This window comes from Streptomyces sp. CB03238 (genome assembly GCF_002099185.1).
Lineage (GTDB): Bacteria > Actinomycetota > Actinomycetes > Streptomycetales > Streptomycetaceae > Streptomyces.
Map to the genome: position 1 here is coordinate 303,821 of NZ_NBCN01000005.1, position 56,421 is coordinate 360,241.

Annotated in this window: 50 protein-coding genes (1 of these 50 running past the window's edge); 14 read left to right on the top strand and 36 right to left on the bottom strand. The window is 72.9% G+C overall.

Features of this window, described 5'->3' with window-relative positions; translation table 11 throughout:
* The 3 genes from BKD26_RS10955 to BKD26_RS10965 all read right to left on the bottom strand — a co-directional run.
* Window positions 1-299, bottom strand: partial view of an LLM class flavin-dependent oxidoreductase gene (locus BKD26_RS10955; protein WP_084897641.1) — the start only. The gene continues 751 nt to the left of window position 1, outside the view; the window shows 299 of its 1,050 coding nt (coding positions 1-299); its start codon is at window positions 297-299; its stop codon lies beyond the left edge, outside the window.
* Window positions 300-310: 11 nt separating this feature from the next.
* Complete coding sequence (locus BKD26_RS10960; RefSeq protein ID WP_084897642.1) at window positions 311-1,186, bottom strand: alpha/beta fold hydrolase; 876 nt, start codon at window positions 1,184-1,186, stop codon at window positions 311-313.
* Window positions 1,187-1,347: 161 nt separating this feature from the next.
* Window positions 1,348-2,586 carry a cytochrome P450 gene (locus BKD26_RS10965; RefSeq protein WP_084897643.1) on the bottom strand — a complete coding sequence of 413 codons (1,239 nt, stop codon included), beginning with the start codon at window positions 2,584-2,586 and terminating at the stop codon, window positions 1,348-1,350.
* 126 nt (window positions 2,587-2,712) lie between these two features.
* On the opposite strand from BKD26_RS10965, the gene BKD26_RS10970 reads away from it, so the two are divergent.
* Window positions 2,713-4,197: an FAD-dependent oxidoreductase gene (locus tag BKD26_RS10970; protein ID WP_241518598.1), complete on the top strand. Its 1,485-nt coding sequence runs from the start codon at window positions 2,713-2,715 to the stop codon at window positions 4,195-4,197.
* Window positions 4,198-4,201: 4 nt separating this feature from the next.
* Here BKD26_RS10970 and BKD26_RS10975 read toward each other — a convergent pair whose 3' ends face one another.
* Window positions 4,202-5,161: a hypothetical protein gene (locus tag BKD26_RS10975; protein WP_084897645.1), complete on the bottom strand. Its 960-nt coding sequence runs from the start codon at window positions 5,159-5,161 to the stop codon at window positions 4,202-4,204.
* The gene (locus BKD26_RS10980; protein ID WP_084897725.1) at window positions 5,158-8,763 is read right to left on the bottom strand and encodes a DNA polymerase III subunit alpha; all 3,606 of its coding nucleotides are present in this window, start codon (window positions 8,761-8,763) and stop codon (window positions 5,158-5,160) included. Before BKD26_RS10980 ends, BKD26_RS10975 begins: the two co-directional genes overlap by 4 nt.
* Window positions 8,764-8,903: 140 nt before the next feature.
* Here BKD26_RS10980 and BKD26_RS10985 point away from each other — a divergent pair, with 140 nt between their 5' ends.
* Window positions 8,904-9,941: a DUF3533 domain-containing protein gene (locus tag BKD26_RS10985; protein WP_084897726.1), complete on the top strand. Its 1,038-nt coding sequence runs from the start codon at window positions 8,904-8,906 to the stop codon at window positions 9,939-9,941.
* 52 nt (window positions 9,942-9,993) lie between these two features.
* On the opposite strand, the gene BKD26_RS10990 is transcribed toward BKD26_RS10985, so the two are convergent.
* The gene (locus BKD26_RS10990) at window positions 9,994-11,079 is read right to left on the bottom strand and encodes a S1 family peptidase (protein WP_084897646.1); all 1,086 of its coding nucleotides are present in this window, start codon (window positions 11,077-11,079) and stop codon (window positions 9,994-9,996) included.
* A 280-nt stretch (window positions 11,080-11,359) separates the two neighbouring features.
* On the opposite strand from BKD26_RS10990, the gene BKD26_RS10995 reads away from it, so the two are divergent.
* Window positions 11,360-12,232: an alpha/beta fold hydrolase gene (locus BKD26_RS10995; protein WP_084897647.1), complete on the top strand. Its 873-nt coding sequence runs from the start codon at window positions 11,360-11,362 to the stop codon at window positions 12,230-12,232.
* A 121-nt stretch (window positions 12,233-12,353) separates the two neighbouring features.
* Here the strand turns inward: BKD26_RS10995 and fxsT are convergent, their stop codons facing one another.
* The 4 genes from fxsT to fxsA all read right to left on the bottom strand — a co-directional run bounded on the left by fxsT (window position 12,354) and on the right by fxsA (window position 20,116).
* Window positions 12,354-16,286, bottom strand: a complete 3,933-nt coding sequence (fxsT, locus tag BKD26_RS11000) for an FxSxx-COOH system tetratricopeptide repeat protein (protein ID WP_107417817.1) — start codon at window positions 16,284-16,286, stop codon at window positions 12,354-12,356.
* Window positions 16,270-17,604, bottom strand: a complete 1,335-nt coding sequence (locus BKD26_RS11005) for a TIR-like protein FxsC (RefSeq protein ID WP_179166497.1) — start codon at window positions 17,602-17,604, stop codon at window positions 16,270-16,272. The genes fxsT and BKD26_RS11005 overlap by 17 nt, the downstream gene beginning before the upstream one ends.
* Window positions 17,605-17,725: 121 nt before the next feature.
* Entirely contained in the window at window positions 17,726-19,942 is a 2,217-nt protein-coding gene (fxsB, locus tag BKD26_RS11010; RefSeq protein WP_179166498.1) for a radical SAM/SPASM protein FxsB, inactivated metallohydrolase extension form, read from the bottom strand.
* A 9-nt stretch (window positions 19,943-19,951) separates the two neighbouring features.
* The gene (gene fxsA / locus BKD26_RS11015; RefSeq protein ID WP_241518599.1) at window positions 19,952-20,116 is read right to left on the bottom strand and encodes an FxSxx-COOH cyclophane-containing RiPP peptide; all 165 of its coding nucleotides are present in this window, start codon (window positions 20,114-20,116) and stop codon (window positions 19,952-19,954) included.
* A gap of 224 nt (window positions 20,117-20,340) precedes the next feature.
* Here fxsA and BKD26_RS11020 point away from each other — a divergent pair, with 224 nt between their 5' ends.
* Window positions 20,341-21,243, top strand: coding sequence for a DUF4231 domain-containing protein (locus tag BKD26_RS11020; protein WP_084897650.1), 903 nt, complete (start codon window positions 20,341-20,343; stop codon window positions 21,241-21,243).
* 4 nt (window positions 21,244-21,247) lie between these two features.
* Here the strand turns inward: BKD26_RS11020 and BKD26_RS11025 are convergent, their stop codons facing one another.
* The 4 genes from BKD26_RS11025 to BKD26_RS11040 form a co-directional block, all read right to left on the bottom strand.
* Window positions 21,248-21,739, bottom strand: a complete 492-nt coding sequence (locus BKD26_RS11025; protein ID WP_084897651.1) for a hypothetical protein — start codon at window positions 21,737-21,739, stop codon at window positions 21,248-21,250.
* A 147-nt stretch (window positions 21,740-21,886) separates the two neighbouring features.
* Window positions 21,887-22,789, bottom strand: a complete 903-nt coding sequence (locus tag BKD26_RS11030) for a S1 family peptidase (RefSeq protein ID WP_084897652.1) — start codon at window positions 22,787-22,789, stop codon at window positions 21,887-21,889.
* 246 nt (window positions 22,790-23,035) lie between these two features.
* Window positions 23,036-23,824, bottom strand: coding sequence for a DUF1684 domain-containing protein (locus BKD26_RS11035; RefSeq protein ID WP_084897653.1), 789 nt, complete (start codon window positions 23,822-23,824; stop codon window positions 23,036-23,038).
* 19 nt (window positions 23,825-23,843) lie between these two features.
* On the bottom strand, window positions 23,844-25,160 hold the full coding sequence (locus tag BKD26_RS11040) for a DUF5685 family protein (RefSeq protein ID WP_084897654.1): 1,317 nt from the start codon (window positions 25,158-25,160) through the stop codon (window positions 23,844-23,846).
* Window positions 25,161-25,448: 288 nt separating this feature from the next.
* Between BKD26_RS11040 and sepF the strand changes: the two genes are divergently transcribed.
* Window positions 25,449-25,883: a cell division protein SepF gene (gene sepF, locus BKD26_RS11045; protein ID WP_084897655.1), complete on the top strand. Its 435-nt coding sequence runs from the start codon at window positions 25,449-25,451 to the stop codon at window positions 25,881-25,883.
* 13 nt (window positions 25,884-25,896) lie between these two features.
* On the opposite strand, the gene BKD26_RS11050 is transcribed toward sepF, so the two are convergent.
* Window positions 25,897-27,087, bottom strand: coding sequence for an acyl-CoA dehydrogenase family protein (locus BKD26_RS11050; RefSeq protein ID WP_084897656.1), 1,191 nt, complete (start codon window positions 27,085-27,087; stop codon window positions 25,897-25,899).
* Window positions 27,088-27,324: 237 nt separating this feature from the next.
* Window positions 27,325-29,100: an MFS transporter gene (locus BKD26_RS11055; RefSeq protein WP_084897657.1), complete on the bottom strand. Its 1,776-nt coding sequence runs from the start codon at window positions 29,098-29,100 to the stop codon at window positions 27,325-27,327.
* Between the two features lie 456 nt (window positions 29,101-29,556).
* Here BKD26_RS11055 and BKD26_RS11060 point away from each other — a divergent pair, with 456 nt between their 5' ends.
* Window positions 29,557-30,540 carry a phosphatase PAP2 family protein gene (locus tag BKD26_RS11060; RefSeq protein ID WP_084897658.1) on the top strand — a complete coding sequence of 328 codons (984 nt, stop codon included), beginning with the start codon at window positions 29,557-29,559 and terminating at the stop codon, window positions 30,538-30,540.
* 76 nt (window positions 30,541-30,616) lie between these two features.
* Here the strand turns inward: BKD26_RS11060 and BKD26_RS11065 are convergent, their stop codons facing one another.
* The 6 genes from BKD26_RS11065 to BKD26_RS11090 form a co-directional block, all read right to left on the bottom strand.
* Window positions 30,617-30,832, bottom strand: coding sequence for an I78 family peptidase inhibitor (locus tag BKD26_RS11065; protein ID WP_084897659.1), 216 nt, complete (start codon window positions 30,830-30,832; stop codon window positions 30,617-30,619).
* A gap of 283 nt (window positions 30,833-31,115) precedes the next feature.
* On the bottom strand, window positions 31,116-32,120 hold the full coding sequence (locus BKD26_RS11070) for a YafY family protein (RefSeq protein ID WP_084897660.1): 1,005 nt from the start codon (window positions 32,118-32,120) through the stop codon (window positions 31,116-31,118).
* Between the two features lie 49 nt (window positions 32,121-32,169).
* Window positions 32,170-32,961 (bottom strand): hypothetical protein, encoded by a 792-nt coding sequence (locus BKD26_RS11075; RefSeq protein ID WP_084897661.1) that lies wholly within the window; start codon window positions 32,959-32,961, stop codon window positions 32,170-32,172.
* Entirely contained in the window at window positions 32,958-34,241 is a 1,284-nt protein-coding gene (locus tag BKD26_RS11080; RefSeq protein ID WP_084897662.1) for a glycosyltransferase family 4 protein, read from the bottom strand. The genes BKD26_RS11075 and BKD26_RS11080 overlap by 4 nt, the downstream gene beginning before the upstream one ends.
* A gap of 105 nt (window positions 34,242-34,346) precedes the next feature.
* Complete coding sequence (locus BKD26_RS11085; RefSeq protein WP_084897663.1) at window positions 34,347-35,648, bottom strand: ABC transporter substrate-binding protein; 1,302 nt, start codon at window positions 35,646-35,648, stop codon at window positions 34,347-34,349.
* Window positions 35,623-36,138: a hypothetical protein gene (locus BKD26_RS11090; RefSeq protein ID WP_084897729.1), complete on the bottom strand. Its 516-nt coding sequence runs from the start codon at window positions 36,136-36,138 to the stop codon at window positions 35,623-35,625. The genes BKD26_RS11085 and BKD26_RS11090 overlap by 26 nt, the downstream gene beginning before the upstream one ends.
* A gap of 95 nt (window positions 36,139-36,233) precedes the next feature.
* Here BKD26_RS11090 and BKD26_RS11095 point away from each other — a divergent pair, with 95 nt between their 5' ends.
* From BKD26_RS11095 to BKD26_RS11105, 3 genes are read left to right on the top strand one after another with little or no spacing between them, the layout of a single operon-like run.
* Window positions 36,234-36,629, top strand: a complete 396-nt coding sequence (locus BKD26_RS11095) for a hypothetical protein (RefSeq protein WP_084897664.1) — start codon at window positions 36,234-36,236, stop codon at window positions 36,627-36,629.
* Between the two features lie 7 nt (window positions 36,630-36,636).
* Window positions 36,637-39,342 (top strand): ATP-binding cassette domain-containing protein, encoded by a 2,706-nt coding sequence (locus BKD26_RS11100; RefSeq protein WP_084897665.1) that lies wholly within the window; start codon window positions 36,637-36,639, stop codon window positions 39,340-39,342.
* Window positions 39,339-40,019 (top strand): ATP-binding cassette domain-containing protein, encoded by a 681-nt coding sequence (locus tag BKD26_RS11105; RefSeq protein ID WP_084897666.1) that lies wholly within the window; start codon window positions 39,339-39,341, stop codon window positions 40,017-40,019. Before BKD26_RS11100 ends, BKD26_RS11105 begins: the two co-directional genes overlap by 4 nt.
* Here BKD26_RS11105 and BKD26_RS41995 read toward each other — a convergent pair.
* Window positions 39,985-40,539: a transglycosylase family protein gene (locus tag BKD26_RS41995; protein ID WP_084897667.1), complete on the bottom strand. Its 555-nt coding sequence runs from the start codon at window positions 40,537-40,539 to the stop codon at window positions 39,985-39,987. The genes BKD26_RS11105 and BKD26_RS41995 overlap by 35 nt on opposite strands.
* A 190-nt stretch (window positions 40,540-40,729) precedes the next feature.
* Here BKD26_RS41995 and BKD26_RS11115 point away from each other — a divergent pair, with 190 nt between their 5' ends.
* Window positions 40,730-41,518 (top strand): hypothetical protein, encoded by a 789-nt coding sequence (locus BKD26_RS11115; RefSeq protein WP_084897668.1) that lies wholly within the window; start codon window positions 40,730-40,732, stop codon window positions 41,516-41,518.
* Between the two features lie 761 nt (window positions 41,519-42,279).
* Window positions 42,280-42,615, top strand: coding sequence for a hypothetical protein (locus BKD26_RS11125; protein ID WP_084897730.1), 336 nt, complete (start codon window positions 42,280-42,282; stop codon window positions 42,613-42,615).
* 78 nt (window positions 42,616-42,693) lie between these two features.
* On the opposite strand, the gene der is transcribed toward BKD26_RS11125, so the two are convergent.
* The 5 genes from der to aroH all read right to left on the bottom strand — a co-directional run bounded on the left by der (window position 42,694) and on the right by aroH (window position 47,081).
* Window positions 42,694-44,142: a ribosome biogenesis GTPase Der gene (gene der, locus BKD26_RS11130; protein ID WP_084897670.1), complete on the bottom strand. Its 1,449-nt coding sequence runs from the start codon at window positions 44,140-44,142 to the stop codon at window positions 42,694-42,696.
* A gap of 57 nt (window positions 44,143-44,199) precedes the next feature.
* Entirely contained in the window at window positions 44,200-44,844 is a 645-nt protein-coding gene (locus BKD26_RS11135) for a lysophospholipid acyltransferase family protein (protein WP_084897671.1), read from the bottom strand.
* Window positions 44,841-45,503: a (d)CMP kinase gene (cmk, locus tag BKD26_RS11140; protein ID WP_084897731.1), complete on the bottom strand. Its 663-nt coding sequence runs from the start codon at window positions 45,501-45,503 to the stop codon at window positions 44,841-44,843. Before cmk ends, BKD26_RS11135 begins: the two co-directional genes overlap by 4 nt.
* A gap of 133 nt (window positions 45,504-45,636) precedes the next feature.
* Window positions 45,637-46,722, bottom strand: a complete 1,086-nt coding sequence (locus BKD26_RS11145; RefSeq protein WP_084897672.1) for a prephenate dehydrogenase — start codon at window positions 46,720-46,722, stop codon at window positions 45,637-45,639.
* On the bottom strand, window positions 46,719-47,081 hold the full coding sequence (gene aroH, locus BKD26_RS11150) for a chorismate mutase (protein ID WP_084897673.1): 363 nt from the start codon (window positions 47,079-47,081) through the stop codon (window positions 46,719-46,721). The genes BKD26_RS11145 and aroH overlap by 4 nt, the downstream gene beginning before the upstream one ends.
* Before the next feature lie 112 nt (window positions 47,082-47,193).
* Between aroH and BKD26_RS11155 the strand changes: the two genes are divergently transcribed.
* Genes BKD26_RS11155 through BKD26_RS11165 form a run of 3 tightly spaced genes read left to right on the top strand, consistent with a single transcriptional unit; the run spans window position 47,194 to window position 48,779 of the window.
* Entirely contained in the window at window positions 47,194-47,532 is a 339-nt protein-coding gene (locus BKD26_RS11155) for a DUF952 domain-containing protein (RefSeq protein ID WP_084897674.1), read from the top strand.
* Window positions 47,533-47,584: 52 nt separating this feature from the next.
* A complete protein-coding gene (locus tag BKD26_RS11160) occupies window positions 47,585-48,013 on the top strand; it encodes a Rieske (2Fe-2S) protein (RefSeq protein WP_084897675.1) in 429 nt (142 codons plus the stop codon).
* A gap of 10 nt (window positions 48,014-48,023) precedes the next feature.
* Complete coding sequence (locus BKD26_RS11165; RefSeq protein ID WP_084897676.1) at window positions 48,024-48,779, top strand: nucleotidyltransferase domain-containing protein; 756 nt, start codon at window positions 48,024-48,026, stop codon at window positions 48,777-48,779.
* On the opposite strand, the gene BKD26_RS11170 is transcribed toward BKD26_RS11165, so the two are convergent.
* The 8 genes from BKD26_RS11170 to BKD26_RS11205 all read right to left on the bottom strand — a co-directional run bounded on the left by BKD26_RS11170 (window position 48,696) and on the right by BKD26_RS11205 (window position 56,039).
* Entirely contained in the window at window positions 48,696-49,466 is a 771-nt protein-coding gene (locus BKD26_RS11170; protein ID WP_084897677.1) for a nucleotidyltransferase domain-containing protein, read from the bottom strand. The two genes, BKD26_RS11165 and BKD26_RS11170, sit on opposite strands and share 84 nt — an antisense overlap.
* Window positions 49,467-49,470: 4 nt before the next feature.
* A complete protein-coding gene (locus BKD26_RS11175; RefSeq protein WP_084897678.1) occupies window positions 49,471-50,493 on the bottom strand; it encodes an ADP-ribosylglycohydrolase family protein in 1,023 nt (340 codons plus the stop codon).
* Window positions 50,490-51,233, bottom strand: coding sequence for an NUDIX domain-containing protein (locus BKD26_RS11180; RefSeq protein WP_084897679.1), 744 nt, complete (start codon window positions 51,231-51,233; stop codon window positions 50,490-50,492). Before BKD26_RS11180 ends, BKD26_RS11175 begins: the two co-directional genes overlap by 4 nt.
* A gap of 208 nt (window positions 51,234-51,441) precedes the next feature.
* On the bottom strand, window positions 51,442-52,557 hold the full coding sequence (locus BKD26_RS11185; RefSeq protein WP_084897680.1) for a pseudouridine synthase: 1,116 nt from the start codon (window positions 52,555-52,557) through the stop codon (window positions 51,442-51,444).
* Complete coding sequence (gene scpB / locus BKD26_RS11190) at window positions 52,557-53,141, bottom strand: SMC-Scp complex subunit ScpB (protein WP_084897681.1); 585 nt, start codon at window positions 53,139-53,141, stop codon at window positions 52,557-52,559. The genes BKD26_RS11185 and scpB overlap by 1 nt, the downstream gene beginning before the upstream one ends.
* The gene (locus tag BKD26_RS11195) at window positions 53,138-54,382 is read right to left on the bottom strand and encodes a ScpA family protein (protein ID WP_084897682.1); all 1,245 of its coding nucleotides are present in this window, start codon (window positions 54,380-54,382) and stop codon (window positions 53,138-53,140) included. Before BKD26_RS11195 ends, scpB begins: the two co-directional genes overlap by 4 nt.
* 50 nt (window positions 54,383-54,432) lie before the next feature.
* Window positions 54,433-54,906 carry a hypothetical protein gene (locus tag BKD26_RS11200; protein ID WP_084897683.1) on the bottom strand — a complete coding sequence of 158 codons (474 nt, stop codon included), beginning with the start codon at window positions 54,904-54,906 and terminating at the stop codon, window positions 54,433-54,435.
* Window positions 54,903-56,039: a ParA family protein gene (locus BKD26_RS11205; protein WP_084897684.1), complete on the bottom strand. Its 1,137-nt coding sequence runs from the start codon at window positions 56,037-56,039 to the stop codon at window positions 54,903-54,905. The genes BKD26_RS11200 and BKD26_RS11205 overlap by 4 nt, the downstream gene beginning before the upstream one ends.
* Between the last annotated feature and the right edge of the window lie 382 nt (window positions 56,040-56,421).

Consider the following 56,421-nt stretch of genomic DNA (forward strand, 5'->3'; position numbering starts at 1 on the left):
AGGAGGCCGAAGTTGCCGCTGGACAGGACGCCTTCGGCGCGGCCGCCGGAGAGTTCGTCGAGGGTGGCGAGGGACTGCGCGATCAGGGTGGGTTCGCGCAGGACGACGGAAGAGAGGCTGGGGCCGAGGCGGATGCGGCTGGTCTGTCCGGCCGCCGCCGCGAAGAGCAGCCACATGTCCTTGTGCCAGGTCTCGTCGGCGGCGTAACAGGCGTGGAAGCCGAGTTCGTCGGCGAGCCTGATGGAGGCCAGGGACTCGGTGAGCGGGTAGTCGGGCAGTAAGACGTAGCTGAACTTCACGAAGTCACCCTTCAGTCGATGACCGACGCGCACGTGGTGGGCGTCGCGTGCGCCGGATCGAGTGCGTTCACGACCTCGTGGAACGCGATCCGGTCGGTCAGCCCTATCGCCACGTGCTCGGAGAAGTCCAGAGGGCACAGGTCCTGCAAGAGCACGTTCCGGACATTCGGGCCGTCGAGGAACTGGGAGCGGTACGGGGTGACGACCTGGTCGTACCTGGTGGCGATGACGGTGTAGCGGACGCCCGGGACGGTGTCGCCGCCCTCGTTGAGCTTCGTCAGGAACGGGGAGCCGGCCACCTGGTCGGCGAGTGCCGGGGTCTTCTCGTTCAGCAGGTCGGCCACGCCGGGGAAGTACGGCAGCAGCGCGGTGAGGCCGAGGAGGGTGGTGCCGTGGTTGTCGGGGGCGATGCCGACGAGGGCGTTCACCTTGTCGGCGCCGCCGAGGAACTTGAGGTAGTGGCGGGGCATCATGCCGCCCTGCGAGTGGCCGACGAGGTCGGCCTCGGCGGCGCCGGTCGCGGCGAGGACCTTGTCGACGTGGGCGGCGAGCTGCTCGGCCGACTTCTCGATGGGGCCGAGGCCGTGGAAGAACGGCACGCCGGGCAGCTGCCCGTAGTCGAGGGAGAAGACGCAGTAGCCGCGCCCGACCAGGTAGGGGGCGAGGCCGAGCCAGTTGTCGACGGAGTTCGCGAAGGTGCCGTGGACGAGGACGACGGGGCGGGGGTGGGCGGGTGACGGCTTGCAGGTGTAGTCGTTCCAGCCGCTGCTGGGGGACGCGGCGTGGGCGGCGGAGGCGGGGGTGAGCGTCGCGGCGACGGCCAGCAGCAGGACGGCCGAGACTCTGAGCGCGCGGCGCACACGTGCGGGCAGGCGTGAGGGCAGCATCGAGTGGTCTCCTTGCGGCTCAAGGAATGGGGATGGGGCGGTGGCGGTACGCCCTGTGGCCCGGACCACTGTGGGGACGCACGGCGGGCATGCCGTGCTCATGCCAAGTTACGCACGCGTAACAGCGGGAGGGAAGTTACGCGACGGTAAAAACTGCCGGTCTACCACCTCACCGGCAGCCGCAGCGGGAAGCGCCGGATCGTCGCGGTGTCCCACGCCACCTCCCGCGCCGGCACCGCGAGGCGCAGCCCGGGGAAGCGGGCGAGCAGGGCGCCGACGGCCACCCGCAGCTCCGCCAGCGCCAGGGGCGCGGCGACACAGTGGTGTCCGCCCCAGCCGAAGGTCATATGGGGCTGGACCGGCCGGTCCGGGTCGAGCACATGGGGGTCGCGGAACACCCGGGGGTCCCGGTTGGCCGCCAGGTACGACACATGGACGAAGTCGCCCGCCCGGACGAGCACCCCCTCCACCTCCACGTCCTCCAGCGCGACGCGCGGGATGCCGACGCCCTTGCGGAACGGGATGAAGCGGAGGAGTTCGTCCAGCACCCCGGGCAGCCGCTCCGGATCGCGTACCAGCGCGGCCCATTGGCCGGGGCGGGTGAGCAGGGTGTGGACGATGTTGCTGATCTGGCAGGTGGCCGTGTCGTTCCCGCTGAGGATGAGCGTCACCGCCAGGACCGCCAACTCCTCGTCGTTCAAGGGCTTCTCGCCGTCATCGGGGGCGGCGGCGGCCATGGCGCTGATGAGGTCCTCCCCCGGCGCCCGCCGCCGCTCCACGACCAGGCCGGCGAAGTAGTCGCGCAGGTACCGCTTGGCATCCGCCGCCGCCCGCCGCGCCTCCGGTGCCGTGGTCAGCATCTCGTGCGTACGGCGCAGCAGTACGGGCCTGTCGGCCGGGGCCACGCCCAGCAGGTCGCAGATGGTGTGGTGTGGCAGCCGCGCGGAGAGGTGGTGGGCCAGGTCGGCCGGTGGGCCGTGCTCGGCCATCTCGTCCAGCAGGTGGCCGGCCACCCGCTCGATGGCCGGGCGCATGCGCTCCACGCGCTTCTTCGTGAACGCCCGCGCGGCGGCGTGGCGCAGGCGGGTGCTGTGCGGCGGGTCCAGCACATTGACCGACTCCGGCGAGACGATGGGTTCCGGTGTCAGCCGCGGGTAGTCCCGGCCGACGATGGCCGCGCGGCTGAACCTCGGGTCGGTGGTCACCTGACGTACGCCGTCGAACGTGGTGACCAGCCACGCCGCGGAGTCGCCGTAGGGCAGCCGGATCCGGGTCACCGGGCCCCGCGCCATGAGATCCGCGAGCAGCGGATCGAAGTCCAGGGCCTCGCTGAAGTCGAAGGGGCAGCTGAGGGCGTCCGGCCATGTGGGCGGATGTTGGCGCTCACGCGACGAGACCATCTGATTCAGGGGCATATCCCGCATATGCCGCATCTTGCGGTAGATGACTGTTCCGTGCACTCCAGGGCCGTGACCGACGGCAGAAAGCGGTGAGAGATGCCAGCCGACGCACATCGAGGAGCACCGGTGCACGGTGCCGTGGACGTCCTGGTCGTCGGCGCCGGCCCCACCGGGCTCACCCTCGCCTGCGACCTGGCCCGGCGCGGCGTACGCACCCATGTCGTCGAGGCGGCCGACCGGCTGTTCTCCGGGTCGCGCGGCAAGAGCCTGCAGCCCCGCACCCAGGAGGCCCTCGACGACCTCGGCGTCATGGACGCGCTGCGGGCCGCGGGCGGGCCGTTCCCGCCCATGCAGACCTGGCGGGACGGGCGGCGGGAGGGCGAGTGGCGGCTGATCGAGCCGGACCCGGAGGCCCCGGCCTCCCGGTTCCCGGAACCGTGGCTGGTTCCCCAGTGGCGTACGCAGGAGGTCCTGCGGGACCGGTTCCTGGAGCTGGGCGGGACGGTCGAGTACGGGACCCGGCTGACGTCCCTGCACCAGACGGACCGGCACGTACTGGCCGAGCTGGCGCACGCCGACGGCAGCCGCCGGACGCTGACCGTGCCGTACCTGGTCGGTGCCGACGGCGGGCACAGCACCGTGCGCGAGGCGCTGCGCATCGCCATGAAGGGCGGGGAGAGCGATTTGCGCCCGGCCGTGGTGGCGGACGTACGCGTCCGGGGCCTGGACCGCGACCACTGGCACATCTGGCTGGACGACCCGGACACCCGGGGCGTGGGCAGTGTGCTGATGTGCCCACTGCCCGGGACCGAGGACTTCCAGCTGAACGCCCGGGCCGACGGCGAGGATCCCGAGGTCACGCCGGAGACGGTGCGGGCCCTGATCGCCGCCCGGACGCACCTGCCGGCCGACGCCGTCACCGATGTGCTGTGGGCCTCGTACTACGAGCCCCGTACGGCGCTGGCCGAGCGCTTCCGGGACGGCCGGGTCTTCCTCGCGGGGGACGCCGCGCACGCCCACCCGCCGGGCGGCGGGCAGGGCCTGAACATCGGCGTCCAGGACGCGTACAACCTGGGCTGGAAGCTGGGCCAGGTGCTGCGCCACCACGCCCCGGACGAGCTGCTGGACAGCTACGAGGCGGAGCGCCGCCCCGCCGCCGCCCACGTCCTGAAGCTCAGCACCCGGCTCTACCGGACCGGCCGCAGCCCCGAGGGAGGCAGCGAGCAGGCGCGTCACCGCGGCCGGGTCACCCATCTGCTGACCGTGGGGTACCGCGAGAGCGCCCTGAGCACCGAGACCCGGGAACGGCTCTCCGACACGGCCGTCCAGGCCGGCGACCGCGCCCCCGACCTGCCGTGCGCGACGGCGGGCAACGGCCCTGAGCGGCTCCACGAGCTGCTCACCGGCCCGCACTTCACCCTGCTCGCGGTGGACCGCACCCCGCCCCGGGTGCCGTCGGAGATCGTCACGCACCGGGTGACCGGCGGTGCCGTGGCCGAGGCGCTCGGCGCGGGGCTGTTCGTGATCCGCCCGGACGGCCACATCGGGCTGGCCACCCAGGACCCGGCGCACCTCGACCGGTATCTGGCGAAAGTCGGGCTCGCGGACTAGCGCGTCAGGCGGCGAGCGACCCGGGCACGATCGCGCCCGGCCCGAACCTCGCCCGCGCCTTGTCCGCCACCGCCTCGATCCGCCGCGCCTTGTCGTCGGCCGGGTCGAGGGACAGCTGGTGCGCGGCCTTGTCGGTGGGCATCAGGCCCTCGGCGCGCAGCCCGATGGACCGTACCCGGGCCCGCTGGAGCCCGAGCGCCTCGTGCATCGCGTACGCGGCCTCCGCCAGCGCGGCCGTGTGGGCGGTCGGCTCGCGCAGGGTGCGGGTCCGGGTGGTCGCCGACCGGTCGGCGTACCGCACGGTCAGCGTCAGCGAGCGGCACACCTGCTCCTCGCCCCGCATCCGCGCGCCCAGCTCCCCGGCGAGCGACAGCAGGGCGCGCCGGTGCCGGTCCTGGTCCAGCTCGTCGCGGTCGAAGGCCCGTTCGGCGGCGACCGACCGGGACGCGGCGTTGGGGACGACCGCCGTACGGTCGATGCCCTGCGCCCGCTCCCACAGCTCGCGCCCCGCCCGCGCGCCCACGATCCGCTGGAGCACGGCGAGCGGCGCGGCGGCGACGCGCCCGATGGAGTCGAGCCCGTACGAGCAGAGCGTCTTCGCGGTGGCCGGGCCGACGCCGTACAGCGCGGCGACCGGCTTGTCCCGCAGGAACGCCTCCGGGTCGTCGACCACCAGGGTCGTCCCGGGCATCGCGTCCCGCGCGGCCATGCGGGCGAGCATCGGGTTGGGCCCGGCCCCGATGGCGCAGTCCACGCCGTACAGGGCGAGCGCCCGGACGCGGATGACGGCGGCCAGTTCGGCGGGTCCGCGCCGGAAGTACCGTACGGCGCCGCGTACGTCGGCGAGCGCGGCGTCGGGCGGGGCCGCCTCGACGACGGGCGTGAACTGCTCCAGCATGCCCACCAGGTGCGGAAGCAGCGCCTCATGCGTGGGCTCCAGCCGGAATCGTACGTAGAGGATCATCCCGCGCTCCCCTGACTCTGGTGCCACAGCTTCTTCGGAACCCCTGCCGTCCCTTCGCCCGCCGGGCGCAGGTCCGCCCACGGGTTCATCTCGTATCCGGTGGGCATCGTGATCCGCCGCCCGCTGTCGGAGGACGACGGAGCACCCGGCATCGCCGGCTCGGCCAGCCGTGCCGCCACCGCGTCCAGGCCGCCCTCGCGCCGCAGTTCCACCAGTTCGGCGAGGTTCCAGGCGGCGGAGCCGACGACGCTGAGGCTGCGCGGGCCGCGCCGCTGCACCACACCCCGTACGAGCAGCAGCCAGGAGTGGAAGACGGTGTGCGCGCACCGCTCGTGGCTGTCGTCGAAGAAGGCGAGGTCGACCAGGCCGGTGCCGTCGTCGAGGGTGGTGAAGATGACGCGCTTGCCGGACCGGATGGGCGGGGTCTGGGTGGCCGCCTTGGCCCCCGCGACCAGCACGGTCTGCCCGTGCGGTGCCGCCCGCAGTCGCTGGGCGGAGACCACGCCGAGCTCGGCGAGGAAGGCGTGGTGATCGGTCATCAGGTTGCGCGAGGCGTCCATGGACAGCACGCCCAGCTCGGCGCTGAGCCGTTCGGCCTCGTTGAGGTCCGGCAGCCCGATGGGCGCGGACGTGCGGCCGCCCGCGAGCGGGAGCTGGTCGCCGTACGAGCCGGAGCCACGCTGGAGGCGGTGGAGTTCGGCGAGGTGCAGCAGCAGGTCGCGCCGGTTGCCTCCGAACGCGTCCAACGCGCCGACCTGGGCGAGCCGTTCGGCGACGGGGCGGCTGGGCCGGGCCCGCTCCCAGAAGTCCAGCAGCGAGGCGTACGGCTGACCGGCCTCGATGCGGGCCGCCTCCGCCTCGCTGATGCCGTGGACGTCCGAAAGCGCCAGCCGCAGGCCCCACTTGCCCAACGAACCGGACACCAGTTCGATACGGTGTGCGACCGCCGACCGGTTCACATCCACCGGCAGCACCGGTACCCCGCGCCGCCGCGCGTCCGCCAGCAGCAGCCGCTTGGGGTACATACCGGGATCATGCGTGAGCAACCCGGCGTAGAAGGCGGCTGGATAGTGCGCCTTCAGCCACGCCGACTGGTACGTCGGTACGGCGAAGGCCACCGCGTGCGCCTTGCAGAAGCCGTACGACCCGAAGGCCTCGACGATCTCCCAGGTCCGGGCGACCACATCGTCCGCGTACCCCTTGGCCTTCGCATGCTGCGCGAACCACACCTTGATCCGGCCCTGCGACTCGGGGTCGGACAGCCCGCGCCGTACCGCGTCGGCCTCCTCGCGGCCGCAGCCGGTCAAGATGTCGATGATCTTGATGATCTGCTCGTGGAAGACGACGACCCCGTACGTCTCCCTCAGCGCGTCCTCCAGGTCGGGGTGCGGGTAGCGCACCGGCGCCCGCCCGTGCCGGGCCTCGATGAACGGCCGGACCATGTCGGCCGCGACCGGGCCCGGCCGGAAGAGGGAGATGTCGACGACCAGGTCGTGGAAGGTGGACGGCTGGAGCCGCCCGACCAGGTCGCGCTGGCCCGGCGACTCGATCTGGAAGCAGCCGAGCGTATCGGCGGAGCGGATGAGGTCGTACGTGGCGGGGTCGCCGGGCCGCACCCGCTCGGGGTCGTCGATGTCGACCACCTCGCCGCTCGCCCGCTCGACCTCGGCGACCGCGTGCGCCATCGCCGACTGCATCCGCACGCCGAGGACGTCGAGCTTGAGCAGGCCCAGCTCCTCCACGTCGTCCTTGTCGAACTGGGACATGGGGAAGCTCTCGCCGCTGGTCGGTACCACCGGCGTACGCCTCAGCAGCGAGGCGTCCGAGAGGAGCACCCCGCACGGGTGCATGGCGACACCGCGCGGCAGCGCGTCGAGCGCCTCGACCAGCTCCCACAGCCTGCCGTACTTCTCCCGCTCGCCCGCCAGTTCGCGCAGCTCGGGCAGCTCGTCGAGCGCGGCGCGAGCGTCGCGGGCGCGGATGTGCGGGAAGGACTTGGCGATCCGGTCGATGTCGGCCGGGTCCATGGACAGGGCGGCGCCCACGTCCCGTACGGCGTGGCGGACGCGGTACGTCTCGGGCATGGCGACGGCGGCGACGCGCTCGGGGCCGAAGCGGTCGAGGATGGCGCGGTAGACCTCCAGGCGGCGGGCGGACTCCACGTCGATGTCGATGTCGGGCAGCACGGGCCGCCGCACCGACAGGAAGCGCTCCATCAGCAGGCCCTGTTCGACCGGATCGGCGTGGGCGATGCCGAGGAGGTGGTTGACCAGGGACCCGGCGCCCGAGCCGCGCGCGGCGACCCGGATGCCCATCTCGCGGGTGTCGTCGACGACCTGGGCGACGGTGAGGAAGTACGAGGCGAAGCCGAGCCGCTCGATGGTGCCCAGCTCGTCCTCCAGGCGGGCCCAGTACGCCCGCTTCCGGTCGTGGCCGCGCAGCACCATCCCGGCGGCGCAGCGCGAGCGCAGCACCCGCTCGGCGGTGCGGCGGCCGGCGCCGACCAGGTGCGCCTCGGGGAAGTGGACGGACCCGATGCCCAGGTCGTCCTCGGGGTCGACCAGGCACGCGGCGGCCGTCTCCTCGGTCATGGCGAGGAGCCGGTGCGCGGTGTCGCGGCGGAACCCGGCGGCCTCGGCGACCAGCTCGGCGGTGGCCGCCATCGCGGCCGGGTCCTTGAGCCAGCGTTCACCGCTGTCGAGGCCCTTGCGGGGGTCGATGGGCACCAGGCGGCGGGCCGCGTCGAGGACGTCGGCGACCGGGCCCTGGCCGGGGTCGGCGTACCGCACGGCGTTGGTCAGCACGGCGCGTACGCCCTGCTCGGCGGCGAACCCGAGGGTGCGGGCGGCGTGCCGCAGCGAGCCGGGCCCGGTGCCGGTGCGGCCGTGGTGGACGACCTCCAGGCGCAGGGCGTCGCCGTGGGCGTCCCGCCAGGGGGCGAGGAGCCGGGCGGCGCGGTCGGGGCGGCCGGCGGCGAGGGCGCGGCCGATGTCGGAGTCGGGCCCGAGGAGGACGGTGACGCCGTCGCCGTGGTTCTCGGCCCAGGGGAGCAGGGGGCTGCCGCTGCGGGCACCGTGCCCGGGGGTGCGTCCGGTGGCGTACCGGGAGGCCCGCCCGGCGGCACGTCCGGCGACCTGCCCGGCACCGTCCCCGGCCGCCCGTCCCACCGCGTACCCGGCACCGTCCCCGGCGTCGTGCCCGGCGCCGTGTCCGGCCGCCGCACCGTCCTCCTCCGCGTGCGCGGCGGTGATCAGCCGGCACAAGGTGGCCCACCCCTCGCGGGACCGGGCGAGGAAGACCGCGCGGGGCGCGGACTCGTCGACGAAGGCGCCGCCGCGCACCGGGGTGCGGCGCCGCTCGGTGGGCCCGTCCTCCCGGGTCGCCGGTCCGTCGATCGCGAGGTCGACACCGAAGAGCGGCCGGACGCCCTCCTTGGCGCAGGCCGTGGCGAAGCGGACCGCGCCGGCGACGGTGTCGCGGTCGGTCAGGGCGACGGCGTCCATGCCGCGCTCGGCGGCACGCGCCGCCAGCCGCTCCGGGTGCGAGGCCCCATAGCGCAGGGAGAAGCCCGAAACGGTGTGCAGATGCGTGAACCCTGGCACCCGCACCTCCTGGATCAATCCGGTCTCACCTCCCCCACTACCACCATAGACCAGTTTCGAACATTCGTACGACACGAATCGAATCCGCCATTCGGCCCGCCCCACCTGCGCGAATGCCGCGCGCCTCGGAGCGTGGGGACATGAAGCTCGCCGCCGAAGTCAGGAACGCCGTCACGCCCCGCGCCGCGCTGCTGGTCATCGGCGTGCTCGCGTTGCAGCTGCTGTTCATCGCCTCCTACGTGGGCGCGCTGCACAATCCGAAACCCGAGGACGTGCCCTTCGGCGTGGTGGCACCGGGCCCGGCGGCCGCCCAGGCGGAGGCTCGGTTGGCGAAGCTGCCCGGTGACCCGCTCGACCCACGGGTGCTCGCCGACCCGGCCGAGGCGCGGCAGCAGATCATGGACCGGGAGATCGACGGCGCCCTGATCGTCGACCCGAGGGGCACGACCGACACCCTGCTGGTCGCCTCCGGCGGCGGCACCGTCCTCGCCAACGCCCTGCACACCATCGCCACCGAGATCGAAAGGCCCCAGCACCGCACGGTACGGACGGTGGACGTGGCCCCCGCCTCGCCCCAGGACTTCGACGGCCTGTCCGCGTTCTACCTGGTGGTGGGGTGGTGCGTGGGCGGCTACCTGCTCGCGTCGATCCTGGCGATCAGCGCGGGCTCCCGGCCCGCCAACCCGCAGCGCGCCATCATCCGGCTCGTCGTCCTGGCGCTCTCCGCGATCCTCGGGGGCCTCGGCGGCGCGGTGATCGTCGGGCCGGTCCTGGGCGCCCTGCCCGGCAGCGTGGCCGCCCTGTGGGGCCTGGGCGCGCTGGTCGTCTTCTCGGTCGGCGCGGTCACGCTGGCGCTCCAGGCGCTCACCGGGATCGTCGGCATCGGCCTGGCTGTCCTGCTGATCGTGATCGCGGGAAACCCGAGCGCGGGCGGCGCCTTCCCCAGCCCGATGCTGCCCGACTTCTGGCGGGCGATCGGCCCGGCCCTGCCGCCGGGCGCGGGCACCTGGGCGGCGCGCTCGATCGCGTACTTCAAGGGCAACGCGCTCTCCGGGGCGATGCAGGTCCTCGCCGTCTGGGCGGTCGTCGGCACCGTACTGACCCTGGTGATGTCCGCGGTCCGCAAGCGGACCGACCGGGACGACGCCGGCGAGCCGGCCGGCGCGGACGCCGCATGAGCCGGGCCCCGGATCACCATGGATCCGGGGCCCGTCATGCCGTACGCGTACGTCAGCCGATCTGCGCGCCGAAGGTGGTCAGCGCCTCCGTGACCGGCTGGAAGAACGTCTCACCGCCCGAGGAGCAGTCGCCACTGCCGCCCGAGGTCAGGCCGACCGCCGCGTCGCCCGTGAAGAGCGAGCCGCCGCTGTCGCCGGGCTCGGCGCAGACATTGGTCTGGATGAGGCCCTCGACGACCTGCCCGTTACCGTAGTTGACGGTGGCGTTCAGGCCGGTGACCTCGCCTTCGTGGACCTGGGTGGTCGAGCCGCTGCGGGTGACCTTCATCCCGACGGTCGCCTCGGCCGCCTTGGTGATCGCCTGCGTGCTGCCGTTGTAGAGGTTGACCTCGCTCGGGTGCGCGGTGTCACCGTTGTACTCGACCAGCGCGAAGTCATTGCCCGGGAACTGGGAGTCGGCCATCGTGCCGATCGCCGGGCCGCCCTGGGACCCGGCCCACTCGCTGCCCGTCTCGCCGCAGTGGCCGGCCGTGATGAAGTGCGGCCGGCCGTCCTTGACCACGTTGAACCCGAGCGAGCAGCGTCCGCCGCCGGAGTGGATGGCGTCACCGCCCGCGATGAGCGGCTTGAACTCGCCCTCCGTGCGCTTCAGTTCCGCCTTCGAGCCGAGCCCCTTCACCACCTCGGTGAGCCGGTCCAGCGACGCGCCCTTGACGGTGCGGTCGGCCGTGACGACGACCTTGTTGGTCACCGGGTCGACGGCCCACGACGTGCCGGGTATGGTCGCCCGGCTCTTCAGGGTCTGGCGGGCGCCGGTCAGCTCGGCCAGCGTGTGCTGGACGAGTCTCGCCCTGCCGCCCGCCTCGCGTACGGACTCGGCCGCCGCCTCGTCCACCACGTTGACCACCAGGGCCTTGGACTTCGCGTCGTAGTACGCGCCGGCCGCGTCGCCGCCGAGAGCCTTGTCGAGTGTCGCGGCGAGAGTTCCCGCCGCCGGCGCCGACAGGGACTTCACGGTGAACCGGGGCGCTTCCTCACTGGCGTTCGCAGTCTGGAAGGTGACTCCCGCTCCGAGCAGAGCGACAGCGGCTCCGCCGGCGATCGCCGCACGCCTTTTGGGTATGCGTCGGTGATTCACAACGTCGACCTCTCCTGTGGGGGGCCGCGTCCGGGCAGTGGGGTGCCCTGACACGGAGGATGGTCAGCCCACTATCCCGATACCAACCGGTAGCACACAAGGTCGACTTCAGGACGCGCACGCGACCTTCACTCTGCGCCCCCGGCACTCCCACTACTCCCGACGCCGCGTGCCGGTTCCGTTTGCGAATACCGGGCCCGTCCCGACAGGCGACAAAGCGATCCCGTACAGGCACCCTGATGGGTAATCACACGGAGGACACTCGAAGGGGGCGGGGGGCTTGCGACGTCGGGTGCGCGCGGCGGACGGCCGGCATCTGATGGTGGAACGCCTGGGGGACCCGCGGGGCCGTCCGGTCTTCCTGCTGCACGGCACGCCCGGCAGCAGACTGGGACCGGCCCCACGGGGCATGGTGCTCTACCAGCGCGGCATGCAACTGATCGCGTACGACCGCCCCGGCTACGGTGGTTCGGACCGCCTGGCGGGGCGGAGCGTCGCCGATGTGGCGTCGGACGTGGCGGACATCGCGGACGCGCTCGGCCTGGAGCGGTTCGCGGTGGTGGGCCGCTCCGGCGGCGCCCCGCACGCGCTGGCCTGCGCGGCGCTGCTGCCGCACCGGGTGACCCGTACCGCCGCGCTGGTGACCCTGGCGCCCCGGGACGCGGACGGGCTGGACTGGTTCGAGGGCATGGCCGCCTCGAACGTCACGGAGTACACCCACGCCACCCTCGACCCCGACGGGGTGGCCGCCCGCCTCACGCCGCGCGCCGACGCGATCCGCAAGGACCCGGTCCGGCTCCTGGACGACCTGCGCCGGGAGCTGACCGCCTCGGACCGGATGGTCGTCTCGGACGCGGGCGTACGGTCCATGCTGCTGCGCAACTACCAGGAGGCGCTGCGGACCTCGGCGTACGGCTGGATCGACGACGCGCTGGCGTTCTGCAGCCCCTGGGGGTTCGACCCGGCCGACATCCCGGGCGAGGTGCTGCTGTGGCACGGCGAGCAGGACGTCTTCTCGCCGGTCGGGCACGCGCGCTGGCTCGCCGAGCGCATCCCGGGCGCGACGGCCGTCCTGGAACCGGCCGCCGCGCACTTCGACGCCCTGCACGCCCTGCCCCGCGTCCTGACCTGGCTCCTGGACGAGGGCGAGTGAGCCGAAGGAGCACGCGGGTGTCGAAAGGGAGAACGCGCGGAGGTCCCGGGGTACGAGGGACCGAGCACGATCGACCGTCGACGCACGCTGAGGCGCCCCGGAGGCGAACCGAGCCACAAGACTAAACAGCGAGCGGCTCCAGGTCCCGGTGCACGCGGCGCTCGTCCCGCGCCAGGCGGGTCAGCGCGTGGTCGTCGCCCAGTTGGCGGGCGAGTTCGTCGGCGGTCTCCGTGCGCAGCTGGGCCGCCTCGTCCTTGCGGCCCAGCGCGCCGAGGGTGACCGCCAGGTTGGAGGCGGCGCCCAGCACCTCCGGGTGGTGGGCGCCCAGGACCTCGCGCAGCGTGCGCACGGCGCGCTGCTCGATCGCCAGGGCCTCGTCCAGTTCGCCCAGGTCGGCCTTGGCGTTGGCGATGTTCACCGCGCAGAACAGGGCGTGCGGATGCCGCTCGCCCAGCACCTCCCGCATGACCCTGAGCGCGGCCTGGAGCAGTTGCTCGGCGGTCTCGGGCGCGCCGCAGCCCCACTGGTAGATGCCCAGGTTGTTGAGGGCGGCCAGGGTGTAGGGGTGCCGCTCCCCCGGCACCTCGCGGTACTGGTCGACGACCTCCTGCGCCAGGTCCCGGGCCGCGACCGGCTCCCCGGCCGCGAAGAGGTCCGCCGCCAGGTTCAGGTCGCAGGCCAGCGAGTCGGGGTGCGCGTAGGTGTACTTGGCGCGGTACCGGTTGCGGGTGGCGGTGGTGAGCCGCCGCGCGTCCTCCAGTCTGCCCGCCCGGCGCAGCGACACGGCGAGGCTCTTGCCGGCGGCGAGGGTGCCGGGGAAGGCCCGGCCGAGGGTGTCCTTGTAGCTGTCGTACGTACGTGAGAGCAGCGCCACCGAGTCCTCGTACCGTCCGACCTCCCGCAGGTCGCGGGCGAGCGAGGTCGCCGAGGACAGGGTGTAGGGGTGCTCGGGGCCGAGCACCTCGGTGCGCCGGTCGAAGACCTCCTGGTCGATCTCGCGGGCCCGGGAGTACTGGCCGACCATGCGCAGGTTGAGCGCCAGGTTGTTCGCGGCGGCCAGGGTGCGCGGGTGGGAGTCGTGGAAGATCTGGCTGAAGCCCTCGTGCGCCTCGGTGGCCAGTTCCATCGCCCTGCCGTACTGGCCGAGCGCTCCGAGGTCCATGGCGAGGCTGGAGGTGGTCATGTACGTGTGCGGGTGGGACCGGCCGAGGACGGCGCGCTGCCGTTCCAGGGTGACCTCGTCCAGCTCCCGCGCCTCCACGTAACGGCCTTGGGAGCGGAGGATGTTGGAGAGGTGGAAGCGCAGGTAGAGGTACTGGAGGTCGTCGTTGCCGAGCATGTCGCGCCAGGCGTCGCGCAGGTCCTCCGCGAGCGCGCCGGCGGTCTGCCAGTCGCCGCGCTTCCAGAGGTAGCGGATGCGGTCGATGAGCAGCCGGCGGGTCTCGGGCTCCTTGCAGTAGCGGGCCTCGGAGGTCCCCAGGTGCGGCCAGATGGTGGCGAACCGGGGCCAGGTCTCGGGGTTGTCGATCGGCTCGTCGTCGTCCGGCCGGGCCCCGGCGAGGATCCGGTGGACGGCGTGCCGGGCCTCCCGCTGCTCCTCCTCGGACAGCTGGGCCCGGATGACGGCCTGCACCAGCCGGTGCACCTGGATGGAGTTCGACACCTGGTCGACCTTGGCCAGGGCGAACCGGCCGATCTCCCGGATCACCCGGCCCAGCACCAGCTTCTCCTGGAGGGAGGCGTCGTACGGCTTGAGCGCCTCGATCATCTCCTTGCTGTAGAGGAGGTTGGCGTGGATCGGCTCGGGCGCGAAGAACGCGCACAGCTGGAGCAGCCGCACGGCGGCCGGTGAGCGTTCCTTGAGCCGTTCGATGGAGACGTTCCAGGTCGCGGCGACCGGCTTGGGATAGCCGGCCGGCTGGTTGAGCGCCAGGGTGCGGGCGGCGGCCTCCTCGAGCTGCTCCAGGTAGGTGGCGACCGGGGTGGCCGTCTCCGCGATCCAGGCCGCGGCCTGTTCGACGGCGAGCGGCAGGTCACCGACCGCGGTGGCGACCTTGTCGGCGTCCTCGACGGTCAGCCCCTTGGCGCGGCGCTGGAGGTGCTCGACGGACTCCTCGCGCAGGAACACGTCGACCGGCAGCGCGTCGCCGTACTGCGACCAGGTCTGGTTCCTGGAGGTGACCAGTATGTGCCCGCCGGTCGGGAAGAAACGCTTGAGCGCGTCGGGGTCGTCGGCGTTGTCGAAGACCAGCAGCCACCGGTTGGACGGCACCCCGCGCCGCAGCAGGTCGATGGCCTCCTGGCAGGCGGCGGCCATGTCGTCGCCGCCTTGCGCCCCGAGGCGGACGGCCAGCTCGGCGAGGCCGGCGATCACGTCGTCGGTCTGCTCGGCGGACATCCACCACACCAGGTCGTAGTCGGCCATGAAGCGGTGCACGTACTCCAGGGCGACCTGCGTCTTGCCGACGCCGCCGAGCCCGTACAGGGTCTGCGGCTGGGGCAGGACGACGGCCATGCCGCCGCCGAGCTGGTCGCGCATCCGCTCCAGGACCATGGACCGGCCGGTGAAGCCGGGGTTGCGGGGCGGCGCGTTCCAGATCTTCGGTACGGTCCCGGGGAAGCGCGGCCCGGGAGGCACGCCCTCGTTGAGCTTGACGGGCCGGTCCAGGGCACGCAGCAGCGCGGCCGTGGCGTGCACCTCGTCGAGCCGGAACAGGTCGACGGGGTTGCGGTCGATGTACGGGGTGGTGAGGCGGACGTCCCCGACGCGCAGCGGCAGCAGGTGGCGCCGCCCGCCGCCCGGGTCCTCGGTGGCGGCCCGCTCCCACACCTCCACCGCGCGGGCCGACTTCAGGTACGCGCTGGACAGCAGGACGACCGTGCGGGCGGCGTTCTCGGCGGCGTGGAGCACGTCGCCGCCGCTCGTCGCGGGGTCGGCGGAGACGTCGCGCGGGACGACGCGGAAGCCGGCGCGGGTGAGGACGGACTCGATCCAGTCGGCCCACATGCGGTTCTCGGCGACGTACGACAGGAACAGGTCGGCGGGCAGGGCGGGGCGGCGGCGGGTGAAGGCGTCGCGGATCCGCAGCCGTACCTCCTCGTTGACCGTCGGCATGGCGGTGACGTCCCCGTCGGTGACGACGGCGGTCAGCCGCTCGAAGGCCGACAGCAGCGAGTTGGCGATCCCGGCGTCGTCGCCGAAGGTGGCGAGGGTCTCCTCGTACGCGTAGTAGGGCCGGTACGGGATCTCCACGGCGCCCCAGTAGGAGGCGAGCTCCTCCCCCGTCAGGCCGCTGGGGAAGCCGTCGAACTTCAGCCGGGCCAGCGCCCGGCCCGCGTCGGCCTTCTCCTTCTCGCCCTCGTCGATCCGCATCGGCACGGGGAAGATCCGGATGCCCCGGCCGCCGTACCGCTCGTCGATCTGCCGGGCGACGGCGGCGGCGCCGTCCATGGACTGGTCGCTGAGGGTGAAGCAGTCCACGAGGGCGTCGGGCAGGTGGACGGTGCAGATGTCGGCGATGTCGCTGAGGCCGGTGCGGCTGTCGATGAGGACGTAGTCGTAGTTGGCCTTCATGTCGTCGCGCAGCGCGTCGAAGAAGTGCCCGCCGCCGAGCCGGTCGTAGAAGTTGTCCCAGTCGAAGGTGGAGACGGTCGCGGAGTACTCGCGGTTCTGCTTGCCGGCGGAGACGAAGTCGAGGGTGCCGCCGTCGGGGAACTCCCAGCCGAGCGCCTCGGGGGTGAGGGAGACGGCGTGCGGCTGGATGCGCGCGTAGTCGCGGTGCCAGTCGTCGGGGCGCTGCACGGGGCTGGTGGCGGCCCAGGCGTATTCGGTGATCAGGTCGATGACGCCGGTGGTGGCGCCGAGGGTGGACGGGTCGAGGAAGGGGTGGAAGAAGCGGTGCAGTCCGGGCGCTTCCAGGTCCCAGTCGACGGCCAGGACCCGCTTGCCGTTCGCGGCGAGTATCCAGGCCGTGTTGGCCAGGGCCATCGTCCGTCCCGTACCACCCTTGTAGGAGTAGAAGGTGACGATGCGTCCGTCACGACTGGCTGTCATCCAGGTCCTCCGCATCGGGCGCGATCTCGTGCGTCTCGGGTATGTAGTGCGTGGTGCCGAGCTCGTTGGCCATCGGGCCGCGCAGCCGTGGCCGTTCGGTGTGCCGGCCGCCCGCGGGCGGGTAGACGGCGGCGTGCCGCAGGTACTGCTGGGCGGCCGCCTCCACCACCTGGGGCAGGATCTGGCCGAACGCCTCCATGCTCGGTACGCCTCTGGCGGCGGCGCGGCTGGCGGCGCGGCCCTGGCCCATCTTGATGGGCATGGTCTCTTCGAGTGCCCGGTTCAGCTCGGCGTCCGCCGCCCTGGTCTGGTGGTCCATCTGGTTGCGGGGGACGACGACGCTCACCCAGGGGCGGTGTTCCGCGTCGAAGGCGGCGAGCCGTTCGCGCCGCTCGTCGTCCTTGAGGGCCCAGCGGTCGAGGAGCAGGATCTCGGGGCGGCTGGGGGGCTGCTTGGCGTCGGGCGGGCCGGCGTCGTGGTCGAAGGAGGTGACGGTGGCCTGGTAGTTGAGCGAGCGGACCAGGTCCTCGGTGACGTAGGCGAGCGGCCGTGCGGCGTCGGGGTGGTACGGGTTCCAGTCCTGCGGCATGTCGCCGTAGTACTCGGGGTCGCGGCCTTCAGGCAGGTCGTGGCGGGTGGGGGCGGCGACGGTGACCTGGAGGGGTCTGGGGCCGCGGCCGGGGGTGCCGAAGGCGCTGGGCGCGGAGCGGTAGTCGACGGGTCTGCCGGGGCTGATCCCCGCGGTGTCGGCGACGGAGACGATGCGTTTGGCCAGTTCGTACACGGCCCGTTCGTACTCCTCGGCGAATATCCGGAGTTTGATCAGGCCGTAGAGCCCGTCGGTGACGTACCGGTCGCCGAAGTCGCGGTGGTTGAACTGCAACCGCTCGGCGGGGCCGGGGAGTTGCTCGGGCGGGACCGGTACCCACAGGGCGGGCACGATGGCGTCGGCGGGCTTGTTGTGCTTGGCGTGGTGGTAGATCGCCCGGGTGGCGAACGCGTACCACTCCTTGCCGCACATCTCGCTGGCGAAATAGCGCGGAGAGAACAGAGGGACGAAGACCCGGCAGGTGGCCAGGACTTCTCCCAGCCGTTCCGACCAGCCCTCGCCGGATCGTATCTCCCGGTCCATGAACCCGGCGGAGGCTCCGGCGGGGAGATCGGTCATGGCCATCACATGGCCGCACAGATCGCGGTAGAGCCGCTCGACCCACATGTCGGGATCGGGGCCACCGGCTCCGTACCTCGGCGTGTGCGCATAACTCAGGAAGAAGTACGGCCGATGGTCCGCCGCTCGCGCTTGCGGTGACGCCTGCACACGACCCCCGTCCTATGTGATCACTCGCATCCGGGATGAGAAGGATACGAGCTGATTAATCATTCCGGAGCAGGCTTTGCTCCACCCCCACGACGTTCAGTCATTCAACGCTGCTTTTCGGTCATCCCTGCGACAGCATGACGGACCGCTCCCTTGATCGGCACAGTTCCTTGCGTACTCCCGCGACCAGGAGTTTGCCGCTCACGGTGAGTTCGGCGGCGTTTTCCAGCAGGTCGAGCGCCCTTTCGGCGTGTTCGGCATGCCCTTCCTCGTACGCAGAGAGGCCCGCCTTCTCGTACGCCCCGGCGAGCAGGGCGGAGACCGGCACCGGTGTGTCCTCCTGCCAGGGTGCGGGGTGGCTCCAGGCGCCGTCCAGCGCGTAGAGGTCCGCGACGTCGAGCAGCGCCCGCAGCTTGGCCCGCCGGAAGCCGCGCAGCAGGTCCCGCGCGAGCGCGCCGGCCTCCGCGTGGAGCGGCAGGCCGAGCGCCCCGTACCCGTGCCGGCCCACGGAGGGCTCCGTCCCGGTGAGCGGCGTCAGGGTGGTCAGGCTCGCGGCGGCCTCGGCGGCCTGGTCCGGTACGGCGGCCCGCAGCAGCGCCCAGGCGCGCTCCAGCCGCCCGCTCCAGCCGGCCGCCTCACCGGGAGTGAGCCGCCCGGCGGCGGGCGCGTCGAAACCGTCCCGGCAGGGGTCGAGGTCGTCGAGCGCGACACCGTGCGCCCCACGCCGTACCGGCCGCCATCCGGCGCTCTCCTCCTGGAGCCGTTCGACGCGCAGTTCCCCGTCCCCGCCCCGCACCACGAACCCGTCCCCGGCCGCCCGCACCTCCACCGGACCGGCCCCATCGAGGCCCAGCGTCCCGAGGGTCGGCAGGTGCAGCGCCCCGCCCCGGTGGGCGACGCGGACCGGGACGTCGACCCGGCCCCGTACGGCGGCGGCGGCCACGTACCGCGCGAACTCCCCCGCCAGGTCCGTCGCCCCGGCCCGCCCTTCCCGCAGCGCGTCCAGGCAGTCCAGGAGCCAGGTGCGCGTGTAGGGGTGGGCGAGCACCTCGTCGAGCCCGTCGGAACACTGTTCGACGGCGCCCGCCAGTTCCCATGCCTCGGCCCACCGCTCGCCGCCGCGTCCGTCGAGCTCGCTGTGCAGTTCGGCGAGGAGGACGCGGGTCAGGTCGTACTGTTCGGCGACGAGCGCGCCCGGGTCGGTCACGGCGGGGGCGGCGGTGGCGGCGGTGCGGTCCTCGATGCCCCGGACGAGCGCTTCGAGGTCGGCGCAGTAGACGGACGGGTTGTCGAAGCCGTTCGCGGCCCGGTAGCGGTGGGTGTAGAGGCCGCCGCCGCAGGAGCGGACGACGGGGCACCGGCGGCAGGTCTCGCTGACGCCGGCGAGGCCGAGCTGGCGCACCCGGACGCCGGGGTGGGCGGCGACGTCGTCGAAGGTGTGCCGGTATACGTCGAAGCCGGTGGCGGCGGCGCCCTCGTAGGCACTTTTGAGGGAGTCGACCTGTTCGAGGGTGCCGTCGGTTTCGACGACGACGAGGTCGGTGGGGGCCAGACCCAGCGATTCGGTGAGGCTGGGGCCGCCGTTCAGGGTGGACAGGACGGACTCGAAGAGCCGTACCGGGACGGGCCTGCCCTGGTCGTTCCACCGGTCGAAGACGGTGAGGATCCACTCGGCGTACGCGGTGGGCGAGCCGTCCGGGCGGGGTGGGGGCTCTTCCCACGTGGCGTGCGGGAGCAGGAAGTCGATGCGCGGGGGTGCGAGCGCGATGAGCGCGTCGTACACGGCGACGGGATCGTTGGCCACGTCGATGGTGCACAGCAGGCCGAGGTCGAGGTGGCGGTAGCGCTCCTGGTGCAGCAGGTCGATGGCCTTGAGCACGAGGGGGTGGCTGCTGCGGCCGTCGGCGAAGCGGCGGTGGCGGTCGTTGGCCGTCCTGTCGCCGTCGAGGGAGATGCCCACCTTCACGCCGTACTCGTCGAACAGATCGAGGTAGCGGGGGCTGAGCTGGAGGCCGTTGGTGTGGATCCGCAGGTCCAGGTCGGTGACCGGGGCGAGGGCGGTGGTCAGCTCCTCGCAGACGCGCCTGAGGCGCGCGGGCCCTGCCAGCAGAGGCTCCCCTCCGTGCAGGATCACTGACACGGAGGGCAGGGCATGTTTCTTGGCATGCTCGGCCAGTCGCAGAGCTGTCCAGGAAATGGCCTGGTCAGAGATTGCCTTGGGGCGGGTACGCCAGCTCTGATCAGCGTGTTCGTAGATATAGCAGTGGTCACATGCAAGATCACACCTGCTGTGGACCTTGAGGACGATCTCGCGGAATGGGACCAGGGGTCCAGTCATTCCGCCAGTTTAGAGCGCCGAGTTGAACGTCGAGACACGCTCGGTACGGTCGCTCACCGACGGCAGAACACGGCTGAGCTTCTTGGCGGCTGCCGCTCCTCGCACATCGATCTCGGCGAGGGGCACACGATTTTTCTTCGCGACAGCGAAGGTTACTGAGGTCTGAAAGCTCACGACGGCCGTCCTTGGGGGAGTGGTCGATCTCGGATAACCGCACCGTTGCAGTGTCGGCGGCACGACTTTACTCTCATGCCCACCCACAGCAAATCAGCGCGTGAAACAAAAGCGTTGCGCCAGTATTCCCCGACCGACCCGGAACGAGCCATTCCACCGAAAGAGTGAAGACAAAACCGCAGACGGGGGTGCGCATGACCGGGTTTCAGGGCCCACTGCAGAGCATGGTCTTCCGAAACGCAGATCTGCCCGCGCTGTTCCACCGGGCGGACGAGATCGCCATCGCCCGGCAGCGCGACGCGGTGCAGGACACCCGCTTACAACTGTGGTTGCTCGTCCTGGGCGCCTGCCTGGCGGCGGTACCCAACGGCTGGCGGATCGGGGGTACGTTCCAACTCGCGGGCGCGTTCAGTGCGTTGGCGTACGCGGGCGTACTCCTGGCCACGTACCGTGCCTCAAGGCGCCGTGCGAAGTCGCATTGGCAACTGAACCGCTCCGCCGCCGAGTTCATCAAGTCGATGTGCTGGCGGTACGCGGTCCACGGCGCGCCCTTCGACGCCGATTTCCCCGACCCCGACGGGGAGTTCCTCACCCGGCTGGAGGCGGGGCTCGGCGAACTGCGCAAGGTGGGCTGGGCCGACCCTCGCGAGTCGGCGCCGGCCGTCGGCCGGGCGGAGCTCATCACCCCGGCCATGCGGATGCTGCGCGACAAGCCCTTCCGGGTACGCAAGGAGACGTACGTCAGGGACCGGCTGATCGAGCAGCGCAACTGGTACCACAGGAAGACCGTGGTGTCGCGCCGGGCCACCACGCTGTGGTCCGTGACCATCTCGGTGCTCACCGGCCTCGCCCTGTTCCTGGGCGTGCTGCGGACCTTCTCGGTCGGCGAGTCGGCCGTGATGGCCGGGCTGCTGTCGGCGGCGGCGGCCGCGTGCGTGGCGTGGAGCGAGATCCGCCGCCACCAGCCGTTGATAGCGGCGCACTCCCTGGTCGAGGAGGACCTGGCGGCGATGCACACCGCGATGGAGACGGTGATCGGCGAGGACCGGTGGCCGGCGGCCGTGTACGAGACCGAGCGCATCGTCTCGCCGCAGCACACCGACTGGCTGGTCCAGCACCGGCGCTGACCTGTCAGGGACGTTCCACGCCCGTGCGCCAGATGACGGTCACCGGCTTCCCACGAGCACGGGCGTAGCGGACGATGTCGCCGGTGCCGCCGAGACCCCGGGCGGGGCGGCCGTCCCAGACGGCGAGGAGCCGGTCGCAGTGGTCGGCGATGTAGGTGCCGGCCGCGTAGTAGGCCTCGTCGGTGGAGCGCGGGTAGTCCATCCGGACCTCGCGCGTGGCGCGCTTGCGGAAGGCCTGGTAGCGGGCCAGCTCCTCCGGGTCGGTGAAGCCGTCCTCGTAGTCCCCGCTGGGGATGACGACGGTCAGCTCGGCACCGCAGGCGAGGGCGATGTCCGCGAAGAGCTGGTCCGCCCCCGCCGCCAGGCTGGACAGCGCCTCCAGCGGACCCTCGTGGCCCCGGAGCGCGGCACGGATGGCGGTGCGGATCGCGACGCGCACATGGGCGTCGAGCTCGACGGGGATGTCCCTGTGCCCGGTCACTCCGATGCGCCTCATCCGCCCCCGCTCTCCGAAGTCCCCCTGCGCCCGAGCGCCGTCACATGCTCTCAAATGTGGGCGCTTCCGGACAGGGCGTCGAGCCCCCGGCCGGGGATCCGGCCGGGGGCTCGTGGCGCTGGGCGGTGTGCGGTGTGCGGTGTGCGGTCAGTAGACGCTGACGCGGTAGGCGTTCAAGGCCTCGGTGACCGGTTGGAAGAAGGTCGTCCCGCCGGAGGAGCAGTTGCCGCTGCCGCCGGAGGTGAGGCCGATGGCGCGGCTGCCGGAGTAGAGCGGGCCGCCGCTGTCGCCGGGCTCGGCGCACACGTTCGTACGGATCATGCCGTAGACGACGTCGCCGCCGCCGTAGTTGACCGTGGCGTTCAGGCCGGTGACCGAACCGCTGTGGGTACCGGTGGTGGAGCCGCGGCGGGTGACGGACATGCCGACGGTGGCGTTGGCGGCGCTGGTGATGTCGACGTTGCCGACGGTGCCGGGCTTGGCGATGGAGCTGTTGGAGTAGCGGACGATCCCGTAGTCGTTGTTCGGGAAGCTGGAGCCGGTGGTCGGACCGAGGACGGTGGTCCGGCCGGAGTTGGCGTACCAGGTGCCCGCGCCGTCGGTGCAGTGGCCGGCGGTGAGGAAGTACGTGGTGCCCGCGCTGTCGCGGACGTTGAAGCCGAGGGAGCAGCGCCAGCTGCTGGCGTAGATGGCGTCGCCGCCTGAGATGAGCTTGGTGAACTTGCCCGGGGTGCGCTCGATCTTCAGGGCGCCGGCGTTGGCTCCGGCCTGGCGCTTGATCGTGGCGATCTCGGCCTGGGAGACGGTCGAGTCGGCGGTGACGACCAGCTTGTTGGCCGCCAGGTCGACGTGCCAGGCGGTGCCCGGTACGTCGGCCTCCAGGACGGCCGAGCCGGCGGCGGACAGCTGGGCGGCGCTGTACGTCTGCGGTGAGTCGGCGTTCGCGGCGGGGACCGCGAGGGTGGCGGCGGCGGCGAAACCGGTGGAGACGGCGAGCAGACGGGTTCGTCTGGCTATGCCGCTGCGGGGGGTGGTGCGCTTGATCCTCACTTCTCATTCCTCCCGAGGGGAATCGGGGGCCCGCCGTGGGGGTGTCGGGCCCGTGAGGCGCGGTCAGGTTCGTGCGCCTCGGCGGTGTCCGGGTTTCGGACATGCCGTGCTCCTGACAAGCGCTGCTTCGGGAGTATTCGCAGGGTCAACCACCGGCACAAGGGCAGGTTTCGGCCGAGCCGGGTCACGGGCGCGGGAAGGTGCCCGGCGGGTGTGGCCCTCCGCCGGATTCGTCCGTGGGACGTATCAGCGGCTCAGTGGGTTCCGCTCCCCCGCCGGGACGGGGACCGGGAGGGTGTTGCCGGGCGGCGGGAGGGGACAGATGAAGTGCGCGGCGAAGGCGCACGGCGGCAGCAGCGCCCGGTTGAAATCGACGGTCACCGCCCCGTCGGCACCCGGGGCCGCGGGCCGCAGGAAGCGGAAGCGGTACGTGTCCTTTCCGCTGGTCGCGTCGGCGAAGACGGCCCACAGCGAGCCGTCGTCCTCGACCGCGACCCGCAGGGTGTGCTCGGCGCCCCCGAGCGTGAACGCCAGCTCGCCCGAGAGGCCGAGCCCGCGCTCGCGCCCGTCGGCGTTCTCGACCCGGACGCTGCGCGCCGCCCCGTAGGGCCGGTAGGTGCCCGGCACCACCCAGCTCTCGTCGTACGGGGTGGCCTCGATGCCCGTGAAGGCGCGGCGCGCCGGGGCGTCGGGGTCGAAGTCGCGGACCGCCCAGAGCCCTTCGCGGCGCAGCACGACCAGCCGCCGCTCCCCCGCCGCGACGCGCGAGCGGGGAATCGGACCGTGGTCGGCGGTCAGGCGGACGTCGCCGGTCAGGGGCTCGCCGTCGACGGTGAGGCCCTCGGCGGCGGTGCCGCTCAGGAGCACGTGGTCGCCGTCTTCACGCCAGACGCCGGGGACGGCCGGAATTCGCCCGTCCGGGTAGTCGGAGAGCCAGTACGTGCCGGTGAGGGAGAGCGGGCCGTAGGGGGCCGAGACGGAGGCGGTGCGCCGTTCGTGCCAGCGCGTCCAGTCCGCACGAGGATCGCTGCTCATGCGGAGACCTTACGGGCCGTCAGCAGCCGTCGCAGGGACAGCAGCAGTCGCAGCTGCCGGGGTTGCAGTCGCAGTCGCGGCAGCAGCCCTCACGCTTCTTGCGGGACCAGGGGCCTTCGTACTCCTTGGCGCAGCAGATCTGGCAGGTGCAGAAGAGCCAGGTGAACGCGGCACACCCGGCCCAGAAGCCGCGCGGCTTGGGCCGCGACGGCTCGCCGCCGGGGCCGCCGAACCCGGGCGGCATCCCGCCGCCGGAGCCGCCGTGACCGCCTGGGCCGCCGGGGTAGCCGCCCGGGCCCCCGGGACCGCCGGGGTACGCGCCGCCCGGACCCCCCGGGCCGCCGGGGTACGCGCCGCCCGGGTACCCACCCGGACCGCCGGGGCCCGACGGACCGCCGCCGTACGGGTTCGGGGTGCCGTACGGGCCGTAGCCGGCGCCCTGGTGGGGGGCGGGCCCTCCGTACCCCTGGTGCGAGCAGGTCGTCGTGGAGAACGCCCGGTCCACCGACTGCCGCAGCTCGTGCGCGAGCAGCACGTGCAGCAGCGTGTCGTCCACGAATTCCGCGTCGCGCAGGGCGAGCCGTATCCCGTGCAGCGCGTCGTCCGCGAGCCGGCGCGCCTCCGCGAGGGACGTACCGGTCGCGGTGAGCGGGTTCCAGGCACCCGACGCGGCGTCAGCTTCCCGGTCCTCCACGGCGTCCAGCAGGTGCGCGAGGCGCCCGAAGAGCCGGCCCGCCTCCGCGAGCGGCGCCGTGTTCTGCGGCTTGCCGGCCAGGACGGCGGTGTGCGCGAACGCCGCGGCGGTGGCCGTCTCGGTCGGCTCGGTGATGCGGAGCAGGGGCGTACCCGGCCCGGCCAGCGCCTCGATGCCGGTCTGCCGGTCCACCGCGTCGACCAGGACGGCCGTGTCGAAGCCCAGCTCGCGCCCGGCCCTGGCGCCCGCCCGGTCCCAGCCGAGGGCGACCCGGCGCGCGGCGGCGGCCATCGGACGGTGCGCCAGCAGCCCGTCCCGGTCGGCGACATGGTCCCGTACCTTCGCCGAGGCCAGCACCAGCGAGACGGCGGCGGCGAGCCGCGCACCCTCGCCCCGGGCGACGGGCGCGGTCCGCATTGCGCGCAGTGGACAGGGCCCCGCCGTGCGCCGCGCCGCGGCGGTCCGCTCGGTCTGAGCCTCCGTCAGAACCGAGACGATGAGGCCGTCGTAGTTGGTGGCGACCCGGGCGAACTGCCCGTGGTCGGCCCGAAGTGCCAGGCAGAGCCCGCACAGATGGGCCATCCACTCCGTCTTCAGCCCCTCGTTGAGCCGGTGCGTGCAGGGCCTGACGATTCCGAACATGGTGCTCCCCCGTGAGTCGTGCGAAGTGCGCGGCGGGCATCGTACCGAGCCCGTTCGTTCACCCGTACGTCCGCACGCTCACCCGTACGGCCCGAATTTCATATTTGAGTTACGCAGGCCCCTTCTCAGGGCCCGTACGCCCGTGGAACCTTGACGAATCGCCACATCTTCTGCACCAGTACCGTCACGAATCGCTCGCGCGGCGACTGTCCACTTGGCGCGCGATCCGCATGATGGACGACCATAGGGATAGCGGAACCACAAGTGACCGCGTGAAAGGAGGCGTCCATGGGATCGGTGCGCAAGGCGAGTGCATGGCTCGGCCTCGTCGAGGACAACGACGAGCGCTACTACGACGACGAGTACGCCGAGGGTGACCGCAACAGCGACGCCTGGGTGACCGACCCGCGGGTGCGCGTCGCCTCCGAGACCGCCCAGGAGGAGGGCCGCCGGATCGCCACGGTGTCCCCGGACGGGTTCCGGGACGCCCGGAGCATCGGCGAGCTGTTCCGGGACGGCGTCCCGGTCATCATGAACCTCACGTCCATGGAGCCCGCCGACGCCAAGCGCGTGGTCGACTTCGCGGCCGGCCTGACCTTCGGGCTGCGGGGCTCGATCGAGCGCGTGGCGACCCGGGTCTTCCTGCTGACGCCCGCGGACACGCAGATCGTCAACGGGGAGCCCGGGCCGCACACCCAGGACGGCTTCTTCAACCAGAGCTAGCGGGCGAGGCCGCTTACCGGAACGCGTCGAGGCCGGTGAGCGCCTTGCCCAGCACGAGCTGGTGCATCTCGACGGTGCCCTCGTAGGTGAGCACCGACTCCAGGTTGGTGGCGTGCCGCATGACGGGGTATTCGAGGGAGATCCCGTTGGCGCCGAGGATGGTCCGCGAGGTGCGGCAGATCTCGATCGCCTCCCGTACGTTGTTGAGCTTGCCGAAGCTGACCTGCTCGGGGCGGAGCTTTCCGGCGTCGAGCCGCCGCCCGAGGTGGTGGGCGAGCAGGATTCCCTTGTGCAGTTCCACCGCCATGTCGGCGAGCTTGGCCTGGGTGAGCTGGAAGCCACCGATGGGCCTGCCGAACTGCTCGCGCGTCTTCGCGTACTCCAGCGCCGCCTCGAACGACGAGCGCGCGGCGCCCATGGCACCCCAGACGATTCCGTACCGGGCGTGGCTCAGGCAGCTGAGCGGCCCCTTCAGGCCGGTGACCCCGGGCAGCACGGCGTCGGCCGGCAGCCGTACGTCGTCCAGGACGAGCTCGCTGGTGACGCTGGCGCGCAGCGACCACTTGTGCTTGATCTCGGGCGCGGAGAAGCCGGGGCTGTCGGTGGGCACCACGAAGCCCCGGATACCCTCGTCGGTCCGCGCCCAGACGACGGCGACCCCGGCGACCGAGCCGTTGGTGATCCACATCTTGCGGCCGCCCAGGACCCAGTCGGTGCCGTCCTTCTTGGCGTACGTCCGCATCGCGGCCGGGTCGGAGCCGTGGTCCGGCTCGGTCAGGCCGAAGCAGCCAATGGTCTCGCCCGCGGCCATGGAGGGCAGCCAGCGCTGCTTCTGCTCCTCGGAGCCGAACCGGTGGATCGCGTACATGGCGAGCGAGCCCTGCACGGAGACCAGGGAGCGGATGCCGGAGTCGGCGGCCTCCAGCTCCAGACAGGCCAGCCCGTACTGGACGGCGGTCGCGCCCGCGCAGCCGTAGCCCTCCAGCGACATGCCGAGCGCGCCGATCGAGCCGAGCTCGCGGGCCAGCTCCCGGATGCCGGGCAGCTCGCCCTTCTCGTACCAGTCGGCGATGTACGGCAGCACCCGGTCGGCGGCCCAGGCGCGGACGGTGTCGCGGATGGCGAGGTCCTCGGGCGAGAGAAGGTCGTCGATGCCGAGGGGGTCGCTGGGGTCGAAGGGCGGGAGCTTCGCGGGTACGGGCATGCGGGACCTCCGGGCGAGCACTAAAACTAGCGGTGTTAGTTACGCTGCGCCGCCGACGTTACGACGCGGGCTGCGGCACGTCCAGCCCGGTGCGGCGTCTCGGGCGCCTGCGGTGAACTCTCTCCTACCCCTACCCCTCCCCCTGCGCCTGGCGGCGCGGGGGGACCCCCAGAGGCTGAAACGCAGCCCCTCCGGCGATTGAGGAACGGGGGTCCCGGGGGCGGAGCCCCCGGTTCCTCAGCGCACCGTACGCCTTGACCTCGCTGACTCCACCGGCTCCCGACGCGCGGGCACATGGGCCTCGCGGCCACCGTCCGGCGGTGCCACGCCGAGCCGGGAGCCGCCGTCGGCGGTCCGCGCCCCGGGCACGGTCTCGCCCTTGGGCGCGCCGGACCGGCCGTCGGCCTCCGCACCGGTGTCCTCGGCGTGTGCCTCCGGCCAGGACTCCGCGGTGCCCAGCCGGGCGTCGAGGTCCGCCTGGCACTCCATCACGCGCGGCAGCCGCACCGCCATCAGCGCGCCGAGCAGGAGCAGCCCGGCGCTGACGACCAGCGTGACGTGCAGGCCGTGCACGAACGCGTGGCGCGCGGCCGTGCGCAGCGCCTCGCCCGCCGGGCCGCCGAGCTGGGCGGCGACCTGGTAGGCCTCGCCCAGCGAGTTCGCGGCGGCCGCTCCGGCGGGCGCGGGCACGCCCGGCACGCCGGCGAGGCCGGGCGCGTACGCGGCGTTCATGACGCTGCCGAGCAGCGCGATGCCCATGCCGGCGCCGAGCTGGTAGGAGGTCTCGCCGATCGCGGCGGCCCCGCCCGCGCTGTGCGCCGGGGCCTCGCTCAGCATCGACTCGTACGCCCCGAACAGCGTCGTCTGGAGCCCGAAGCCGAGCAGGACGAAACCGGCCGTGAGCAGCAGCGGCCGGTCGTGCTGTCCCATCAGGACCAGCAGGAGGACGGAGCCCGCGGTGAGGACGAAGCCACAGCCGACCATCCGGCGCGGGCCGACGCGCCGCAGCGTGGCGGAGCCGGTGGCTCCGGCGGCCATGGCGGCGAAGGTGAGCGGCAGCAGCCGCAGACCGGTCTCCAGGGGGCTCAGCCCGAGGACGAGCTGGAGGTACTGGACGGCGATCAGTTCCAGGCCGACCAGCGCGAGCATGGCGAGGACGATGCAGCCGACGGAGGTGGTGAAGGCCGCCCGGCCGAACATCCGCATGTCGATCAGCGGGTGCGCGCGACGCCGCTGCCGCCGTACGAAGAGGATCAGCAGCGCCGCGCCGAGCAGCAGCGGCCCGGCCGTCTCGGGGCTCAGTACGGAGCCGCCGGCGCCGGCCCGTTTGACGCCGAGGACCACGCCCAGCACGCCCGCCGCCGCCATGAGGGCGCCCAGCACGTCCCAGGGGCCGTCGCCGCTGCCCTTGGACTCGGGCAGCAGCCAGCGGCCGAGCGGCAGGATCAGTGCCATCAGGGGGATGTTTATGAGGAAGACCGAGCCCCACCAGAAGTGCTCGACCAGGAAGCCTCCGAGTACGGGCCCGGTCGCGGCGCCGGCGGCGGCGACGGCCGTCCAGATGCCGATCGCCGTGGCACGCTCCCGCCGGTCGGGGAAGACCGCACGGAGGATCGACAGGGTGGCGGGCATGATCATGGCGCCGCCGACGCCGAGCAGCGCGCGGGCGGCGATCAGTACGGCGGGGGTGTCGGCGAAGGCCGCGACCGCGGAGGCCGCGCCGAACAGTCCGTAACCGGCCAGCAGGACCCGTCGGCGCCCGATCCGGTCGCCGAGCGTGCCGAAGAGGATCAGCAGCGAGGCGCAGACCAGGGGGTAGGCGTCGACGATCCACAGCAGCGCCGTGGAGCTGGGGCGCAGGTCCTCGGTGACGGCGGGGACGGCGACGTGGAGGACGGTGGCGTCGAGCGCGACCAGCAGCAGGCTGACGCAGAGGACGACGAGGACGACCCAGCGGTTGGCACCGCCGCCGGTGGCACGCAGCCGTGCTCCGGCCGTGGTCGTCAGGGACATGTACGTACCTCCCACAGATGGATCCCTCGCGCTCGGTGGGCACCTGCCGGAGGGGGACGTCCTCCGGGGCAGCCCGGCATCGACGGGCGAGTGAGCCGTCAGCGTACGCGAGTCCGGGCCGGTGGCGCGTGGTCCACCTCTCATGGGGGCAGACGCGGGAGTGTGGCGTACGCCACGCCGGCCGGCCCGTCAGGGGCCGCGCCGGGTCCGTACCACAGGGGGAGGGACGGGGACGGGGAGGCGGGCAATTCCGGGCTCCGGGTGCCGTCGGCCATTTCTCACGGCAGACACACACACTTCCGGTCGGCGACCCTGTGGCAATAGGACCCATGGCCCCCGAGGTTTATGGATAAGCAAGGAATAAACATCCGGCTGAGACACACTCCACATCACATCGTCATCACGAAGAGAGCGGATGGGCGTGGGCCGACACTCACTCCCTGTAACGTCGATTGGGTGCGTACCGACATCTTTGCCCGTCTGGACCGGGAGCCGGAACCGCCGAAGATTGAGATCCCGCGGATGAGCCGCACCCGTCTCGCCCTCTTCGGCGGGACGTCGGCGTTCTACCTCGCCATCGTGGTGGCCGTGCTCGTCTCGTCGTGGCTGGTGACCCTCGACTGGAAGGTCATGCTCTTCCGGCCGTATCAGCAGTGGCCGGAGCTGCACGCGACGCTGGACTACTTCGTGGTGCTGGGCCAGCGCGGCCCGACGGCCGTGATGGTGGCGGCCTGGCTCGGCTGGCGCTCCTGGCGGCAGCACACGCTCCGCCCGCTGCTGGCGCTGGGCGCCGCGCTCCTGCTGCTGAACGCCACGGTGGGCGCGGTCAAACTCGGTCTGGGCCGGCTGGGCCCCCACTACGCGACGCAGATCGGCTCGGCCGAGATGTTCGCGGGCGGCGATATATTCCCTTCCGGACATACCGCCAACGCGGTGGTGACCTGGGGCATTCTGGCCTATCTCGCCACCACGCCCCGGGCGAGGCGCTATCTGTCGGCCCTGTCCGCCGTGGTCGCCCTGGGCGTCGGCCTGACCACCGTCTACCTCGGTACGCACTGGCTGAGCGATGTGTTGCTCGGCTGGGCCGCCGGCCTGCTGATCCTGCTCGGGCTGCCCTGGTGCGAGCCGCTGATCGCCCGCGCCGAGGCGGTCGTCTTCGCCGTGCGCGAGCAGCTGCGGGCGCGCCGCCGCGGCCAGGCGCCGTCGCTGCCCGTCGCGGCGGGCGGGCCTCGGCCGGGGGTGTACCAGCAGCGGCCGCTGGGCGCGGAGGAGGAGCCGGTGCGCGAGCCGGTCTCCGCCGCGGGCGGCGGCCGTGCGGCCACGGTCAGGACCACGCTCACGCAGCCGAGGCCGCACGCCGTGGTGCGTTCGGAGCGGACACCCGTCACCTCGGCGGGCAGCCGCCGGCCGCCGCGTTCACGGCCGGTGACGGGCGGCTGAGGCCGCCAGGACACGGACGCAGGGCCCCGGCTTTTTCGAAAAGCCGGGGCCCTGCGTCTGTCCGTCCGTGCGGGGGTCAGCCGACCCAGCAGCGAGTGACGGTGTCGTCGTCGACCTCGAAATTGATCCGGCCCGCCACGTACTCCAGGGTGATGATCGAGCCGGGCGGCAGCGACCGCACCGTGGTCCAGCCACGGGCGCGGGCGCGCTGCTCCGCGTCGCGTTCGCCGAGGCCGACGTACGCATCGGGGCTGTCGTCGGGCTGTCGGGGAGAGCTCGGAATCGGTGCCATGTCATTCACCGTAGGGCGCGGCGCACGGTGACGGAAGCCGGTCGGAGCACATCACCCCACCATCCTCACGTACCTCAGCGGTCACGCTTGTGTCACAGGATCACGACATGTGTTCAGTAAGGGCCTCTTCACCCGCCGGGCCTTCCCGCGCGGCTCCGAAGGGTGTTACCGGAGGAATTACGCAGGGCCGGGAGTCCCTTCGCGCACCGCCGTACGGGCGAATTCCCGCGCCCCGGAAAAACGCTTCGGCCTATCGTCACGATAATTGCCGCAGCCAGCCCATTCACGTGTTCCCCGCAGAATTCCCACCGTGCCGATCCGGCTGCGCGGACCGGTCCAGGGCCCGCGAGAGCCGGTCGCGGAGCGCCCTGACGTGGTCGTCGAGTTCACGCGGCTCGACCACCTCGAACTCCATCCCCATGAGGGCGATGTGGATCACCAGGACGTCGACGCTCGTGCCGCCCGTGCGCAGCAGACACGTCGACTCCCCCTCCGCCTCCAGGACACCGTCCATCGGCCCCACCACCCGCGCGGCCTCGGCGGCCGGGACATGGAGCCGGACGACGGCCTTCGCCGCGTACACCCTCGTCGACACGCCCTGGGACACATAGGCCGCCAGATCCTCGGCGGGCGGTGTACGCGGCGGGAAACGCGGCCCGTGCGGCGGCTTGGGAGCGATCCGGTCCGCCCGGAACGTACGCCAGTCGGAGCGGTCCACGTCCCAGGCGACCAGGTACCAGCGGCGCTCGGTGCACACCAGGCGGTGCGGCTCCACCGTGCGGCGCGTGGCCGAGCCGTTGTGGTCGCGGTACTCGAAGCGCAGCCGCTCACTGTCCCGGCAGGCCGCCGCCAGCTCGGTGAGCACCGACGGGTCCACCTGGGACTCGGGCGTGCGCAGTATCGGCACCGTGAAGGTGGTCAGCGCGCTGACGCGGCGCCGCAGCCGGTCGGGCAGCACCTGCTCCAGCTTGGCCAGCGCCCCCACCGACGTCTCCCCCACGCCCTCGATGCCGCTGCCCGCCGCGGTACGCAGCCCGACGGCGACCGCGACCGCCTCGTCGTCGTCCAGCAGCAGCGGAGGCAGCGCGGCCCCCGCGCCGAGCTGGTAGCCGCCGCCCGTGCCGGGGCTGGCGTTGACGGGGTAGCCGAGCGCGCGCAGCCGGTCGACGTCACGCCGTACGGTGCGCGGCGTGACGCCCAGCCGCTGCGCGAGGTCGGCGCCGGACCATTCGCGGTGCGCCTGGAGCAGGGACAGCAGGCGCAGCAGTCGTGCCGAGGTCTCCAACATGGACGCGAGTCTGCCAGCGGTCGCGGACAGGTACGGTCCGCGACCGGTGCTACTTCGTGATCCGTACGCAGAGGTCGTTGTCGGTCGTGTAGCAGGGCGCCGCCTTGTAGCCCTCGCCCTGATGCACCGGGTACACGAAGACGTTCTTCCGGTCCCAGACGTCGTCCAGGACGCGGGAGATCCGCACCGGCTCCGCGTCCGCCCCGGGCCGCAGCCACAGCTCCCACAGCTGCTCCCCCGCGACCGGCGGCTCGGCGAGCGTGTCGTACGGGAGGGTGAAGGCGAACGTCCCCTTCTCGCCGTCGGCCGGCATCCGGTGGACCTTCCCGCCCAGCCGCGCCTCGGCCACCGCGCCGGCACCGGCCTGTGCCCCGTACAGCGTCCCTTCCACCGTGCAGGCGCCCTCGCCGAAGACGATGTCGCCGGCCTCGGCGTGCGGCAGGCGCACCCAGCTACGCACGGCGAGCCGGCCGTCCGCCGTGGGGTACGGGACGCGCACGGCTACCCCGCCCTCCTCGTCGGGAACCCGGTCGACGAGCGCCCGCAGGTCCCGGACACCGGGCTCGACCGCCCGCTCGTCGAGGTACACGTCCCATCGGCCCTCGGCGAGCTCCATGGTGCTGGGCAGCACCGCGCGCATATGGCCCGCGCTCGTCGGGGTGAGCGGCAGCCGGGTCTCGTCGGACGGGCCGCCGGAGCCGCCGCGCCGGCGCAGCACCAGGACCGGTTCGGCCGTGTCGACGACCGCTATGTCGAACGTGATGCCGCCGGCGTGGTCCGCGACGCAGTCCGCGCGCGGCGGCGCTCCGTGCGCGGGGGCCGGGGTCGTGGCGTCGCTCATGCGGGCTTTCCCTTCCGGAGCACCTCGGCGGCCTTGTACCGCACCGAGTAGGCGGCGTCCAGGACCGCGCCGCGCGTGCGGTGCAGCCCGTCACGGACCCGGCCGCGCGCGCGGCCGTTGGCCCCCTGCGCGACGAGCTCGGTGAAGAGCGCCTCGTGGCGTTCGGCGATCCGGACCGGGTCGAAGCGCTGCGACGCCGCGAGCGCGGCCTGCCCGGTGCGGTGCCGCAGCTCGTCGTCCTGGATCAGGGCGAGCAGCGCGTCGGCGATGGCGTCCACGTCACCGACCGGCACGAGGCGCCCGTCGACGCCGTCCTCGATGATCTCGCCCGGCCCGTGCGGGCAGTCGGTGGAGACGACCGGCAGGCCGCAGCGCATCGCCTCGACGATGGTCATGCCGAAGGATTCGAGGCGGGAGGTGACGGCGGCGATGGATCCCTTGACCCACTCGGGCTCCAGCGGGTTGGCCGTGCCCATCAGGAAGACGTGGTTGTGCAGCCCGCGCGCCTCGATCAGGGCGCGCAGCGCGTTCCGCTCGTTGCCGGTCGCGTCGCCGGAGCCGTAGATCCGCAGGCGCCAGTCGGGGCGGGCGGCGACCACCTTGGCGAACGCCTCGACGAGCAGGTCGTACCGCTTCACCCGGGTCAGCCGGCCGGCCGCGACGACCCACTTGGCGGCTGTGTCGGCGGGCGCGACGCTCGGCGCCGGGACGCTGTTGGGGACGGAGTCGATGCGTACGCCGGGCAGCTTGAGCTTGGCACGGTACGAGCGGGCGTCGGCCTCGGTGACGGTGGTGATCGCGTCGAGCAGGGCGTAGCGGTGGCCGATCTCGCGGCGCAGCCGGTAGCCGTGGCTGTCCAGCGTCAGGTGCTCCTGGCCGACGCGGACGGGGCCGCGCCGGGCCTGGCGGGCGATGTGGACGTTGAGCCCGGGGCGGGTGCCGACGACGACGTCGGCCTCCAGGCTCTTCAGGTGGGCGGCGATGCGGGCGTCGGTGAGGCGGCTGTACTGCTTCCAGCGTCCGTCGCCGCGCGGGAAGACCTTGGCGGGCTTCTTGTAGTCGGGGTGCGCGCCGTCGTAGGTGGGGCTGTTCTTGCGGAGGTCGACCAGGTGCTTCATGGTCACGCCGGCGGGGGCGCCGAGGGTCGGCTCCTCGCGGTGGCGGAAGACGGACACGATCTCGACGTCGTGCCGCTCGGCCAGGGTCCGGGCGAGGTTGAACGTCGTACGGATCGTGCCGCCGATGCCGTACGCGTTGTGCAGCAGGAAAGAGATATGCATCGCGTCGCCGCGTCCCCCTGGTCCGGACGTTCCGGTGGTGTCGTCCGATGGTCTCTGTATGGTCGTCAAAGGTGGACTGTACTTGGCTTTCGTGGGCGCGGTCGGTCAGGGCCGGTAGCCGAGCTGGGGGACGGTGGCGCAGTTCTCGTCCATGTCGCCGCCCTGGGTGGCCCAGCCCCGGTCGTCCTGCCAACGGGCCACGGACAGGCAGGTGTGACGGGTCCTCGGCGGCTCGGGGAGCCGCTCGAAGACGACGGGCAGGAGCAGGCCCCGCGCGGTGTACGGCTCGGGACGGTTGATGAACTTCTCGACGCACGCGCGCGTGAGGCCGGTTTTCGTGCAGGACTTCGCGGCGTCCGTGAACCACATGGCCGCCGCCCAGCCCTCCAGCGCCCACTGGGAGAGCGGCGTGCCCTTCATGTGCGCCGCCATCGCGTCACGGAACTCCCGTACGGCGGGGTGGGCCGTCTCGTCGTAGTTGCGGCTGGCACCGGTGACCCACAGGGCGTTGCGGCAGCGCTGGGCGTCCTTGAAGTCGCGGGGTACGTTCTCGTTCCAGTTCTGGACGTTGGTGACCTTGGCGGTGACGCTCACGCCGACGGCGTCCATCGCCTCGCACAGCTGGGCGTTGCCGTGCGTGTCCAGGGCGTCGAAGACGACGTCGACACCCTGTTCGCGCAGATCGGCGGCGACGGCGCGGTAGTTGGGCAGGGCGAAGTCGACCTGTTCGGTGACGACCCGGTAGCCCTCCGCCTCCAGGCCGCGCTCCACCAGCCGGGCGTAGGCCGCGGACGCCGCCTGGTTGTAGGCCACGACGGCCGCCGTACGGGCGCCGTGCTCCCGCTTGAACCAGCGGTAGACCTCGGTGCCCCCGGTGAGGACGCCGTTCCAGCCGGGCTCGTCCCCGGTACGCGGGGCGGAGCTGCCGTAGATCCCGTACAGATGCGGATACGTGTCGTACGCGGGGCCCAGCGGCTGGCCCCCGATGTCGGGGACGCCCGCGCGGGAGACGCGGGCGGCGCCCGCGTAGTCGAGGGCGGTGGTGGCGACCAGGGCGAAGACGCGCCTGTCGTCGACGAGCTCGTGCACGCACTGGTTGTTGCCGACGCCGCTGCCGCCGTCGTCGCAGGTGAAGACCTCCACGCGGCGGCCGTCGACGCCGCCGCGGGCGTTGAGGGCCGCGAAGTACGCCTGCGCCCCGTCGCGCGGGCCGGTGAGGGCGCCGCCGCCGACGGGGCTGGTGGCTCCGGTGATGAGGCCGATCCTGATCGGCTCCCCGCCGCCGGTCGTGGGGGCGGGGGGCCGGGCCTCGAAGTCGCTCTCCGGGAGTCGGCTGCCGCAGGCGGCGCTCAGCAGCAGGAGCGCCACCAGCAGCAGGGATTCAGCAGCCCGGCACGGCTGTCGCATCGGGGCTGAGCTTGACCAGCGCGCACAGCGTCTTCACGGACACCTTCCAGGTGTCCTGCTGGTGCACGGCGGAGCCCTTGGAGTCGGGCAGGGCCGGCTGGCCGCCGACCAGCAGGTCGTAGGTCACGTCGGCCTGGGTGGCCGAGGTGAAGGCGACGTTCTTGACCTTCACGGACGTCTGCGCGGCCTGCGGGTTGGCCGAGAAGGCCTGGAGCACGGGCCGCATCCGGTCGCCGTTCTCGAGCAGCTTGACCTTCTCGTCGACCGGGGTCTTCGGGTTGAAGAAGGCCGCCCAGTTCTTCTCGATCTGCTGCCGTGCCGCGGCGGGGTCGGCGGGCTGGTTCTGGGCCGCGGTCGCGGTCGGCGACCTTTCCGCTTCGCCGTTGCCGTTGCCGTCGCCACAGGCCGCGGCGGTCGGTACGAGGACGAGGACCGCCGCTGCGGCGAGTGCCGCGGCGCGGGGGCGCTTGGGGAGACTCTTGTGGACCATCTGGCTCACCGCCGGGTTCCGGGGTCTGTGCCTTCTCGGGCCTTCTTGGGCATAGTGCAAGGAATCGCCATACATCGCCAGCCGGAGGGTTCGGGATGCCGTCGTCGCGGGTGCTGTGGTGGGGCGGGATCGTGGCCGCCGCCACCGGCGCGGTGCTGTGCGTGCTCGGCTGGTACGGGGTGTCCGGCGAGCGGTTCGCGGAGCGGCAGATCCCGTACCTGGCGTCCTGCACGGTGCCGGGCGCGGCGCTGATCGTCGCGGGGGCGGTCCTGCTGGGCAACGGGGTGCCGCTGCGGCGCCCTTCCGCGGACGAGCCGCAGGAGCCTCTCGCCGGGGCGGACCGCCCCTCCTCCGGCGCCCCGCCGGTGCGGGTGCCCGGCGGGACGCTGGCGCACCGGCCGGACTGCCCCCTGGTGGCGGGCAAGGCGGACGCGGTGCCGGTGGGCGACGCGGCGCTGGACCCGTGCCCGGTGTGCGAACCCGGGAGCTGACGCCCCGGTGTCCTCGCTGACGTACGAACTCGTCCTGGCCGGGCTGGCCGTGGGCAGCGCGGCCGCCCTCACCGGGATCGGACTGATCGTCACGTACCGCGCGACGGGAGTGCTGAACCTCGCGCACGGCGCGATCGCCATGGTCTGCGCGTACGTGCTGCGCCACCTGGTGGTGGAGTGGGGCTGGCCGCTGCCGCTCGCCGCGTGCGTGACGCTGCTGGTGGTGGCGCCGGGCATCGGGCTGGCGCTGGACCGGGCGGTGTTCCGGCCGGCGGCGGTGCTCGACCTGGACCCGGCGCGGACGCTGGTGGCGTCGATCGGCGTGTTCGTGCTGCTCGTCGGGGGCGCGGCGCTGGTGTGGGGCGGCGGGGCCCGGGCGGACGCGCCGGTGCTGCTGGGCGACGACCCGTGGGCGCAGCTGGGCGCGGTGGTGCTGGTGGGCGGCGCGGTGGGGGCGGTGACCCGCTGGACGCGGCTGGGGCGTGAGCTGCGGGCGGTGGTGGACAACCGGGCGCTGGCGGTGCTGGGCGGGATCGACGCGGACCGGGTGTCGGCGGTGGGGTGGGCGTTCGGGTCGTTCACGGCGGGGCTGACGGGCGTGCTGCTGGCGCCGTACGTACGGCTCGATCCGTACGGGCTGCCACTGCTGGTCGTCGAGGTGATCGCGGTGGCGGTGGTGGCCCGGATGCGGAGCCTGCCGGTGGCGGTGGCGACGGCGCTGGTCATCGGGGTCGCCCAGGCGCAGCTGACGCGGTTCCACCCGGTGGGCTGGTCGGGCCCGCTGGTCCAGGCGGTCGCCACGAACCTGTTCGTCGTCGCCCTCCTGGTCGCCGCGCTGGTGCTGCCGGGCGTGGGGGCGCGGGACGCCCTGCCGCGTACGTCGACGGCGGGCGCGCGCGTCCCGCCGGGGGTGTGGGTGGCGACGGGGGTGCTGTTCCTGCTGCCGCTCGGCTTCGCCGGGAGCGACCTCCAGACGGCGGTCCAGGTCCCGGCGCTCGCCGTCGTCCTGCTGTCCCTGGTCGTGGTCACCGGCCGGGGTGGTCAGATCTCGCTGGGCCAGGCGGCGTACGCGGGCCTGGGCGCCCTGTTCACGGCGCTGCTGGCGGCGGGCCGCTTCCCGGGCCTGCCCCGCCTCCCGGAACTCACCGCCCTCCTGGTGGCCGCCGTGCTGGTCGCCCCGCTCGGTCTGCTCACCGGCTGGCCGGCGATCCGCCGCCACGGGCTGGCCCTGGCGCTGGCGACACTGGCGGTGGGGGTGGCGGTGAGCCGGTTCGTGTTCGCGCAGCCGTACGCGACGGCGGGGCTGTCCCTGGAGCGCCCGGCGGGCCTCACGTCGGACCGCGCCTACTACACCGTGGAGCTGGCCGTCCTGGCGTGCGCTCTGCTGTGCGTCGCCGCCCTCCGCCGCGGCCGCACGGGCAGGGCGCTGGCCGCGCTGCGCGACCACGAGGCGGGCGCGGAGGCGGCGGGCGTGCCGGTCCCCGCCCTGAAGGTCCTCGCCTTCGTGGCGGGCGCGGCCCTGGCCGCGCTCGGCGGCGGCCTTCTGGGCATGGGCGTCCAGGCCTTCGACCCGGCGGCGTACGACCCGGTGCGCGGCCTGCTGTGGTTCGCCGCGGTCCTGGTCCTCGGCGCCGACAGCCTCCTGTCCCCCCTGGCCGCCGCGGTCCTCCTGGTCGGCCTCGACGCCGGCGCCCGCGGTGGCGCGGCAGCAGCGGTGATCGGCCTCCTGGCCGCCTTCACCGCCCGCGTCCCGCCGCTGACGTCGCTGCTCCCGTCCGCCGGACGCCCACGCCCCCGGCGTCCCCCACGCGCGCGTGCCGCCGCCCCGCCCGCCCCCGCCTCCCCGGAGGGCCCACCCGCACCCACCGACGGCACGGGCACCGCCCCCGCCGACGGCGCCCCACCACCCACGGGAGAAACCGCACCCGACCGTCCCCCCCGCACGGGTGGTGCGGGTGGGGACACCAGCCCGGCCGGAGGCGGCACGCACCCCCACCGGCCGACGGCCGCCCCCGCACCACGCCCCACCCCCCGCGCACCGCGCCCCGCCGCACCCGCGCCCGCACCCGCCCGCGGCCTCCAGGCTCAGCGCCTCAGCCTCCGCTACGGCGGGTTCACCGCCCTCGACCGCGTCGACCTCGTCGTCGAGCCGGGCAGGGTCACCGCTCTCGTCGGACCCAACGGTGCCGGCAAGAGCAGCCTGTTCCACTGCCTGGCCGGCACCACCCGCCCCACCTCCGGCCGCGTCGGCCTCGACGGGGCGGACATCACCGCGCGCCCCGCGCACGCCCGCACCCGGCTCGGGATCGCCCGGACGTTCCAGGAGCTGGCGGTCTTCCCGTCCCTGACCGTCGAGGAGAACGTACGCATCGGCGCCGAGCAGGGCCGCGTACGCGACGATCCGCACGCCGTCGAGCAGGCCCTCCGCCTCCTCGCCCTGACCGGCGCCCGCCACCTGCCCGCCGCCGGGCTGTCCACGGGCGCCCTCCGCCGCGTCGAGGTCGCCCGCGCCGTCGCGGGACAGCCGCACACGCTGCTGCTCGACGAGCCCGCCGCCGGCCTGGACGCCGACGAGACCGCCGCCCTCGCCCGCGTACTGAAGGCCCTCGCGGCGGACGGGACGGCCGTGTTCGTCGTCGAGCACGACCTCGACCTGGTCGCGGACATCGCGCACACCGTGCACGTCATGGAGGCGGGGAGGCTCGTGTCATGAGCGTCGAGATCGCGCTGCGCGCCGCCCGCGTCCGCTACGGCCCCCTGGAGGCCCTGCACGGCATCGACCTGCCGGTCCCGCCCGCCACCGTCACCGTACTGCTCGGCCGCAACGGCTCGGGACGTACGACCGTGCTGCGCGCCCTCGCCGGGACGGTGCCGCTGAGCGGCGGGCGCGTCCTGTGGCGGGGCGATGACGTGACCCGGCTGCACGCCCACCGCCGGGCACGCCGCGGCCTGTGCTTCGTACCGGACCGGCGTGCCGTCTACGCCACGCTCACGGTCGCCGAGAACCTCGAACTGGGCGCCCCCGGCCGGAACTTCGCCCCCGCCCTCGACGCCTACCCCGAGCTCCGCCCGCTCCTCCCCCGCCGCGCCGGCACCCTTTCCGGCGGCGAGCAGCGGATGCTCGCGCTCTCCCGGGCCCTGCTCACACCCGCGCGTGTCGTCCTCGTCGACGAGCCGGCCCTCGGCATGTCGCCCGCCGTCGCCGCCCGTACCTACCGCCTGCTGTGCGACCTGTGCGACCGCGGCGCGGCGGTCGTGGTGGCCGAACAGCGCCCGCCGGCCGGTCTCCCGCCCGGGACACTGGCCCACGAACTGCGCCGGGGCGCCCTGTCCTTCAGCGGCGAGCCGGCCGAGTTCACTTACCGCCGGCGCTCTTCGGGGCGGGCTTGAGTCCCGGAAGGGACAGCATCATTCCCGGCCGGATCCGGTTCGGGTCCGCACCGATGACCTTCTTGTTGGCCTTGTACAGGGCCTTCCAGCCGCCCGGCACCTTGAACCGGTGTGCCACGGAGATCAGCATGTCGCCCGGCTGGACGGTGTGCGCGCGGCCGGAGAGTCCGTACTTCTTGGAGCAGGTGGGCCAGGCCGCCCAGCCGTGCCGGCGCAGCACCTCCTCCGCGACCGTGATCTGCTGCTTGCGGGTCGCCAGATCCGCGCGCGGGGCGTAGGTGAGACCGCCGTACGCCTCCCACGTCGACTGTTTGAACTGCAGGCCGCCGTAGTAGCCGTTGCCGGTGTCGAGGTTCCAGCGGCCGCCGCTCTCGCACTCCGCCACGCATCCCCAGGGCCACTGGTCGCCGGCGCAGTCGGCGGCGGTGTGCACGGCCGGTGCGGCGACCGCGCTCGTCGTTCCCCACCCCATCAGCAGCACGGCCGGCGCCACGGCCGGCCACAAGCGGATCTTCGGCATCGGCCCACGCTAGGTGGCGCCACGGCGCGCCACGCCGCGGCGCGCGGGGCGGCGGTCGAGGCCCACCCGGTCGGCCGACGCGCCGAGCCGCGAGGCAACCCGTGACTCCGGCCCCGGATCCCCGTTGAACTCTTCATGAGACGAGCCGGGATCCGCCCGGTATCGCACGCAACGAGTCCGAGGAGCCACCGTGCCCCGCATGCTCGACGTCAGCGAGGACGTACGCGCCGAGATCGGCGACGAGGAAGCCGACCGGCTGCTCGCCGGCGAGAACGCCCCGGGCAGCTACGACTGCACCTCCTGCCGCACCCCGGGCGACTCCGAGCAGGAGCGCACCAGCACCGTGCTGTTCGTCGGCGAGGAGACCGCGGTCCTCGCCTTCGCCCACGCCACCTGCATCCCCTCCCAGGTCGTCAAGGTCGCCGAGGAGCAGCTCCAGGGCGCCGTCCGGTCCATCACCGGGGCGGAGGCGCAGCCGGCCCCCGTGACCCCCGTCGCCGTCGGTGACCAGGCCGTCCTGGGCGTCACCAGCGGTCTCGTACTGATCGACAACGAGCTGCACCCGGCTCTCGTCGTCGAGCCGACCGCGCCCATCGCCCGCCCGGGTTCGACGGGCGGCGGCGACGAGTTCCTGCCACTGCTGATCGAGCAGGGCTTCCTGCCGGTCGGGGACGTGAACCAGAAGCCGAGCCCGATCGCCGGCTGGTCCGTGCTGCTGGCCATGGGACAGCTGCACGCCATCCTCCAGCCCGGTACGGGTGGGGGCAGCCCGGTCGCCTGGTGGCAGGCCCACCAGCCGCTCCAGGTCACCGAGGGCTGGCGCGCCGCGGCGAACAAGTCGCACACGGTGCTGGTCTTCGCGGCCCCGGTCGGTTCCATCGGCCAGCAGCCGCGCGAGGACCTGCTGCGTGACGCGCTGGAGAAGGCGGCGGCGAACGGCCGGCTGGTGGCGGCGGCGATGCCGCTGGCCGGTACCTGATGCACGCCAGGGCCATGGAAGGCCGGGCCCCGGAGGACCCGGCCGCACGCCCCGGCATACGGCCCGACTACGTGCCCCCGGCCGCCCCGTTCGCGCCGGTCACCCCGATGACGGCAGCCTCCCCGACGACGGGAGGCGGCGCTCCCGTGACGGCAGGGGCTCCCGTGACGCCGGCCGCTCCCGCAACCTGGGCGGCCGCCCCACTCACGGCAAGCGCTGCGGCCTCAGGAGGCGCCCCCGTCACCTCGGCCGCCCCTGCCACGGCAACCAACCCACCGACAGCGCCCGCCCCGGTCACGGCCGCCGAACCCGCCGCGGCGGGCGCCGCAGCCCCGGCAGGCGCCCCCGTCACCTCGGCCGCCCCCGTCACCTCGGCCGCCCCCCTCACGGCGGCCGCCCCCCTCACGGCGGCCGTCCCGCAGACGGCAGGCACCCCGCCCACGGCAGCCGACCCGGCGACGGCAGGCCGCCCGGTCACCGCCGCCCACCCCGTCACGGCGGCCGCCGCGACCTCCGCAGGCGCCCTCACCTCGGCCGCCCCGCCCACGGCGGCCGTCCCGTGGACGGCGGGCCGCCCGCTCACGGCCGCCGACCCCGTCGTGACGGGCGCCGCGGCCCCGGCGGCCGCCCCGCTCGCGGCCGCCGGCCCCACCCCGGCGGGCGCTGCGGTTCCGCCCGTCGGCCCGTTCACCGCGGTGCCGCGACCGGCGTTTTCCGGGGCGGGGCCGCATCCGAAGGGCGGCGAGGTCGTTGGCACATACGTGCACGCATACGAGCCCTCCCGCCAGCCGTACCAGCAGATTCCCGCCATGCGCTCGGCGCAGGACGGACTGTCCACCCAGTCGGCCACGCCGATCTACGACGCGCTGTACTCCGAGTACCTCAGGTCGTTCAGGACGCTGCCCGGCGACCGCAGTGGCGAGGAGGACCTCGGGTTCAAGGGGTTCGGGACGTTCGGGTCGGGCGGCACTGGTGCGTACCAGACGCAGCACAGCGCCGGCTACACGGGAGGCTGGCAGCAGGTCGGTATGCGCCGGCCCGCCGGCCATCACCACGTCCCGGCGGCGCTGCCACCGGCACCTCGCAGAGGTTTGTGAACAACCGCCGGCAGACGACGGCGGGGCCGGAGCGAATCGTTCGCTCCGGCCCCGCCGTCGTCATGCGCTACGAGCGCGTCACTTCTTGCGGCCGCGCTTCTCGCGCACCCGCACCGAGATGTGGATCGGGGTGCCCTCGAAGCCGAACTCCTCGCGCAGCCGGCGCTCGACGAACCGCCGGTAGCCGTGCTCCAGGAAGCCCGACGCGAACAGCACGAACCGCGGCGGCTTGGTGCCCGCCTGCGTACCGAACAGGATGCGCGGCTGCTTGCCGCCCCGGATGGGGTGCGGATGGGCCGCGACCAGCTCGCCGAGGAAGGCGTTCAGCCGCCCGGTGGGGACACGGGTCTCCCAGCCGGCCAGCGCCGTCTCGATGGCGGGGACGAGCCTGTCCATGTGGCGGCCGGTGCGGGCGGAGACGTTGACGCGCGGGGCCCAGGCCACCTGCTGCATCTCCGTCTCGATCTCGCGCTCCAGGTAGTAGCGGCGCTCCTCGTCGAGCTCGTCCCACTTGTTGTACGCGATGACCAGCGCGCGGCCCGCCTCGACGGCCATGGTGATGATCCGCTGGTCCTGGACCGAGATGGACTCGGTGGTGTCGATCAGGACGACGGCCACCTCCGCCTTCTCGACGGCGGCCGCGGTACGCAGCGAGGCGTAGTAGTCCGCGCCCTCCTGGAGGTGGACCTTCTTGCGGATACCGGCGGTGTCGACGAACTTCCAGGTGGTGCCGCCGAGTTCGATGAGCTCGTCGACCGGGTCACGGGTGGTGCCGGCCATCTCGTTGACGACGACGCGCTCCTCGCCCGCGACCTTGTTGAGCAGGGACGACTTGCCGACGTTGGGGCGGCCGATGAGCGCGATGCGGCGCGGGCCGCCGACGGCGGTGCCGAAGGTCTGCTCCGGGGCCTCGGGCAGGGCCTTCAGCACCTCGTCGAGGAGGTCGCCGGTGCCGCGGCCGTGGAGGGCGGAAACCGGGAACGGCTCGCCGAGGCCCAGCGACCAGAGCATGGCGGCGTCGGCCTCGGCGGAGGGGCCGTCGACCTTGTTGGCGGCGAGGACGACGGGCTTGCCGGCCCGGCGCAGCAGCTTGACGACGGCCTCGTCGGTGTCGGTGGCGCCGACGGTGGCGTCCACGACGAAGACGACGGCGTCGGCGGCCTCGATGGCGTACTCGGCCTGGGCGGCGACGGAGGCGTCGATGCCGAGGACGTCCTGCTCCCAGCCGCCGGTGTCGACGACCTTGAAGCGGCGGCCGGCCCACTCGGCCTCGTAGGTGACACGGTCGCGGGTGACGCCGGGCTTGTCCTCGACGACGGCCTCGCGGCGGCCGATGATGCGGTTCACGAGGGTCGACTTGCCGACATTCGGCCGGCCGACGACGGCGAGGACGGGGAGCGGGCCGTGCCCGGCCTCCTCGATCGCGCCTTCGACATCCTCGATGTCGAAGCCCTCTTCGGCGGCGAGCTCCATGAACTCCGTGTACTCGGTGTCGCCGAGTGCCCCGTGGTCGTGCTGGTCGTTCATGAAGTCCGTTCCTCGTTCATCATCGGCGGATCGACTGATCCGCTACTCAAGTCTCGCTCAGCGCCCGGTGAGGCGCCTGGCGTTTTCCAGGTGGGCGGTGAGCCGCTCCTGGATGCGTACGGTGGCGTCGTCCAGCGCCGTGCGGGTGCGGCGTCCGGAGCCGTCCCCCGCCTCGAAGGCGTCACCGAAGACGACGTCGACGCGGCTGCGCAGCGGGGGCAGCGCCTTTATCAACCGTCCGCGGCGCTCGGTGCTTCCCAGGACGGCGACCGGGACGATCCGGGCACCGCTGCGGAGGGCGAAGTACGCGAGGCCGGCGCGGAGCGAGGCGAAGTCGCCCTCGCCCCTCGTACCCTCCGGGAAGATGCCGAGGACGCCGCCGTTCGCCAGCACGTCCAGGGCGCCGGTGATGGCGGTGCGGTCGGGTGCGCCGCGGTCCACCTTCAGCTGCCCGATTCCTTCCAGGAACGGCCCGAGAGGCCCCTTGAAGGCCTCCTTCTTGATCAGGAAGTGCACGGGCCGGGGCGCGGTGCCCATCAGCATGGGGCCGTCGAGGTTGTGCGCGTGGTTGACGGCGAAGATCACGGGGCCGGAGGCCGGGACGCGCCAGGCGCCGAGGACGCGCGGCTTCCACAGCCCGTACATCAGCCCGATGCCGATGCCCCGGCCGACCGCGGCGCCCTTCTCCGAGGCTGGGGTCACTTGGCGGCCCGCTTCTCCTCGATGAGCGTGACGACGCACTCGATGACCTGCTGGAGGGTGAGGTCGGTGGTGTCGACCTCGACGGCGTCGTCCGCCTTGGCGAGCGGGGACGTCTTGCGGCTGGAGTCGGCCGCGTCCCGCTTGATGAGGGCCTCGCGGGTGGTGTGGACGTCGGTGCCCTTGAGCTCGCCGGAGCGGCGGGCGGCACGGGCCTCGGGGGACGCGGTGAGGAAGATCTTCAGGTCGGCGTCGGGCAGGACGGTCGTACCGATGTCCCGCCCCTCCACGACGATGCCCTGCTCGGCGCTCGCGGCGATGGACCGCTGCAGGTCGGTGATCAGGGCGCGCACCTCGGGCACGGCGCTGACGGCGCTGACCTTGGAGGTGACGTCCTGCGTACGGATGGGGCCCGAGGCGTCCACGCCGTCGACGGTGATCGTCGGGTGGGACGGGTCGGTGCCGGAGACGATGGCGGGCTTGCCGGCCGCGGAGGCCACGGCGTCGGCGTCGTCGACGTCCACGCCGTTGGTGATCATCCACCAGGTGATCGCCCGGTACTGCGCGCCGGTGTCCAGGTAGCTGAGCCCCAGCTTGGCGGCGACCGCCTTGGAGGTGCTCGACTTGCCCGTGCCGGAGGGCCCGTCGATGGCGACGATCACGGATTCCACGGTGTCGGACACCTTCCTGGTACGCGGGGTGAGGGCCGGCCGGTTGCCAAGGGGCCCGGCACAAGGTTACCGACTGCGGGCCCCACCCCTTGCACCCATTCGGGCTACACCCTCAGGGACGGGCCTACTGCCGCAGTGCCCAGCCCCTTTCCCGGAGGGCCGCCGCCAGGACCGGGGCCGAGGCGGGCTCGACCATCAGCTGGATGAGACCCGCCTGCTGGCCCGTGGCGTGTTCGATGCGGACGTCCTCGACATTGACGCCCGCCCGGCCGGCGTCCGCGAAGATGCGGGCGAGTTCGCCGGGCTGGTCGCTGAGGAGGACGGCGACCGTCTCGTACGCGACCGGGCCGCCGCCGTGCTTGCCGGGGACGCGGGCGCGGCCCGCGTTGCCGCGGCGCAGCACGTCCTCGACGCCCGTGGCGCCGTCGCGGCGCTTGTCGTCGTCGGCGGACTGCAGGGACCGCAGCGCCCGGACCGTCTCGTCCAGGTCGGCGGCCACCCCGGCGAGGACGTCCGCGACCGGGCCGGGGTTGGCCGACAGGATCTCGACCCACATGCGCGGGTCGGAGGCCGCGATGCGGGTGACGTCGCGGATGCCCTGCCCGCAGAGCCGTACCGCCGTCTCGTCGGCGTCCGCCAGCCGCGCGGCGACCATCGACGACACCAGCTGCGGGGTGTGCGAGACCAACGCGACCGCCCGGTCGTGGGCGTCGGCGTCCATGACGACCGGGACCGCCCGGCACAGGGCCACCAGCTCCAGGGCGAGGTTGAGCACCTCGGTGTCGGTGTCCCGGGTGGGGGTCAGCACCCACGGGCGGCCCTCGAACAGGTCGGCCGTCGCGGCCAGCGGACCCGAGCGTTCCTTGCCGGACATCGGGTGCGTACCGATGTACGCGGAGAGGTCGAGGCCCATCGCCTCCAGCTCCCGCTTGGGTCCTCCCTTGACGCTGGCCACGTCCAGGTAGCCGCGGGCGATCCCGCCGTGCATCGCGTCGGCGAGGGTGGCGGCGACGTACGCCGGCGGTACGGCGACGATCGCGAGGTCGACCGGCCCCTCGGGCGGCTCCACGGTGCCCGCGCCCCGCGCGGCGGCGGTACGGGCCCGGGCGGGGTCGTGGTCGACGAGGTGGACGCTGATGCCGCGCCCGGCCAGCGCGAGGGCGGCCGAGGTGCCGATCAGTCCGGTTCCGATGACGACGGCGGTTCTCACTGGGCGATGTCCTTGCGGAGGGCGGCCGCGGCGCCGAGGTAGACGTGCGCGACGGCGGACTTGGGGAGGTCGGTCTCGACGTGCGCGAGGAGGCGCACGACGCGCGGCATCGCACCGGCGATGTCCAGCTCCTGCGCGCAGATCAGCGGGACGTCCACGATGCCGAGCTCGCGCGCCGCTACGGCCGGGAATTCGCTGTGCAGGTCGGGCGTCGCGGTGAACCAGACGCTGATCAGGTCGTCGGCCGTCAGGCCGTTGCGCTCCAGTACGGCGGTGAGCAGCTCGCCGACCTGGTCCCGCATGTGCCCGGCGTCGTCCCGCTCCAGCTGGACGGCCCCTCGGACCGCTCGTACCGCCACGTCCTGCTCCTTCGCCTGTGCCGCGTGCGCGCGTGCTGATGTTCAGCCTAGTCAGCGTGGGCGTCCGCGCCGGATGTGTCCGGCATGCAGACGGGCGGGTGAGACTGTCCGCATGCTGCTTCACATCGCACCGGCCGCCGAGTGGTCCGCCCCCGACCCGGAGGTGCCCTACCGGCCGGCCTCCCTCGCCACTGAGGGTTTCGTGCACTGCTCCCCCGACGAGGACACGGCCTTGGCCGTCGCCGCCGCCCACTACCGGGACGTTCCGGGCCCGTTGCTGCTGCTGATGCTCGACGAGGCCCTGCTGACCGCGGAGGTGCGCTGGGAGGGTTCGGGCGACCGGCTCTTCCCGCATGTGTACGGTCCGGTCGACCGCGCCGCCGTCGTGGGCGTGCGGGAGATCCGGCGTGATGCGGCCGGCCGCGTCACGGGGCTCGCCCCCTGGGTGTAAGCGGCAGCGCGGTTGCTTCGTCCCGGGGGCGTACGGCGCGAGGATGCGGCCCATGACATCGACCCCCACCCCCCGCCGTACCGTCCTCGCGGCCGCCGCGTCCGCCACCGCCGCGCTGGTCGGGGGCTGCGGCGACGGCAACGGAGCCGCCCCGCCGGCCACCGCCACCAGCCCTACCAGCCCCACCGGCCCCGCGCCCGAGCTGGCCAGGACGGCCGACATCCCGGCCGGCGGAGGCCGGATCTTCAAGGACCGGAAGGTCGTGGTGACGCAGCCGCAGGAGGGCGAGTTCACGGCCTTCTCCGCGGTCTGCACCCACCAGGCCTGCCTCGTCGCCACGGTGGAGGACGGCACGATCAACTGCGCCTGTCACGGCAGCCGGTTCCGGATCGCGGACGGCTCGGTCGCGCGGGGCCCGGCGACCAGGCCGCTGCCGGCCGAGCGGATCACCGTGACGGGGGACAGCATCCGCCTGACGTAATGTCTGGCCTATGCCAACCCCTGACGAACTGGTGCGCGACCACACGATCTACTCCTGCGTCATGGGGTCGCGCGCCTTTGGGCTGGCCACGGACGGCAGCGACACCGACCGCCGAGGTGTGTTCCTCGCACCCACCCCGCTCCAGTGGCGTTTCGACAAGCCGCCCACGCACATAGAGGGCCCGGCGGACGAGCAGTTCAGCTGGGAGCTGGAGCGGTTCTGCGAGCTGGCCCTGCGCGCCAACCCCAACATCCTGGAGTGCCTGCACTCCCCGCTCGTCGAGTACGTCGACGACACCGGCCGCGAACTGCTCGCGCTACGCGCCGCGTTCCTCTCCCGCCAGACCCACGAGACGTTCGCGCAGTACGCGACCGCACAGCGCAAGAAACTCGACGCCGACGTCCGCACGCACGGCGCGCCCCGCTGGAAGCACGCCATGCACCTGCTGCGCCTGCTGGCGTCCTGCCGCGACCTGCTGCGCACGGGAGAGCTGACGATCGACGTGGGCGACGACCGCGAACGGCTGCTGGCGGTCAAGCGGGGCGAGGTGCCGTGGCGAGAGGTCGAGTCGTGGATGGCCCGCCTCGCCGGCGAGGCCGACGAGGCGGCTCCCCGCTCGCCGCTCCCGCCGGAGCCGGACCGGCGGGCGGTCGAGGACTTCCTGTTCCGTACGCGCCGGGCGTCAGCGCTCCGAGCCCTCCAGGCGGGCCCGTACGACGAAGTCGTGCAGGGCGTCGTACGCGGCGGGGGCGGGGGCGTCCGGTAGCGCGGAGGCCGCCTGCGCCTCGTCCAGGACGGTGTGCAGCGCCTCGACGTCCGCCCGTACCCGCTCCACGTCCACGCCCGTGGCCGCCCCGTGCTCGGCGTCCGCCTTCGCCGCGATGAGCTCGGCCACGTACTCCGGCGCCGGCACGGACCCGAGCAGCGTCGGCAGGTGGGCAACCACCTCGCCCGTACGCATCAGGTGGATGCCGGTGAGCAGCACCCGGAAGGTGTAGAGCAGCGGCTTGAGTTCCCCGCTCTTCTCGAACAGCCGCCACTGAGTGGCGGCGAACCCACGGTAGTGGTGGGCATGGTGTGTGGTGAGCACACCCGGCGCGAGGGCGGCCAGCTCCGCGTGGGTGTCGGTGGTGTGGGCGACCAACGGGGACAGCAGCTGTTCGAGTACGTAGCCGTTGCGCCGGAGCATGAGCCGTACGAACTTGCGCAGGTCGTGCGTGACGAGGTCCATCTCGACCCCGTCCCGTTCCCACATGCGGGACCTGGTCTCCTCGGGCTCGCGCAGCCCGATCAGCGCGTCCACCGGCAGCAGGTGCACGCCGCGCACGTCCACGTCCGAGTCGCGGGACGGGAAGCCGTACAGGTGCGCGCCGGAGATGGTGGCGAAGAGCAGCGGATCGGGCTGTTCGGCGACGACGGAGGCCAGGTCGGGGAGGGCCAGGAGTTCGGTCATGGGTCTAAGCGTCCCAGAGCGCCCCCAGCGTCAGCAGCTCACTTCCGTACTCGATGCGGTCCGCCCACTCCTTCGGCCAGGCCCCGGCGCCCAGATGGGCCCCCGCGAAGGCGCCCGCGAGGCAGGCGATGGAGTCGGAGTCGCCCTTGGTGCAGGCGGCGCGGCGGATGGCCGTGAGCGGCTCTTCGGGGAAGAGGAGGAAGCAGAGCAGCGCGCTGGTGAGCGCCTCCTCGGCGATCCAGCCCTCGCCCGTCAGCAGGCAGGGGTCGGTCTCCGGGTCGGCCCTGCGCAGCGCGGACTCCAGCGTCTTGAGGGCGTCCAGGCACTCGTCCCACCCACGCTCGATGAACTGCGCCGGAGCCGCGTCATGGGAGTAGGTCCACAGGTCGCCGAGCCACTGCTGGTGGTAGCGGGAGCGGTTCTCGTACGCGTACGAGCGCAGTTGCCCGACCAGGCCGAGCGGCTCGGCGCCCCGCGACAGCAGGTACACCGCCTGGGCGGTGAGGTCGGAGGCGGCCAGCGCGGTGGGGTGGCCGTGGGTGAGCGCGGCCTGGAGCTGGGCGGCGCCGGCGCGCTGCTCCTGGCTCAGTCCCGGTACGAGGCCGACCGGCGCGACCCGCATATTGGCGCCGCAGCCCTTGGAGCCGATCTGGCTGGCCTCCTGCCAGGGCCGGTCGCCGTCGAGCTTCTCGCAGGCGGCCAGGCAGGTGTGGCCGGGTGCCCGGTTGTTCTCCGGCGAGTGGTACCAGGCGACGAACTCGTCGCGCAGCGGGCGGGTGAGCGTCTGCGGGGAGAGCGCGCCGCGGGCGAGCGCGGCCCGGACGGCACGGGCGACCGCGAGGGTCATCTGGGTGTCGTCCGTGACGACGGCGGGCTTCGGCAGGGCCATCTCCCGCCAGGGGCCGCATTTCGCGAGGATGGACGGTACGTCGTTGAACTCGGTCGGGAAGCCCAGCGCGTCGCCGAGGGCGAGCCCGATGAGCGAGCCGGTGGCCGCCTGCTTGGTGGTGGTCCTGGCGGTGATCATTCCTGCCTTCCTTCCGGTCGCAGCAGTGGCGGGTGCAGGGCCGTGGCCTGCCCCGCCCGGTACAGAGCGGCCGGTTTCCCCCGTCCGCCGGTCAGGCGCGGCGGTCCTTCCACGGCCTGGACGAAGCCGGGCGTGGTGAGGACCTTGCGCCGGAAGTTGGGGCGGTCGAGCTCGACGCCCCACACCGTCTCGTACACCTGCCGCAGCTCGCCGAGGGTGAACTCGGGCGGGCAGAAGGCGGTGGCCAGGCAGGTGTACTCGAGCTTGGCGCCCACGCGCTCGTGCGCGTCGGCGAGGATCGTGTCGTGGTCGAAGGCGAGGGGCCCGTACGACCCGTAGGGCAGCCACTGGGCGTGCGCGGCGTCCCCGCCGCCGCGCGGCTCGGGCAGGTCCGGTACGAGGGCGGTGTACGCGACGGAGACGACCCGCATCCGGGGGTCGCGGTCGGGGTCGCTGTAGGTGCGCAGCTGTTCCAGGTGGAGGCGGGCGGCGGTGGCGTCGGTCAGGCCGGTCTCCTCGGCGAGCTCGCGGCGGGCGGCCTGTCCGGCGGACTCGCGGGGCAGCACGAAGCCCCCGGGCAGGGCCCAGCAGCCCTTGTAGGGCTCCTGTCCGCGCCGGACGAGCAGGACCTGGAGCTTGTCGTCGCGGACGGTGAAGACGGCCAGGTCGACGGTGACGGCGAACGGCTCGAAGGCGTACGGGTCGTAGCCGTCGGGACGCGGCTCGCGCTGCTCGCTCATACCCGCATCACCCCCACCGCGCAGGCGTCGGAGCCTGGTCCACCCCCGTGGGTCCAGGTCCACCGGCCGTACGCGGCAAGGGTGATGGGGAGTCTCAACGCCGCCTCCTTAAAAGTCACCTTGACTATAAAGGCGGTCGAGGGCGCCCCACAAGCACGAAAGCCCGCGGCCTTCCGCAGGCCACGGGCTTTCGTACCGATACGGGCTGTTACAGCCCGACTTCCTTCATCAGCATGCCGACCTCGGTGTTCGTCAGGCGGCGCAGCCAGCCCGACTTCTGGTCGCCGAGCTGGATCGGACCGAACGCGGTCCGCACCAGCTTCTCCACCGGGAAGCCCGCCTCGGCGAGCATGCGGCGCACGATGTGCTTGCGGCCCTCGTGCAGCTGCACCTCGACCAGGTAGTTCTTGCCGGTCTGCTCGACCACCCGGAAGTGGTCGGCGCGGGCGTAGCCGTCCTCCAGCTGGATGCCCTCCTTGAGCCGCTTGCCCACCTCGCGAGGGAGCGGGCCCGTGATGGCGGCCAGGTAGGTCTTCTTCACGCCGTACTTGGGGTGCGTGAGGCGGTGGGCCAGCTCACCGTGGTTGGTGAGCAGGATGATGCCCTCGGTCTCGGTGTCGAGCCGTCCGACGTGGAAGAGCCGCGTCTCACGGTTGGTGACGTAGTCGCCGAGGCACTGGCGGCCGTCCGGGTCCTCCATCGTCGAGACGACACCGGCGGGCTTGTTCAGCGCGAAGAACAGGTACGACTGGGTGGCCACGGTCAGGCCGTCGACCTTGATCTCGTCCTGTTCGGGGTCGACGCGCGTGCCCTGCTCGATCACGATCTTGCCGTTGACCTCGACCCGGCCGGCGTCGATCAGCTCCTCGCAGGCACGACGCGAACCCATACCGGCCCTGGCCAGTACCTTCTGCAGACGCTCGCCCTCCTGGTCCCCGAACGTCTTGGGGGACTTGACCTGCGGCTTGTTCGCGTACCGCTCCCGGTTGCGCTCCTCGATCCGGGCGTCCAGCTCACGCGGACGCGCCGGGGTCGTGCGGCCGCCGCCGCGCTGGGGGGACTGGCGGGGGCCGCCCTTGGCGCCGCCACGGGCCGCCGCGCCGCGCCCCCGCTTGGGCGCACCCTCGCCGGGGGCGCCCACGTCGTAGCTGCGCTCCTCGGGGCGGGGGCGGCGCGGGTTGCTCGCGCCCTTGCTCCGGTCATCGCGGCTGTTACCGGCGCCCCGGTAATTGCCGCGGCCGCCGCTGCTGCCGCGGCCGCCGCTGTTGCCACCACGGCTCCCGCCGTTGTTTCCGCTGCTGTTCCTGCCGCTGCTGCTTCGCATCAAAGTTCCGTCTTGTCGTCGTCTGGATCGAACGACGGGAGCCCTTCCTGCGTCTCTGCCTCGATCGCGTCCGCCTCGGGGAGGAAGGGCGCGAGCTCGGGGAGCTCGTCCAGGCCGCGCAGGCCCATCCGCTCCAGGAAGTAGTTCGTCGTCCTGTACAGGATCGCACCTGTTTCGGGTTCCGTGCCCGCCTCCTCGACGAGACCCCGCTGGAGGAGGGTGCGCATGACGCCGTCGCAGTTCACTCCGCGTACCGCGGAAACCCTCGACCGGCTCACCGGCTGGCGGTACGCGACGACCGCGAGGGTCTCCAGGGCGGCCTGGGTGAGCCGGGCCTGCTGGCCGTCCAGCACGAAGCTCTCCACGGCGTCCGCGTACTCGGCCCGGGTGTAGAACCGCCATCCCCCCGCGACCAGCCGCAGCTCGAACCCCCGCCGCTGTACGTCGTACTCGTCGGCCAGCTCGCGCAGCGCGTCGGCGACCTCCCGACGGGGCCGGTCCAGCACCTTGGCGAGGTGCTCCTCGGTGGCCGGCTCGTCGACGACCATGAGGACGGCCTCCAGGGCCGGCTTCAGCTCCATCATGTCTCCTCCTGGTCGAACTCGTCCGTCACCTCGACGCCCTCCGCGACGCCCGTCCACCGCACCGTGAGCTCCCCGAGAGCCTCCTCCTGGTCCAGGGCGACGGCCTTCTCCCGGTACAGCTCCAGCAGCGCCAGGAACCGGGCGACGACGGTGAGCGTGTCCGGGGCGTCCTCGGCCAGCTCCCGGAAGCTCACCTCGCCCCGCTCCCTCAGCCGGGCGATCACCACCTCGGCCTGCTCGCGGACGCTGACCAGCGGGGCGTGGATGTGGTCGACGTACACCTGCGGCTTGGCCCTGGGCTGCATGGCCTTGACGGCCAGCTTGGCGAACCCCTCGGCGCCGATGCTGATCACGACGTCGGGCAGCAGCTCGGCGTGGTGCGGCTCCAGCCCGACGGTACGGGGATACCGGCGCCCCTCGCTCTCCAGCCGCGCGCTGAAGATCTCCGCGATTTGCTTGTACGCGCGGTACTGCAGCAGCCGCGCGAACAGCAGGTCCCGCGCCTCCAGCAGCGCGAGGTCCGCCTCGTCCTCCACCTCGGCGGCGGGCAGCAGCCGGGCGGCCTTGAGATCGAGCAGCGTCGCCGCGACGACGAGGAACTCCGTCGTCTGGTCCAGGTCCCAGTCGGGCCCCATGGCGCGGATGTGCGCCATGAATTCGTCCGTGACCTTGGACAGGGCGACCTCGGTGACGTCCAGCTTGTGCTTCGAGATCAGCTGCAGCAGCAGGTCGAACGGCCCCTCGAAGTTCCGCAACCGCACGGTGAACCGCCCGTCGCCTACGGATTCCGCCGGACGACGGGCACCTTCCGGCGCGGCGGAGGCCGCTGCTTCGGGGAACGCGACCAGCGTGGCATGCGCGGTGTCGCCTACCGCCGCATCCCCGAGCGGTACCGCCGCGGCAGGAGCCGCCGGGGCGGAGCCCGCTGGCTCGGGGGCGCGCTCAGGGGCGTCGTCCGTCCGGACGGAGCCCACCCGCTCGGGGGCGGAGCCCGCCGGCTCGGGCGTGGCGCCCGCCGGGGCGGAGCCCGCCGGGGTCGTGCCCACCGGCTCGGGGGCGTCGGCCGTCCGGACGGAGCCCACCCGCTCGGGGGTGGGGGCCGCCGGCCCGGGGGCCGGGGGCTCGGCCTGGGGGCTGTCCGGCAGTGTGGGGGGTGCCGGGGGCGGGGCCTGCGGCCGGGGGGCTCCCGGGCCGCGGCCCAGGGCGCGGCGGCGCGGGGTGGGAGCGTCGGTCGGGGGCATCCTGGTCCTGAGGCGAAGCGGAAACGGGCGGCGGCCCGCGCAGGCTACCGTCAGCGCCCGCGCAGGCGCCGCACGAGGATGCTCGCGTCGCCCCGCGACTCCAGGTCGGCCAGCACCACGGCGACCGCCTCGCGGACGATCCGCCCGCGGTCGACGGCCAGGCCGTGCTCGCCGCGCAGGACCAGGCGCGCGTGCTCCAGGTCCATGAGCTCCTCGGCGGAGACGTACACCGTGATCTTCTCGTCGTGGCGTTCGCGCCCACTCGGCCGCCGGTTCGCCGCGCGGCCGCGGCGCCGCGCCGGAGCCGGCTTCGCGGGGGCCGACTCCGCCTCGCGGCTGCGGGGCTCCGCCGCGTCCGCCTCGGCGGCCGAGTGCTCCTCGGGCGCCGAGGCCGGGGCCGACGGGTCGCTCTCGCCCGCCGGCGCCGGCACCCGCGGCTCACCGTTCTGACGGCGCGGCGTGGAGGACTGCAGCGCCATGCCCCCTGTCGTACGGAACAGCTCGTCGGCACCGGGCAGACTCACTCGGCGTGACACCGGGCGAGCACCTCCCTGGCGAGCTGGCGGTAGGCGGCCGCACCGACCGAGTTCGAGGCGTACGTGGTGATCGGCTCACCCGCGACCGTGGTCTCCGGGAAGCGCACGGTCCGGCCGATCACCGTGTGGTACACGTGGTCGTCGAAGGCCTCGACGACACGGGCGAGCACCTCACGGCTGTGCACCGTGCGCGAGTCGTACATCGTGGCGAGGATGCCGTCGAGCTCCAGCTCCGGGTTGAGCCGCTCCTGGACCTTCTCGATGGTCTCGGTCAGCAGCGCGACGCCACGCAGCGCGAAGAACTCGCATTCCAGCGGCACTATCACCTTGTGAGCGGCCGTCAGCGCGTTCACGGTCAGCAGACCGAGCGAGGGCTGACAGTCGATCACGATGTAGTCGTAGTCGTTCAGCAGCGGCTTGAGCGCCCGCTGCAGCGTGGACTCGCGCGCGACCTCGCTCACCAACTGCACTTCGGCGGCTGACAAATCGATATTGCTGGGCAGCAGGTCCATGTTGGGCACGGCGGTCTTCAGCAGGACCTCGTCCGCCGACATGCCCCGCTCCATGAGCAGGTTGTAGACGGTGAGGTCGAGCTCCATCGGGTTCACGCCGAGACCGACCGACAGGGCTCCCTGCGGGTCGAAGTCGACGAGCAGGACCCGCCGTCCGTACTCCGCGAGCGCGGCGCCCAGGTTGATGGTCGACGTCGTCTTGCCCACGCCGCCCTTCTGGTTGCACATCGCGATGATCTTCGCGGGACCGTGGTCGGTCAGCGGTCCGGGGATCGGGAAGTACGGCAGGGGCCGTCCGGTGGGGCCGATCCGCTCGCGGCGCTGGCGGGCAGCGTCCGGGGCGAGGGTGGCCGCGTACTCCGGGTCGGGCTCGTACTCGGCGTCAGGGTCGTAGAAGTGCCCCTCGGGGACTTCGTCGTAGGCGGCGAAGTGGGTGGACTCTCGGCCACTCTCGTTGCCGGCCATGGCGTTCACGTGTTGGCCGTCCATCATCTTCATCGTGTGGGCTGTCGTCATGTGCTGGTGCGTCGCGAAGGTGCGGACAGCGACGGAGCCGACAGCCTCGATCCCGGAGGACGGAACCAGGCTCGCCGCGGACGTCGCGGACATTGCGGACGTTCCTGGCTGACCACCCCCGGGAGTAAATGTCGACTCATTCACAAGTCGTCTTACCTCCTTGGACGTGACCAGGAAACTTATCGATAGGTCAGCGTGGCACCATGCCGACGGTTTGCGACTCTATGGCGTGTCACCGCTCCGCAGCAACACAATCGCCCGGACGCGAGCCGATGTGTCGGCAACGGAACACCTCGCTGTCAAGGGCGCACGGCCATCCATCCACACGTTTCGTGGGTGTGCGAAACGGTTAAAGGGTTACGTTCGAGGCGACTTGAACCGGCGTCGGGGCATGGCCGGACACGCATCCGGCCGGACCTCGTCGAGCAAGGTCCGGCCGGATGCGTGATATTGACGGCGCCCGTTGACGGCCGGG

What these genes read in the sequence shown, in the direction of transcription:
- BKD26_RS10960 (WP_084897642.1), bottom strand. Translation starts at nt 1,186, where the DNA reads ATGCTGCCCTCACGCCTGCCCGCACGTGTGCGCCGCGCGCTCAGAGTC.
- BKD26_RS10965 (WP_084897643.1), bottom strand. Translation starts at nt 2,586, where the DNA reads ATGGTCTCGTCGCGTGAGCGCCAACATCCGCCCACATGGCCGGACGCC.
- BKD26_RS10975 (WP_084897645.1), bottom strand. Translation starts at nt 5,161, where the DNA reads ATGATCCTCTACGTACGATTCCGGCTGGAGCCCACGCATGAGGCGCTG.
- BKD26_RS10985 (WP_084897726.1), top strand. Translation starts at nt 8,904, where the DNA reads ATGAAGCTCGCCGCCGAAGTCAGGAACGCCGTCACGCCCCGCGCCGCG.
- fxsT (WP_107417817.1), bottom strand. Translation starts at nt 16,286, where the DNA reads ATGACAGCCAGTCGTGACGGACGCATCGTCACCTTCTACTCCTACAAG.
- fxsB (WP_179166498.1), bottom strand. Translation starts at nt 19,942, where the DNA reads ATGACTGGACCCCTGGTCCCATTCCGCGAGATCGTCCTCAAGGTCCAC.
- BKD26_RS11020 (WP_084897650.1), top strand. Translation starts at nt 20,341, where the DNA reads ATGGTCTTCCGAAACGCAGATCTGCCCGCGCTGTTCCACCGGGCGGAC.
- BKD26_RS11025 (WP_084897651.1), bottom strand. Translation starts at nt 21,739, where the DNA reads ATGAGGCGCATCGGAGTGACCGGGCACAGGGACATCCCCGTCGAGCTC.
- BKD26_RS11035 (WP_084897653.1), bottom strand. Translation starts at nt 23,824, where the DNA reads ATGAGCAGCGATCCTCGTGCGGACTGGACGCGCTGGCACGAACGGCGC.
- BKD26_RS11040 (WP_084897654.1), bottom strand. Translation starts at nt 25,160, where the DNA reads ATGTTCGGAATCGTCAGGCCCTGCACGCACCGGCTCAACGAGGGGCTG.
- sepF (WP_084897655.1), top strand. Translation starts at nt 25,449, where the DNA reads ATGGGATCGGTGCGCAAGGCGAGTGCATGGCTCGGCCTCGTCGAGGAC.
- BKD26_RS11050 (WP_084897656.1), bottom strand. Translation starts at nt 27,087, where the DNA reads ATGCCCGTACCCGCGAAGCTCCCGCCCTTCGACCCCAGCGACCCCCTC.
- BKD26_RS11055 (WP_084897657.1), bottom strand. Translation starts at nt 29,100, where the DNA reads ATGTCCCTGACGACCACGGCCGGAGCACGGCTGCGTGCCACCGGCGGC.
- BKD26_RS11065 (WP_084897659.1), bottom strand. Translation starts at nt 30,832, where the DNA reads ATGGCACCGATTCCGAGCTCTCCCCGACAGCCCGACGACAGCCCCGAT.
- BKD26_RS11070 (WP_084897660.1), bottom strand. Translation starts at nt 32,120, where the DNA reads ATGTTGGAGACCTCGGCACGACTGCTGCGCCTGCTGTCCCTGCTCCAG.
- BKD26_RS11075 (WP_084897661.1), bottom strand. Translation starts at nt 32,961, where the DNA reads ATGAGCGACGCCACGACCCCGGCCCCCGCGCACGGAGCGCCGCCGCGC.
- BKD26_RS11080 (WP_084897662.1), bottom strand. Translation starts at nt 34,241, where the DNA reads ATGCATATCTCTTTCCTGCTGCACAACGCGTACGGCATCGGCGGCACG.
- BKD26_RS11085 (WP_084897663.1), bottom strand. Translation starts at nt 35,648, where the DNA reads ATGCGACAGCCGTGCCGGGCTGCTGAATCCCTGCTGCTGGTGGCGCTC.
- BKD26_RS11090 (WP_084897729.1), bottom strand. Translation starts at nt 36,138, where the DNA reads ATGGTCCACAAGAGTCTCCCCAAGCGCCCCCGCGCCGCGGCACTCGCC.
- BKD26_RS11095 (WP_084897664.1), top strand. Translation starts at nt 36,234, where the DNA reads ATGCCGTCGTCGCGGGTGCTGTGGTGGGGCGGGATCGTGGCCGCCGCC.
- BKD26_RS11105 (WP_084897666.1), top strand. Translation starts at nt 39,339, where the DNA reads ATGAGCGTCGAGATCGCGCTGCGCGCCGCCCGCGTCCGCTACGGCCCC.
- BKD26_RS41995 (WP_084897667.1), bottom strand. Translation starts at nt 40,539, where the DNA reads ATGCCGAAGATCCGCTTGTGGCCGGCCGTGGCGCCGGCCGTGCTGCTG.
- der (WP_084897670.1), bottom strand. Translation starts at nt 44,142, where the DNA reads ATGAACGACCAGCACGACCACGGGGCACTCGGCGACACCGAGTACACG.
- BKD26_RS11155 (WP_084897674.1), top strand. Translation starts at nt 47,194, where the DNA reads ATGCTGCTTCACATCGCACCGGCCGCCGAGTGGTCCGCCCCCGACCCG.
- BKD26_RS11160 (WP_084897675.1), top strand. Translation starts at nt 47,585, where the DNA reads ATGACATCGACCCCCACCCCCCGCCGTACCGTCCTCGCGGCCGCCGCG.
- BKD26_RS11165 (WP_084897676.1), top strand. Translation starts at nt 48,024, where the DNA reads ATGCCAACCCCTGACGAACTGGTGCGCGACCACACGATCTACTCCTGC.
- BKD26_RS11170 (WP_084897677.1), bottom strand. Translation starts at nt 49,466, where the DNA reads ATGACCGAACTCCTGGCCCTCCCCGACCTGGCCTCCGTCGTCGCCGAA.
- BKD26_RS11175 (WP_084897678.1), bottom strand. Translation starts at nt 50,493, where the DNA reads ATGATCACCGCCAGGACCACCACCAAGCAGGCGGCCACCGGCTCGCTC.
- BKD26_RS11180 (WP_084897679.1), bottom strand. Translation starts at nt 51,233, where the DNA reads ATGAGCGAGCAGCGCGAGCCGCGTCCCGACGGCTACGACCCGTACGCC.
- BKD26_RS11185 (WP_084897680.1), bottom strand. Translation starts at nt 52,557, where the DNA reads ATGCGAAGCAGCAGCGGCAGGAACAGCAGCGGAAACAACGGCGGGAGC.
- scpB (WP_084897681.1), bottom strand. Translation starts at nt 53,141, where the DNA reads ATGATGGAGCTGAAGCCGGCCCTGGAGGCCGTCCTCATGGTCGTCGAC.
- BKD26_RS11195 (WP_084897682.1), bottom strand. Translation starts at nt 54,382, where the DNA reads ATGCCCCCGACCGACGCTCCCACCCCGCGCCGCCGCGCCCTGGGCCGC.
- BKD26_RS11205 (WP_084897684.1), bottom strand. Translation starts at nt 56,039, where the DNA reads ATGTCCGCGACGTCCGCGGCGAGCCTGGTTCCGTCCTCCGGGATCGAG.